Below are 56905 nucleotides of genomic sequence, written 5' to 3'. Positions count from 1 at the left end.
GCTGGCTGCTGGGGGTGCCGGCCGTGCTGGTGCAGTTCGCGCTGTGCGTGGTGACGTCCCGGCTGATCACCACGGCGCTGTCGAGCGCGTTGCGCAGCCGGCGCGGGCGCGACGCGCTGGCCCTGGCCGCGCTGTTCGTCGTGCTGCTCGCGCAACTGCCCAACCTGCTGATGAACGGCGGGAGCGGCGACCCGGCCGCCATGCTGCACCGGATGGCGGCCGTGCTGCGCTGGACCCCGCCCGGCATGCTGGCCCACGCCATCGCCGACGGCGGCGCGCTCGCGCTGGCCGAGGTGGTGTCCGGCGCGCTGCTCGTCGTGCTGCTGGCCTGGTTGTGGATCAAGGTGCTCGGCCGCGCCCTGGTCACGTCCGACGCCTCCACCCAGGCCGCGGCCGTACGCGGGGAGAGCGGCCTGGCCGACCGGTTCCTGCCCGACGGTCCGCTGGCGGCGGTGGTGACCAAGGAGCTGAAGTACATCAGGCGCGAGCCCCGCTACCGCATGGGCTGGTTCAGCGCGCTCCTGGTCACGGTTGTGCTGTCGTTCTCGCTGACCCGCACGGGCGGGGGCGTGGCCGGGCTGCCCATCCTGCTGACCTCCCTGGCCGCGCTGCTGATCGCGATGCAGTCGGCCAACGCGTTCGGCGTCGACGGCCGCTCGTTGTGGATGAACGCCGTCGCCTTCGGCTCCGAGCGCGGCCTGGCCACCGACCTGGCCGGGCGGCACCTGGCCGGCGCGCTGATCGCGGTGCCGCTGCTGGGCGTGGTCGCGGTCGCCACCGGCCTGCTCACCGGCCATCCGGCCGCGATCCTGCCCGCGATGCTGGCGGGGTGGGGAGCGCTGGGGATCGGGTTCGGCGTGGGGTCCGTGGTCAGCGTGGTGCTGCCGTACACGATGCCCGAGCGGATGAACGCCTTCAGCGGCGCCGCGCCCGGCCAGGGCGGGGTGGCCTTCGCCTCCTCCATGGGCTCCATGATGGGGATCGCGCTGCTGACGCTGCCGTTCGTGGTGCCGCTGCTGCTCGGGTTCACCTGGGTGTGCGTGCTCGCGCCGTGCTACGGGCTGCTGATGGAGACGCTCGGCCGGCGGCTGGCCGCGCGGATCGGCTTCGCGCGGACGCCGGAACTGCTCGCGGCGGTGTCGAAACCCACCGGACCAGTGGTCTAGTCCAATACCCGAGACCGGTCTGCGGCGGCCGGAATCGACTCGGTACCCTTCGAAACATGATTGACCAGGGGCTCGAGCGTCGCAGTGCCGCCGTAACCGAGATGCCGGACGAGCTACGTCACGATGTGCGTCTGCTGGGCAAACTGCTCGGCCAGGTCCTCGCCGAACAGGGCGGCGAAGACCTGCTGGCCGATGTCGAACGTCTGCGCAAGGCGGTCATCGCCGCGCGCAGGGGTGAGATCTCGGCCGACGTGATCACCGAGATGGTCGCCGGATGGGAGATCGAGCGGGCCGTGGCCGTGGCCCGTGCGTTCACCTGCTATTTCCACCTGGCCAACCTGGCCGAGGAACACTACCGAATCCGTACGCTCCGGGAGCGCGACGCCGAGGGCAGGGTGCAGCGCGAGTCGCTGGCGCAGGCCGTGCACGAGCTGGGGCACGAGCGCGTCACCGAACTGCTGGCCGGTCTGGAGCTGCACCCGGTGCTCACCGCGCACCCGACGGAGGCGCGCAGGCGCGCCGTCGTCACCGCCATCCAGCGCGTCAGCGGCCAGCTCACCGAGTACAACGCGCCGGGCCGCGGGGCCTCCGAGCGCGCCGAGAGCAAGCGGCGCATGCTGGAGGAGATCGACCTCCTGTGGCGCACCGCCCAGCTCCGCGCGTCCAAGCTGGACCCGCTCGACGAGGTGCGCACCGCCATGGCCGCCTTCGACGAGACGCTGTTCCGCATGGTCCCGCAGGTCTACCGCTCGCTCGACGCCGCGCTCGACGAGCGCACCGGCACCCGGCCGCCGCTGGCCAGGCCGTTCATCCGGTACGGAAGCTGGATCGGCGGCGACCGCGACGGCAACCCCAACGTCACCTCCAAGGTCACCCGCGAGACCATCCAGATCCAGTCCGAGCACGTGCTGACGGCACTCGAGACCGCCTGCACCCGCATCGCCCGCACGCTCACCGCCTCCGCCCAGTTCGCGCCGTGCTCGGCGGAGCTGCGGACGTCGCTGGCGGCGGCCGTGGACGCCCACCCCGACGTGGTCTCCGAGCTGGCCACCCGCTCGCCGCGGGAGCCGCACCGGCAGTGGCTGCTGTTCGTGGCCGCGCGCATCGCCGCCACGCACCGGCGCGACCTCGACCTCGCCTACCGCTCGCCCGCCGAGCTGCTGGCCGATCTCAGGCTGGCCCAGGAGTCGCTGGCCGCCTCGGCGCCGCGGCAGGCGTACGGGGAGTTGCAGCACCTCATCTGGCAGGTGGAGACGTTCGGCTTCCACCTGGCGGAGCTGGAGGTGCGCCAGCACTCCCAGGTGCACGCGGCGGCCCTGGAGGAGCTGCGGGCCGGCGGCGAGCTGTCGGAGCGCACCGAGGAGGTCCTGGCCACGATCAGGGTGATCGGCTGGATCCAGGAACGCTTCGGCGTCACCGCCTGCTCCCGCTACGTGGTCTCCTTCACCCGCTCCGCCGACGACATCGCGGCCGTGTACGAGCTGGCCAGGCACGCGCTCGGCGAGCGCGCTCCGGTGCTCGACGTGGTGCCGCTGTTCGAGTCCGGCCAGGACCTCGCCAACTCGCCCGGCGTGCTGACCGGCATGCTCGACATCCCGGAGGTGGGGCGGCGGCTGGCCGCCACCGGGCGGCGCATGGAGATCATGCTCGGTTACTCCGACTCGGCCAAGGAACTCGGCCCCGCCGCCGCCACGCTGCGGCTGTACGAGGCGCAGGAGGCGCTGACCGCCTGGGCCGCCGAGCACGACGTACGGCTGCGCATGTTCCACGGACGGGGCGGCGCGCTGGGCCGCGGCGGCGGCCCGGCCAACCGCGCGGTGCTGGCCCAGGCCCCCGGCTCGGTCGCGGGCCGGTTCAAGGTCACCGAGCAGGGCGAGGTCATCTTCGCCCGGTACGGCCACATCGCCATCGCCCGCCGTCACCTGGAGCAGGTGGCCAACGCCGTCCTGCTGGCCTCCTCGCCCACGGTCGGCACACGCACCGCGACCGCCGCCGAACGCTTCCGCGGCCTGGCCGAGCAGGTGGCCACGGCCTCGGAGCGGGCCTATCGCGCGCTCACGGAGGCGCCGGGCTTCCCCGAGTGGTTCGGCCTGGTCAGCCCGCTGGAGGAGATCGGCGCGCTGCGGCTCGGTTCCCGCCCGGCCCGTCGCGGCCTGGGCGCGCCGCGCTCGCTGGACGACCTGCGGGCCATCCCCTGGGTCTTCGCCTGGGCCCAGACCCGCGTCAACCTGCCCGGCTGGTACGGCCTCGGCGCCGGCCTGGCCTCGGTGGACTCGCTGGACGAGCTGCGGGCGGCGTACGCGGAGTGGCCGCTGTTCAACGTGATGCTGGACAACGCGGAAATGTCGCTGGCCAAGACCGACCGCTCCATCGCCGAGCGCTATTTGGCGCTGGGCGGCAGGGAGGACTTCAGCCGGCAGGTGCTGGAGGAGTACGACCGCACCCGTGAGCTGGTGCTGCAGGTCACGGGGCATAAGCGGCTGCTGGAGAACCGCAAGGTGCTCTCGCGGGCCGTCCAGCTCCGCGACCCGTACGTGGACGCGCTGTCGCATCTCCAGCTCAGGGCCCTGCGCGCGCTGCGCACGGGCAACCCGTCGGACCAGGAGCGCGACCGGCTCTCCACGCTGCTGCTGCTGTCGGTGAACGGGGTGGCGGCCGGTCTGCAGAACACCGGCTGAGCCCGCCGGGAGCGGGGGCCGCCGGGCCGCTCCCGCTCCCGGTCAGTCGCGGTCGCGGAAGAATTCGATGATGTCCGAGGTGAGCGCCTCCGTGGCGGTATGCGCCGTGTAGTGGCCGTGGGCCGGGGCCGGCAGCGTCTTCCATGAGGTGATGCCGGTGTGGTCGCGCTCGGCGAAGCGGCGCATCGAGGTGAAGTCGCCCTCGCCCATGGCCAGCGCCGTCGGCACGGTCGTCGGCTCCTTGGGCTGCTCGGCACGCGCGTTCTCCCAGTAGAGCCGGAGCGCCGAGGCAGCCGTGCCGGTGAACCAGTGCACGGCCGCGTTCGCCACCACGAACTCGTCGTCGAGGTCCTCGTCGAAGAGCTGGGCCAGCCAGCCGACGAGGCCGGCGGGGGAGTCGGTGACGGCGTGCGCGAGCGTCTGCGGCTGCTGCGAGTGCAGCACGTTGAACGCGCCCATCTCGTTCCAGAAGCGCTCGAGGACCGCCAGCCCGGCCTGGTCCTCCTCGCTCAGGTCCGCGAACTCGGCCGGGTCGCCCGAGGGGAACGAGAAGAGCTGGGTGACGTGCACGCCCACCACGTGCTCCGGGGCGACCCTGCCGACTTCGGGGGAGATCATCGAGCCGGCGTCGTTGCCGACCGCGCCGTAGCGCTCGTAGCCGAGGCGGATCATCAGCTCGGCCCAGGCCCTGGCGATGCGCTGGTTGTTCCAGCCCAGCTCGCGGGTGGGGCCGGAGAAGCCGTAGCCGGGCAGCGACGGGATGACCAGGTGGAAGTGGCGTGACAGCGGCTCGACGGCCCTGAGGTACTCGACGATCGAGCCGGGCCAGCCGTGGGTGAGGATGAGCGCGAGCGCGTCGGGGTCGTCGTTGCGGACGTGCAGGAAGTGGATGTTCTGCCCGTCGATCTCGGTGGTGAACTGCGGATACGCGTTGAGGCCGGCCTCCAGCGCCCGCCAGTCGAACCCGTCGCGCCAGTGGCCGACCAGGCGCTTGACCCGCTCGACGCCGACGCCCTGGCCGGCGCCGGGGATCTCGTCGGCGAAGCGGGTCAGGGCGAGCCGGGCCTGGAGGTCGTCGAGGTCGCTCTGCGGGATCTCGACGCGGAAGGGGGCGATGGCGCTCATGCCGGAACTCCTTGAATGGATCGGAACGCTTTGTTCTGTTCCAGAATAGCAGAACGGAACGATTCATTCCACACTTGGTCTCAGACCGCGATCCGCTCCGCGCCCGCGTACACGTTGCAACGCTCCTCGCGCAGGAAACCCACCAGCGTCAGGCCGAACTCCCTGGCCAGCTCCACCGCCAGCGACGACGGCGCCGACACCGCGCACACCACCGGGACGCCCGCGGCCAGCGCCTTCTGCATGATCTCGTAGCTGGCCCGCCCGCTCACCACGAGCACGTGCTCGGCCAGCGGCAGCCGCCCGCCCAGCGAGGCCCAGCCGACCAGCTTGTCCACCGCGTTGTGGCGGCCCACGTCCTCGCGCGCCGCCGTGAGGGTGCCGGCGGCCGTGAACAGCCCGGCGGCGTGCAGCCCGCCCGTCTTGCCGAACACGCCCTGGGCCGCGCGCAACGCGCCGGGCAGCCCGTAGAGCTGCGACGGGGTCAGCCTGAGCCGCCCGGCCGGGACGGCCGCGCACCGGTCGCGCAGCGCGTCGAGGCTGGCCGAGCCGCAGACGCCGCACGCGCTGGAGGTGAGGAAATGGCGGTCGAGCGCGGGCAGGTCGGGCAAAGGGCCGCGCAGGCGCACCGTGACCGTGTTGTAGCGGGCCTCCGGCGGGAGGTCCTCGTCGGTGCAGTACGCGATCGAGGCGATGTCACCCGGCCCCGCCAGGCCCTCGCCGTTCAGGAACCCGGCGGCCAGCTCGAAGTCGTGCCCCGGCGTGCGCATGGTGATCGCCACCGTCTTGCGCGCGCCGTCGGGCGCGGTGAGGCGGATCTCCAGCGGCTCCTCGGTGGCGAGGTCGTCGCGTCGCTGCCTGACGGCCGAGCCGGACAACTCGGTGATCCTGGTGCGGGTGCTCGGGCCGGGACGCGTCTTCACCCCTTCATCTTGCCTCTTCCGCGCACCGGCCATCAGCGAAGATAGGGGGATGGCCGACTCACGCTACTCCGACCTCGACCGTCCGCCGCTGTCCGAGGCGGCACTCAACCGGGCGCTGGTCCGTCCGGGCTCGCTGTGGACCGGTGTCACCGTCGTCGACGCCACCGGCTCCACGAACGCCGACCTGGCCGGAACCGCCAAGGAGGGCGCTCCCGAGGGAACGGTGCTGGTCGCGGAGGCGCAGCGGGCCGGTCGCGGGCGGCTGGGCCGCGCCTGGTCGGCGCCGCCGCGCTCCGGGCTGACGTTCTCGATCCTGCTGCGGCCGGACGTGCCGGCGGTCCGGCAGGGCTGGCTGACCCTGCTGTACGGCGTGGCCGCCGCCTCGGCCGTGCGCCGCCTGGCGGAGGTCGACGTGCGCCTCAAATGGCCCAACGACCTGCTGATCGGCGAGCGCAAGCTGGCCGGGGTGCTGGCCGAGCGGGCCGACGACGCCATCGTCATCGGCATGGGCATGAACGTCACGCTCCGGCCCGACGAGCTCCCCGTCGAGACGGCCACCTCACTGGCCATCGAGGAGGCGGCCTGCCTCGACCGAGACCCGCTGCTGCGTGCCGTGCTCAGGGAGGTCGAGAGCCACTACCGCGACTGGACGCGGGCCGGGGGCGACGCGGAGGCGTCGGGGCTGCGCTCGGCCTACCTCGCCGCCAGTGCCACGGTCGGCCGCCAGGTCAGGGTCGAGCTGCCCGGCGACCAGACGCTGATCGGGCAGGCGATCGGCGTGGACGGCTTCGGGCACCTCCAGGTGGAGTCTGGCGGCCGGCGGCACACGCTGAGCGCGGGCGACGTCGTGCACGTGCGGGCCGTCGGCTGAACACCGCGACACGGAACGCCGCGATACGGGAACGTCGCAGTACGGGCACGGGAATGGCCCTCGCCGGGTGGATGGTGGCACGATTGCTGCCCATGACCCTTCCCGATCATCATCTGACGCAGGGTGAGCGTCGCGTGCGATCCTTCCATCCCCACTGGAAGCGGCTCATCGTCCCCTTCGTCGCGCTGATCCTCTTCGCCGCCGCCTCGGGCGCGGGCCTGTACTTCATCCCGGGCGACTTCGAGTACGCGAACTACGCCAGGATCGCGGTGGTCGTCGTCGGGCTCATCCTGCTCACGATCTGGTCGTTCGTGCCGTACCTGCAGTGGAAGAACACCGGCTACGTGCTCACCACCCACCGCTTCACGATCAGCACGGGCGTGCTCAACAAGTCGACCGACGAGATCCCGATCGCCAAGGTCAACACGGTGAGCTCCGACCAGACCCTCGCCGAGCGGCTGCTCGGCTGCGGCACGCTGACGGTCGAGTCGGCCGGTGACCGGGGCGAGATCGTGCTGAAGGACATCCCGAGGATCCAGGACGTGCGCACCGACCTGTTCCGGCTCGTCGAGGACGCCTCCGACGGCGAGATCGACGGGCGCTGAAGTAGCCTCCTCGGGTGAGCCAAGCCCGTCCCGGACGCCCGAGCGCCGAGGAGATCGAGCGACTGCTGATCGGCCTGCCGCCCCGGTACACGCGGGCGGAGGTCGCCGCCGAGAGCGGCGTGCCGCGCGAACTCGCCGAGCGCATCTGGCGCGCGCTCGGCTTCGCGCAGCGCGCCGACGACGCCGTCGCCTTCACCGAGGCCGACGTCAACGCGCTGCGCCGGGTCCGCCGCATGCTCGACGGCGGCCTGCTCGACGAGCAGACGGTCATCCGGATGGCCCGCGCGCTCGGCCAGACCACCGCCAGGCTGGCGCAGTGGCAGGCCGAGATCATGATCGGCACGATGTTGCCGCCCGAGCCGTCCGGGCGCGATCTCGCCTCGGTGCTCGACACCGCCCAGGGGCTGCTGCCCGACTTCGAGCACGTGCTCATCCACGTCTGGCGGGCCCAGCTCGCCGCCGCCGGCACCCGCCTGCTGGCCATCGCCGACGTCAACGACGAGCTGGTGCCGACCAGGGTGCCGATGGCGGTGGGGTTCGCGGACCTGGTGTCGTTCACCCGGCGCAGCCGCGAGCTCGCCGAGAAGGAGCTGGCCGGGCTGGTGGAGGGGTTCGAGTCGCGGGCCTCCGACGTGGTCGCCACCCACGGGGCCCGGCTGGTCAAGACGCTGGGCGACGAGGTGCTGTTCACCGCCCGGAGCCCGGAGCAGGCCGCGGCCATCGCCCTCGACCTGGTCGAGACCGAGGAACTGCGGATCGGGATGGCTTACGGCCCGGTGGTGCCGATGATGGGCGACGTCTTCGGCACGACTGTCAACCTGGCCGCCCGGCTCACGGCCATCGCCCGTCCCGGCACGATCCTGGTGGACGGCGAGCTGGCCGGCGGGATCTCCCGGGGGCCGTACGCGTTGCACAAGCTCAGACGCCGTCCGGCGAGGGGCCTCGGCGTGGTGCAGCCGTATGTCTTGCGGAGATCATCCTCCTGACACAAGATGACTGGCATGCCGTACGAAGTGCAGGGCGTCGTCGCCCGGGGCAAGGGTCAGGAAGTCTCTCTCGAAACGGTGCTCGTGCCGGACCCAGGTCCGGGTGAGGCCGTGGTGAACGTGCAGGCGTGCGGCGTGTGCCACACCGACCTGCACTATCGGGAGGGCGGGATCAGCGATGACTACCCGTTCCTGCTGGGGCACGAGGCGGCGGGCGTCGTCGAGGCGGTCGGCGCGGGCGTCACCGGCCTGGCGCCCGGCGACTACGTCATCCTCAACTGGCGCGCGGTGTGCGGTCAGTGCCGGGCCTGCCTGCGTGGCCGCCCGTGGTACTGCTTCGCCACCCACAACGCCAAGCAGAAGATGACGCTCAAGGACGGCACCGAGCTGTCGCCCGCGCTCGGCATCGGCGCGTTCCTGGAGAAGACGCTGGTCGCGGCCGGCCAGTGCACCAAGGTCTCGGCCGAGGCTCCGGCGCAGGTCGCGGGCCTGCTGGGGTGCGGCGTGATGGCCGGCATCGGCGCGGCGGTCAACACCGGCGGCGTGACCCGCGGCGACAGCGTGGCGGTCATCGGCTGCGGCGGCGTCGGCGACGCGGCCATCCTGGGCGCCTCGCTGGCCGGCGCCTCCAAGATCATCGCGGTGGACGTGGACGACCGCAAGCTGGAGTGGGCCCGCGACTTCGGCGCCACGCACACGGTCAACTCCCGCGCGAACGACCCGGTCGAGGCGATCCGCGACCTGACCGGCGGCAACGGCGCCGACGTGGTGATCGAGGCGGTCGGCCGCCCGGAGACGTACGAGCAGGCGTTCTACGCCCGCGACCTGGCCGGCACGGTCGTCCTGGTCGGCGTGCCGACCCCCGAGATGCGCATCGACCTGCCGCTGCTCGACGTGTTCGGCCGCGGCGGCGCGCTCAAGTCGTCCTGGTACGGCGACTGCCTGCCGAGCCGCGACTTCCCGATGCTGATCGACCTGTTCCTGCAGAACCGGCTGCCGCTGGACAAGTTCGTGTCCGAGACGATCGCGCTCGACCAGGTCGAGGAGGCGTTCGGCAAGATGCACCGCGGAGAGGTGCTGCGCTCGGTGGTGGTGCTGTGACGGCTCCGCGGCACGGCGAGGACATCCATCACGGCGTTCACCGGGCCCGGCCCGGTCAGGAGGCAGGGCAATGATCGACCGGGTCATCACCTCGGGCACGTTCTCGCTGGACGGCGGCACCTGGGACGTCGACAACAACGTCTGGCTGGTCGGCGACGCCCGTGAGGTCGTGGTGATCGACGCCGCTCACGACGCCGCGCCGATCGCCGAGCGGGTGGGCGGGCGCGCGGTGCGGGCCATCGTCTGCACGCACGCGCACAACGACCACATCAACGCCGCCCGCGACCTGGCCGCCCGTACCGGGGCGCCGATCCGGCTGCACCCGGCCGACCAGGTGTTGTGGGAGCAGGTGTACGGGCCTGAGGTGACGTACGAGCCGCTGGCCGACGGCGAGAAGCTGACCGTCGGCGGCGCCGCCCTGGAGATCCTGCACACGCCCGGCCACTCGCCCGGCGCGGTCTGCGTGTACGGCGCCGAGCTGGGGGCCGTGTTCAGCGGCGACACGCTGTTCAAGGGTGGCCCGGGGGCGACGGGCCGTTCTTTCAGCTCGTTCGGGACGATCATCGAGTCGATCAGGGACCGGCTCCTGACGCTGCCGGCGGAGACGGTCGTGCACACCGGGCACGGCGATTCGACCCTGATCGGCGCGGAGGCCCCGCACCTGGAGGAGTGGATCGCCAGAGGCCACTGACGGCGGGGGACAGCCGAATGTGACCCACCCAACGTAGGCAAGCCTTACCAAAGTGGGTTACCTTAGGTGTGCCTAACCTAAAGGCATCGTCCCCTTCGTGAGAGGCCAGTCCCCGGATGTACGTGTGCGTTTGTCGTGCTGTGACCGAGAATGAGGTGCACGACTGCATCGCCTCCGGGGCGAAGAGCGCGAAGCAGATCCGCGACACCACTGGTGCCGGTGGTGACTGTGCCCGTTGTGTACGGAAGATCTGTGCGATCCTGAAGCGGTCTGAAGAACTGACGACCGCATAGCCGGATAGCGATGGGGAGCCCGTTATGCAGGGCGACAAGCAGATCATCGAATTGCTCAACGAACAACTGACCGCGGAGCTCACCGCGATCAACCAGTACTTCCTGCACTCCAAGATGCAGGAGAACTGGGGTTACACGAAGCTCGCCGAGCACACGCGTTACGAGTCGATCGACGAGATGCGCCACGCCGAGCGCCTCACCGATCGCATCCTCTTCCTGGAGGGCCTGCCCAACTACCAGCGGCTGGGCACGCTGCACATCGGCCAGACCGTCGAGGAGCAGCTCAAGGCCGACCTCGAGGTGGAGATGTCGGTGGTGCAGCGGTTGCGTCCCGGGATCCAGCTCATGCGTGAGAAGGGCGACATCACCTCGGCCAACATCTTCGAGGACATCCTCAAGGACGAGGAAGAGCACATCGACTACCTGGAGACGGAGCTCGGGCTGATCCGCAGCCTGGGCGAGCAGCTCTACCTGGCCCGCTACGCCGAGCCGCCGTCGAACGACGACTGACCCCGCGAGGGGCGGAGGCGGCCGGGCCTGCCTCCGTCTCCTTCGCCGGGCGATCGCCTGAACGAGGCCCGTGCCCCCCATCGCAGCGCCGAAGCTTCCTGCGCGACCCGCCCGCGGAACACGCCGGCCGGTTCGACGCCCCCCATCCATGATCGAGGCCGCCGCCCGTCAGGCATGATCATCCGATGTATTCCGGCCCCGAAACCGCGGTGCTTTAATCGCGACCTACGGTATTTTAGCTGTGTTTGCCCAGGTCAATGGATAGGTCAACGACGAGTCAAACCGCGCGCTGCGCCCGGGAAACGATCGCCTAAGGTCCTACGATCGGTTCATGACCTGCGTACTTCTCGCCGAGGATGACACCTCGATCTCAGAGCCACTCGCGCGTGCGCTGCGCCGTGAGGGCTATCAGGTCGAGGTGAGCCCCGACGGCCCCCAGGCCCTGGAGAGGGCTCTGTCGGGCGGCATCGACCTGATCGTTCTTGACCTTGGCCTGCCAGAAATGGACGGCCTGGAGGTGGCCCGCCGGATCCGTGCCGAGGGGCACGGCACCCCGGTTCTGATACTCACCGCCCGCGTCGACGAGGTCGACACCGTCGTCGGCCTCGACGCCGGCGCCGACGACTACGTCACCAAGCCGTTCCGGCTGGCCGAACTGCTGGCCAGGGTCCGGGCACTGCTGCGCCGCGGCACCTCCGAGACGCCGGTCGTCCAGGGTGTGCGCATCGACGCCGACTCCAGGCGCGCCTGGATGGGGGAGAAGGAGCTGCACCTGACCACCAAGGAGTTCGACCTGCTCCGCGTCCTGGTCCGCGACGCCGGCAAGGTCGTCACCCGCGAGCAGATCATGCGCGAGGTGTGGGACACCAACTGGTGGGGTTCCACCAAGACGCTCGACATGCACATCTCGTGGCTGCGCCGCAAGCTCGGTGACGACGCGGCCAAGCCGCGCTACATCACGACCGTCCGGGGGGTCGGCTTCCGGTTCGAGCGCGAGTAGGGGATGCGCCGCCGACTGCTCTCCTCCACCCTGGTCGTCGCGGTAATCGCGGTCCTGCTGCTGGGGGTCCCCCTGGGCGTCGTCGTCAGCCGTCTGATCGTCGATGAGGCGGCTCAGGAGCTCGGGGCGGAAGCCAAGCGTCTCGTGGGAGAGGTGGAGTATGCCCGCGTCCAGGAGACGCCGCTCGACCCCCAGCAACTGGAACAAAAGTACCCAGGCAGGTTCATCCAGATCTGGGAGCGCGGAACCCCCCTGCGGGTGACCGTCGTCGGCAGCCCCCCGCCGTCGGGTCACCTCATGACGGAGGACGCCCAGACCAACACGGGTGTCTACGTGCGGATCAGCCGCGACCGCGATCAGGTCGAGCAGGACGTACGGGCTCGCCTGCTGCTCATCGTGGCCCTGGCCGGAGCCGCCCTCGCGGTGGCCGTGAGTCTGGCCGTCGTGCAGTCACGCCGCCTGACACTGCCCCTGCAGGACCTGGCCAAGATCGCCGAACGGCTGGGCTCGGGAGACGCGCGCCCGAGCAAACACCGCTACGGCATCCCCGAACTCGACCGTGTGGCGCAGGTGCTCGACCGCAGCGCCACCCGTATCTCCGACCTGCTCACCCGCGAACGCGAGTTCGCCACCGACGCCTCCCACCAGCTCCGCACCCCGCTGACCGGGCTCACCATGCGCCTGGAGGAGATCGTCGCCTCCTCCAACGAGCCCGACGTGGTCCGGGAGGAGGGCGAGGCGGCGATCGTCCAGGCCGAGCGGCTCACCGCCGTGATCGACGAGCTGCTGGCCGCGGCCCGCCGCCAGCGGCACGCCCAGGCCGAGCCGGTCTCGATCGACGAGGTGCTCGTCCAGCAGATCACCGAGTGGGAGCCGGTGTTCCGCGACGCGGGCCGCACGCTGCAGCTCGACGGCTCCCGCGGACTGAAGGCGCTGGCCACCACCGGCGGCTTCGGCCAGGTCATCGCCTCCCTGCTGGAGAACTCCCTGCGGCACGGCGGCGGGGCCGTGACCGTCAGCACCTCCTGCGGCGACAACTACATCGTCATCGAGGTGGCCGACGAGGGCCCCGGCATCGCCGACGAGATCGCCCCCAAGATCTTCGACCGGAACGTCAGCGGAGGGGGTGGCACCGGGCTCGGGCTGACGCTGGCCCGCGCGCTGGCCGCCGCCGACGGCGGGCGGCTGGAACTGGTGCGGCGCCGCCCCGCGACCTTCGCCATCTTCCTGCGGCCGGCCGAGGACGACGGCAGGACCCGCGTGGTCAGCGGTCCCGCGTGACGCCGCCCTGACCGACGCTCGGCACCGGCCGCCGTCGGCTGGATGAATCGGACGAGTCTCACTTTTGGAGTTCACTCTTGCCGGTAATGCCGCGTCAAGGTGCTTGTGTGCCGCGTTCGGCGGTGGTCGAATACCGCATATCGAACGGGGAGCGGGGAGCAGCGCATGAAGCCCGAGGACTTACGCCTTGCCGGAAATCTCGCGGCCGCCTACCACGCCTCGGCGCGGGCCGTGGAGAGCGATCCGTCCGCGGAGAACCTCGCCGTTCGCGCGAAGGTGCTGCTCGATCACGGGCACGTCCCCGCCGCGCACGACGTCGCGCTGCGGGCGGTCCACCGCGACCCGGCGTCGATCAGCGCGATCACGGCCTTGGGGCTGGCCAACATCGACATGGGCCGCCCCCATGAGGCGTGGGACGCCCTCGACACCCTGACCGGGCACGCCCCCGACAGCCCCGACGCGGCGCTGATGTTCGCCCGGCTGCACCACGAGTGCGGCATGCCCGGCGAGGCGCTCGACGTGCTGGACCGGGCCATCGCCCGCCACCCCGTGCACCCCGACCTCCGCCTCACCAGAGCCGGCTGCAGAGAGGCGGAGGAGCAGCCGGACGCGGTCATGGGGGATCTCAACGCCATCCTCGCCCGCTTCCCCCAGCACGTGAACGCGCTCGCCTTCCGTGGCCTGCTGCACGGCGACGACAGCAGGTACGCGCTCGCCCTCGCCGACGCCGACGCGGCCTACCGGCTCTGCCCGGGATCCGTGCTCGCCTGTTGCGCGCTCACGCTGGCCCGCGCCTACGCCGGTGACCTGGACGCCGCGGAGGTGGCCGCGAGGAGGGCGATGGAGTTCAGCGGGGGCGGCCACCTGGCGTACGCGGTCATGGCGGTCGTCCACTACGCCAGGGGCGACAAGGAGAACGCCCTGCGCCGGCTGCTGGCCGGCGGGCGCTACGGCTCGTCGAGCGACGCGATCAGCCTGGCCGACATCAAGCTGACCGCGTGCTTCGACATGGAGGAGTACGACCACGCGCTGGCGGCGGCCGACCAGATCCTCGCCCTGCGGCCGGGCAACGTCGCCGCCCGGAGCATGCGGTCGATGCTGCTGCTCTTCTTCGACCGGGACGACGACGCCCTGGAGGAGGCGGAGAAGGTGCTGGAGAGGAGGCCCCACGACTTCCGCGCGCTGTCCGTGCGCGCGCTGCTCCACCTCCGGGCCGGCCGGTGGAGCAACGCCGAGCACGACGCCCTCCAGGCGATGAACGGCCGGGACCGCAGGGCCGCGCTGTTCGTCCACGGGGTCGCCTGCGTCCAGCTCGGCAGGCTCATCGAGGCGGACGCGGCGCTGCGCGGGCTGCAGCAGACCTCGGCGGGCGAGCAGTACGCCCAGAGCCTCGCGCAGAGCATCGACGCCGCGCTCGGCGTCGCCGCGCGGCCTCAGGCGGCGCTGCCGGCCGGGCACCTGTCGCAGAACAGGGAGAACCTCAACACCGGGCTGCAGATCGTCGGCACCGCGGCCACCGTGATCGGCCTGTTCGTGGGCGCCTGAAGCGCGTACGGGCCGGTCAGCGCTCCCGCGTGACGCCGCCGCCCTGGGGCAGTTCGACCGGGACGGGGTCGGTGGCCTCCAGGAACACCCACTTCTTGTAGGACCAGAAGCGGAACAGCGTGCCGAGCCCGATGCCGACGAAGTTGGCGATGTTGAGGCTGAGGCCGTCGTTCAGGTGGAGGGTGTACTTGGTGAAGCCGATCACCAGCAGCCCGAACAGCAGTGCGATGCCGTTGAGCAGGAAGAACAGGAAATATTCCCGGCCCAGCCCGCTCTGCTCGCGGTGCCGGAACGTCCAGAACCGGTTGCCGAGGTAGGCGAACGTCGCCGAGATCGTGGTCGCCACGACCTTGGACGTCAGCGGCCCCCACTCGAAGCCCAGGAGGAGCACGTTGTAGATGGTCGTGTCGAGCACGAAGGCGATGGCCCCGATGCTGCCGAACTTCGCCAGCTCGTGCACAAGGGTGGAAAACCGCTGGTAGAGGCGTTGTGCGAGCTCCACGTCGCTGCTCGGTCCCTTCCCTTGTCGCGCATGGACGCACCCAGCGTACCGGCCGGGGTGTCGCGCGGGCGTCAGACGGATGAACAAACGTCAGAAAGGACGTCTTGCGAAAAAGCGCCCTATGCCCGGCATATCCATTACAGAAGTTTTAAGCTGCGAACAGTTCGAGGGCGCGGCGAACGCTGGGCGGTCGTGCCCGCCGGATCGCGCCTTGATCGTGCCGCCGTCGTGCGGCTCGCGTCCGTCGGGCAACCCGGAACGGCCGTCCAGCCCTCGTCCCGCGCCGGCCAGGGGCGGGGGCGGGGAAAGTCGTAGCGTCCGGGTAAGCTCACCTGCCGTGAGTTCCTACAGCCCCATCGGACCGGTCGTCGGCATCGTCGGCGCGGGTCAGCTGGCCAGGATGTCGCAGCCGCCCGCCATCGCGCTCGGCATCGAGCTGCGGGTGCTGGCCAACAACCCCGAGGAGAGCGCCGCCCGGGTCATCGTCGACACGCGCGTCGGAGACTACCGCGATCTTGGTGACCTCCGCGAGTTCGCCAAGGGCTGCGACGCCATCACGTTCGACCACGAGCACGTGCCCACCGAGCACATCAGGGCGCTGACCGCCAACGGCTACGTCGTGCACCCGGGCGCCGACGCCCTCGTGCACGCCCAGGACAAGGCCGTCATGCGCGAGCGCCTGACCGCGATCGGCGCGCCGTGCCCCGCCTGGGCGCGGGTGGCGTCCATCGACGACGTCATCCGCTTCGGCGGCGAGCACGGCTGGCCGGTGGTGCTGAAGGCGGTGCGCGGCGGCTACGACGGGCGCGGCGTGTGGGTGTGCCGCTCGCCCGACGAGGCGGCCGAGGCGTTCGCGACCGGGGTCGAGCTCATGGCCGAGGCGTTCGTGCCGTTCGAGCGGGAGCTGGCCGTGCTGGTCGCCCGCTCGCCGCACGGGCAGGGCGTGAGCTACCCGGTCGTCGAGACCGTGCAGCAGGACGGCATCTGCGTCGAGGTCATCGCGCCGGCCCCCGGGCTCGACCAGGAGCAGTCCGCGCAGGCCCAGCGCATCGGCCTGAAGATCGCCAACGAGCTCGGGGTGACCGGGCTGCTGGCGGTGGAGCTGTTCCAGACCGAGACCGGGATGGTGGTCAACGAGCTGGCCATGCGCCCGCACAACAGCGGCCACTGGACGATCGAGGGCGCCACGACCTCCCAGTTCGAGCAGCACCTGCGGGCCGTGCTCGACCTGCCGCTCGGCTCGCCCAGGATGAACGCCCAGCACGTCGTCATGGCCAACCTGCTCGGTGGCGACGAGCCCGACCTGTTCAAGCGCTACGAGCACGTGCTCGCCCACGACCCCGGCATCAAGCTGCACTTCTACGGCAAGGAAGTGCGTCCCGGCCGCAAGATCGGCCACGTGACCGCGCTCGGCTCCAACCTCGACGAGGTCCGCGCCCGCGCCCGCCACGCCGCCGTCTACCTCATGACCGGGGAGTACACATGATCGGGATCGTCATGGGCAGCGACTCCGACTGGCCGGTCATGAAGGCCGCCGCGCAGGCCGTCGCCGAGTTCGGGGTGCCGTTCGAGGCCGACGTGGTCTCGGCGCACCGCATGCCGACCGAGATGATCGACTACGGCCGTCAGGCGGCCGGCCGCGGCGTCCAGGTGATCATCGCCGGCGCGGGCGGGGCCGCCCACCTGCCCGGGATGCTGGCCTCGGTGACGCCGCTGCCGGTGATCGGGGTGCCGGTGCCGCTGAAGTACCTCGACGGGATGGACTCCCTGCTGTCGATCGTGCAGATGCCGGCCGGCGTGCCGGTGGCCACGGTGGCCGTCGGCGGGGCACGCAACGCGGGGCTGCTGGCCGTGCGGATCCTCGCGGCCTCCGACGCCGGGCTGCGCGAGAAGATGGCGAAGTTCCAGGAGCGGTTGACGGAGCAGGCGTACGCCAAGGGCGAGAAACTGCGCGCCGAGGCCGCCGGGTTGTGAGAGACGGCCGGTTCGCGGCCGGTCGTCAAGTGCTTTTTCCTGGGGTTGACGGCGGCTAGGGTGCGGCCATGGACGACCCGATCAAAGAGCACGCGGCCCGCGTGTACGCCGCCGACCCGCTCCTCGCCGGCCAGGACGAGCTGACCGCCAAACGCGGCGAGGAACTGCTCGAAGTGGCCGACGGCATCGGACTCGCCGCCTCCGACCGGCTGCACCCCGACACCCTGCCGGCCTGCTGGTCCCCGCTCGTCGTCCACCGCCTCAGGGCCCGCGTGGCCGGCGCCGACCCGGAGGCCGCGCTCGGCGAACTCGTCGACCGGTGGCTGGCCCTGCCCCGCCGCGACGAGCCCGGCCAGGCCCTGAGCGTGCTCTGGCCCAGCCGGGACACCGCACCCGTCCGCGCCCTCGCGCTACGCGGCTTCGCCCCCATGACCGCGCTGGCCGTGCGCCGCGTCCGCCCGGTCACCGAGCCGCCGGCCGGCCTCGTCGTCCGCCGGGCCGGGGCCGGCGACCTGGAGGTGGTGACGCGGATGTACGAGCGGCTGGTGGCCTACGACGCGCAGTTCGGCTGGGTGACGGTACGCGCGTCCACGAGGGAGCGGCTCAGGGAGTCGGTGTGGGGCGAGGTGCTGCCGCTGAACTGGTGCTGGCTGGCCGAGTCGGACGGCAACCCCGTCGGGTGCGTCATCGTGGAGCCCCCGGAGCGGTCCGGCTGGATCGCGCACGCCGTGAACGACACGCCGACGGCGTACCTGGGCGTCATGTACGTCGAGCCGTCGGCACGCGGCCGGGGCGTGGGCGCGGCGCTCACCGAGGTGGCGCACGACGCGGCGGCGGCGCACGGCGTGTCGATCATGGCGCTGCACCACGCGCTGCCGAACCCGCTCTCGACACCGTTCTGGGCACGTCGCGGCTACCGCCCGCTCGTCACCCAGTGGGTCCGCCACCTGCCGTGAGGTCCTTCAGGGGTTGGGACGGCCCAGCGCGCGGTACTGCCAGCCGGCCGAGCGCCACAGGTCGGCGTTGAGCGCGTTGCGCCCGTCCACGATGCGGCGGGTCGCCACCACGGCGCCCAGCTCCACCGGGTCGAGCTGGACGAACTCCTGCCACTCCGTGAGCAGCAGCACCACGTGTGCCCCGCGTACCGCCTCGATGGCCGACACGCCGTAGTTCAGCTCGGGATGCGCCTTCCGGGCGTTGTCGAGCGCGATCGGGTCGTACACGCTGACCTGCCCGCCCTGGTGCCCGATCGTGACGGCGACGTCGAGCGCGGGGGAGTCGCGGATGTCGTCGGAGTTCGGCTTGAACGCCGCGCCCAGCACGCCCACCGTGCACCCGTGGAAGGAGCCGCCGGCCAGCTCCCTGGCCAGGTCCACCATGCGGGCGCGGCGGCGCATGTTGATCGCGTCCACCTCGCGCAGGAACGTCAGTGCCTGGTCGGCGCCCAGTTCGCCGGCCCGCGCCATGAACGCCCGAATGTCCTTGGGCAGGCAGCCGCCGCCGAAGCCGAGCCCGGCGTTGAGGTAGCGGCCGCCGATGCGGTCGTCGTACGACAGAGCCTCGGACAGCAGCTCGACATCGGCGTGCGCGGCCTCGCAGACCTCGGCCATGGCGTTGATGAAGGAGATCTTGGTGGCCAGGAACGCGTTGGCGGCCGTCTTGACCAGCTCCGCCGTGGCGAAGTCGGTCACCACGACCGGCACCTCGCCCAGCGGCTCGTACACCTCGCGCAGCATCTTCTCCGCCCGCTCGCTGCGCACGCCGAACACGATGCGGTCGGGGTGCAGGGTGTCGTGGACGGCGAAGCCCTCGCGCAGAAACTCGGGGTTCCAGGCCAGCTCGGCCTCACCGCCGGCCGGAGCGAGCCGGGCCAGCTTCTCGGCGAGGCGCTCGGCCGTGCCGACGGGCACCGTGGACTTGCCCACCACCAGGCACTCGCTCTCGAGGAGGGGGGCGAGGGTTTCGACGGCCGTGTCCATGTAGGTGACGTCCGCGGCGTACTCGCCGCGTTTCTGCGGGGTGCCGACGCAGATGAAGTGCACGTCGCCGAAGGCGGCGACCTCCTCGTAGGAGGTGGTGAAGCGCAGCCGGCCGGAGTCGAGGCCGCGGCGGAGGACCTGTTCGAGGCCGGGTTCGTGGATGGGGAGCTCGCCCGCGTTGAGCCGGTTGATCTTGTCGGCGTCAACATCCAGGCCCAGGACGTCGAACCCGAGATCAGCCATGCAGGCCGCATGGGTGATCCCCAGATATCCGGTCCCGATCACCGTGAGGCGATATGGCACGAGGAGGCTCCTTTCGATCGCGCAGGCATGCTACCGGCCCCCGCTATCTCCTACGTGCCACCTGCACATCGTCGCAAACCGTACCGGCTGGTAACAAGATGGTCGGACGTCCTAGTATTTGACCCATGAGCTTCCCTCTTTACGCGCCCGCCGAAGAGCACGACATGCTCAGGGAGACGGTCCGCGCCCTGGCCGACGAGAAGATCGCGCCGCACGCCGCCGAGATCGACGAGACCGAGGAGTTCTCCTGGGACGTCTACAAGGCGCTCGTGGCGGCCGACCTGCATGCCGTACACGTGCCCGAGCAGTACGGCGGGGCCGGGGCCGACGCGCTGGCCACGGTCATCGTCATCGAGGAGGTGGCCCGCGCCTGCGCGTCCTCCTCCCTCATCCCGGCCGTCAACAAGCTCGGCACGGTCCCGCTCCTGCTCTCGGCCTCGGAGGAGCTCAAGGCCCGCTACCTGGCGCCGGTGGCGCGGGGGGAGGCGATGTTCTCGTACGCGCTGTCGGAGCCGGAGGCCGGCTCGGACGCCGCGGCCATGAAGACGCGCGCGGTGGCCGACGGGGACTCGTACGTGCTCAACGGCGTCAAGATGTGGATCACCAACGCCGGCGTCTCGGAGTACTACACGCTGATGGCGGTCACCGACCCCGCGGCCGGCGCGCGCGGGATCTCGGCGTTCGTCGTGGAGAAGTCCGACGAGGGTGTCTCTTTCGGGCCGAAGGAGAAGAAGCTCGGCATCAAGGGCTCGCCCACCCGGCAGGTCATCCTGGACGACGTCCGCATCCCGGCGAACCGCATGATCGGCGCACCCGGGACCGGCTTCAAGACGGCCCTGGCCACCCTCGACCACACCCGCGTCACCATCGCCGCCCAGGCGCTCGGCATCGCCCAGGGGGCCCTGGACTTCGCGATCGGCTACGTCAAGGAGCGCAAGCAGTTCGGCCGCCCGGTGGCCGACTTCCAGGGCCTGCAGTTCATGATCGCCGACATGTCGATGAAGCTCGAGGCGGCGCGGCAGCTCACGTACCACGCGGCGGCGAAGTCGGACCGGGCGATGCACGGCGAGCCGCAGAAGAACCTGACGTACCTGTCGAGCGCGGCCAAGTGCGCGGCCTCCGACGCGGCCATGGAGATCACGACGGACGCGGTGCAGTTGCTGGGCGGGTACGGGTACACGAAGGACTTCCCGGTGGAGCGCATGATGCGCGACGCCAAGATCACCCAAATCTACGAGGGCACCAACCAGATCCAGCGCATGGTGATGGCCCGGCAGCTCCTCAAGTAGCTCCAGAAACCCGGGGTCATCGGGTGGGGCCCCGGGTTATCGCGTACCGGTCAAGCGGGACGGAAGAGCGGTGTTCCGTGATCACTGGGCGGGAGGCTCGTGAGGTGCCAGGATCTCAGCTCGTGGACATCGACGGCTTCTGGGAACTGGTGGAACGCTCGGCCCGCGAAACCGGCACCCGGCAAGCACGGGTGGCCTGGCTGAAGAACCAGCTCTCCGGCCGGTCCGCCGAGGAGATCGTGGACTTCGAGGTCTGCTTCACGCTGTGTGCCAACCGGGCCTGCTCCTGGGACATGTACGCGGTGTTCTGGACCATCACCGGATTCGGGTCGTCCGATGGCTTCGAATACTTCGTGAACTGGCTGATCAGCCGCGGCCGTGACGCCTTCGAGAAGGTCGCCGACTGTCCTGATCGGATCCTTGAGCTGCCGGAGGTTCAGCGCCTCTTCGAGTTGTCGAAGACCTTCTCGCACGAGAGGACGACCTGGGGCCGAAATGGCGAGTTCCGGCTGAAGCGGGTCACTGAAATCCGGCGGGAGGTGTGGCCGAGTGAGGACGACCCCGAGTTCGAGTCCTTTGCCTATGTCGTCTTCGAGCCCTACAAGCGGGTGACCGGCCTCGAAACGGACAGCTTGTGGGAGGCCGTTCGCGCGAGAGGCGTTCGCAGCAAGTTTCCCTTTCTGACCTACCACGCGGAGCACGACGGCGAGGAATGGGATTTCGGCGACGAGGCAGAGTTCGTTCGCCGTCTGCCACGGCTTGCCCGACACCACGGCCTCACCACGTGACGGGCCGCATCTGCCGGAACAGTCTGTGATCTCCGGCGTCGGCCGGATCGATAAGCGCATGGGCCCGGTCCACCGGGTGTGGCTGCTTAATGGTTCGATCGTGAGGGTGGGTGGTGGTTACGCTCGTGGGCGTCTCGGGTCGCTGCGTGCCGATTCGGGGGCTTCCATGAAGGCTGCACCTTGGAGGAGTTCGTGGCGATGCCGAAGAAGGGCTCGCGGCTCATCACCGTAGATGGCGTCGCCTTCCGCTGGCGGGTCCGTCACAAGCCGGCCTACTGCCAGGGGAGCGGCTGGAGTCCGCTCAGCTTCTCCGCCGAGCGGGCCGGCGAGGAGCCGGGAAGCGTACTGGTGGTGTCACTTCCCTGTGCCCGTCCGGACAACTGGGCAGGAGCGCGGACGATCACGATCCGCCCCAGGCTCGTCGCCGGATGTATCCGGCGCGCTCTCGAACAGGGGTGGAGTCCGGGCTCGGCGTTCACCCTGACCGTCGATGAGGACGACCTGACCACGCTTCTGGGCGAACCGCCTCAGTACCTGGTCCCCTTCCTCTGGGGCATGATCCCGGAAGGCGGCGGCGTCGAGGACCTCCCTCGATGCGTTCAGATTCGAAGCGGAGAAGACTGAACACCGGCCGGGTGCCTGTCAGCGCCGCGGTCACCAGCCGTTCGGGCGCTCCGAAAGCGTGCGAGAGGTTTCCTTCCCGTGCCAGTGACCGAGTTCGTCGGCGTGACCAAGGACAAGGAACGCGGCGTCACCTCCGACGGAGGGCTGTATGAGTTCTGGACCGAGGATCTCGCCCACATCTACCTGCACGACACCGACTTCAAAGGCTTGACGTACCAGCCCGGCAGGCCGCCGGTGCTGGAGTTGGTGTTCGACCACGGCACTGAGTGGGCTCCGCCCGAGTTGTCGAAGACGCCTGTCGTGGTTTTCCGGTTCGAGGACGTCCGGCTCATCGAGTGGCACGAGGACCAGGAAGGCCACGACTGCGTGGCCGCGGCCCCCGAGGCTCCGCCTGGACAGGTCGACCTGTTCGACTGGGACGGCGGCGACTCGTTCTCCTTGCACACCTTCACCTTGCGCCTGGACTTCCGGGCCTCGCGCGCGGAGGTGACCGTACGCGCGGAGTAGAGCGCATCGCCGGGTGGCGGGAGCCGTAGGGTTTTCGCATGAGTGATGCGCCCGGTGCCGGGTTGTTGCACCATGTCGAGATCTGGGTTCCTGACCTGCGGCGGGCCACGACGAGCTGGGGATGGTTGCTGGGGGAACTGGGTTGCTCCGGCTACCAGGACTGGGAGCGGGGGCGGAGTTGGCGGCTCGGGGGGACGTACATCGTGGTCGAGCAGTCGCCCGCCCTCACCGCCGATCGCCACGAGCGTTGCCGCCCGGGGCTGAACCACCTGGCCTTTCACGCGGGGAGCCGGGCACGCGTGGACGCGCTGGCCGGGCAGGCGCCCGAGTACGGCTGGACGTTGATGTTCCCCGAGCGGCATCCGTTCGCCGGCGGGGAGCGGCACTATGCCGCCTACCTGGAGGATGAGGATGGGTTCGAGGTGGAACTCGTGGCCTCGTGAAACGCCTCCGAAGCCCCGCGCGGACCGGAATTACGGTGGACAGGGAAACGCGGGCGCGGGCATCATGGCGTCCATGATCTACGGGAAGGGCGGCCACCGCCCCAGCCGGTGACCCCCGGCACGAGGAAGCCGAGCGCCGGCGAACGGGCTCGCCTTCCCGGCACGTCCGATCTCCAGGTCCACCGGTCCTGGCCGCCGCGTGCCCGGAATCTCCCCGGGCGTCGGACGGCATCCCGTCGCGGCGAACCTGTCCCGCGAACACGGCGATCGGTCTGCACGCTTTTCGATGGATGTCACACGGGGTGAGCTGATGCGAGTTCAGGAACTGCTCGACGAGATGGAGCCGCTGTCCCACGCGCAGCGCTGCCGGCGCCTGGCCGGACACGCCACGGAACTGCGGGGCCGTCCCGAACTGGCGGTGTTGCTGGCGGGGCTGGCCGAGGGCGGGCAGTACGAGCGCGCGCTCGCCGTCCGGCTGGCGGCGACGGCCGGGGACGTCACCCATCTCACCCGCGCGATGACCGACCCGGATCCCGACGTCTCCGGGCTCGCGATCGTCCAGGCCGTGAGACTCGGCGTCTCCGACGACGCCGTCCTGCGGATCGCCCTCGCCGCCCCCGCGCACCACCGCCGGACGATCACCCGCGCCGTCAGCCGGCATGGCCGCGGTGAGCTGGCCGAGCGCCTGATCGACGAGGTGCGGCAGCGCTGGGGCGACCGGGAGGCGGCGGCCCTGCTGGGGGCGTGCCCGTCCGGCGCGGTCGCCGCCAGGCTGGACGGCCTCGCGTACGCGGTCCCGAACTGGGCGGCGCTGGCCCGGCGGCACCCGCACATCGTGTTGGACCACGCCGAGCGGACGCTGGCCGCCCTGCCGCACCACCAGCTCCAGCCGTGGTGGGGGTCGGTGGCCCCCGGCATCGAGGTCGCCGCCCGGCACGCCCCCGAACGGGTGATCACGCTCCTGGAACGCCACTGGACGCCCAGGCACTGGCGGTGCGCGGCACTGCTCCTGGACGCCGACCCCGACCGTACGCTGGCCGTCTACCTGGCCCACGGCCGGCAGCCGCAGCTCGCGGCGCTGCTCGCGCGCAGGGCCGTCCGGCGGCGGCTGGCGGTGCTCTCCGCCGAGCGGCTGGGCGAGATCGGCCGAGCCGTGCGCGACCTCGACGACCCGGTGATCGACCTGCTGCGCTCGGTGCCGCCCAGCCGCCGGGACGCGGTGTTCACCGCGACGATGAAGGGCGTCGACCTCTCCCAGTGGGTGCACTCCGGGCGCCTGCTGGCCGTCCTGCCCTTCCGCCGCCGCGTCGCGGAGGCTCGCCGCATGCTCGGGCTGCGGTACGTCGCCGAGGTCCCGGCGCGGGTGCTGGAGGTCACGGCCTTCTTTCCGTACGACGAGGCCGAGTCGGTGCTGCGGGCCGCCACCCGCCGTCCTGACCCCGGCGACCGCGCCAACGGATACGTCAACCTGATCGCCTGCGCCGGCCGCGCCCGCGACCCCGAGATCCTCACCCGGCTGATCGACGCCCTCGGACGCCTGCGCAACGAGCAGGACCCGGTGCGGCACGCGGCCCTCACAGCCCTGGCCGAGATTCCCGTCGAACTGTTCCAGGCCGCCCACGTGCCCTTCCTCGACGGGCTCGCGGAGGCCGCGCTGGCCGCCCGCGACTGCTCGTACGGCACCCGGTCGGCCCTGGCCCGCCTGGCCGCCCGCGTGTTCGAGCAGGGCGCGCGGCAGGACGAGCCCGCCCTGCTGGACTGTGCCGTGCGCGGCTTCGAGCGGCTGGCCGGCCAGGTCGGGGTGGCCTCGTTCCACCGGCTCACGCCCGTGCTGCGGCGCGGCCAGGAGGCCGTGCTGGTGCGCAGGCTGGCCCCGTACCTGGAGGCGGAGGCCGAGCACGACCGGCACCATCTCGCCTTCCTGCTCGCCGCCACGCTCGGCCGGCGCGGGTGGGACCTGCCCGAACTGCGGCGGGCGCTGGAGCAGGCGCTGAGCGCGGTCTCGGACTCGGACGCGGTCCAGGCGGTCGCGTACTGGCTGGCGCCGCCGCGCGAGCGGGCCGAGCGGGTGGCAGGGCTGCTGGAGTTGGATCCGTCCGTGGTGGCGCTCGACAGGGTGTTCGACGTGCTGGCGTGGCAGCGTACCGATCTGCTCGGGGCGGCGCTGGGCACGCGGGATCCCGTGGGACGGTTCGCGCGCAAGGGCGTGCGCAGAGTGCGGTACGCGGCGCGCCCGGCCGTGCGGCGGTGGACGGCCCGGCAGCGAGCGTCCTACCTGCGGTTGCTGGAACGGGTCGCCTCGAACGGCAAGCTGCCCGTGCACGAGCGGGCCGGTGCCGTCCGGGCGATGGCCGACGTGCCCGCGGCCGAGCCTGAGCTGCTGCGGCCGTACCTGGAGGAGGGCTCCCCGTTGCGGCGGGCGGCGCTGACCGCGCTGCCGTGGACGGCACGCCCGCAGGACGTGCTGGCCGCCCTGCTCGCGCACGCGGGCGGGGACGACGCCCACGTGGCGGTGTACGCGGCGGCGCGGGCGGCCCGGTTCGTGCGTCCGGAGGAATTGGCCGGGGCACTGGCGCCGGTGCTGGCGGACGGCAAGGTCACCGCGCGCAAGGAGGCGGTACGCCTGCTCGCCCGGCACCGCGCGTCCGGCGCGATGGAGGTGCTGCGGCGCCTGTGGGCGGGGGAGGAGCGGCACAAGGACGTACGGGTGGCCGTCGTGTCGGCGTCCCTGGAACTGCTCGCCGAGCCCGCGGCCTGGGAGGTGCTGCGCGCGGCGGTGGCCTCGGCGGGCGACCTGGCCGCCCCGGTGCTGCGGACGCGCCCGCTGAGCCTGCCGGAGCAGTGGCGGACGGCGTACGGCGAACTGATCGTCACCGCCACACGCCCGGAACCCGCCACACGCCCGGAACCCGCCACGCGCGCGGAACCCGCCACGCGCGCGGAACCCGCCACGCGCCCGGAACCCGCCACGGATGGCGAGCGGGAGCAGGTCCGGTTGCTCGCCATCCACGCGCTGTCCCACTGGAGCGCCTACGCGCCGGGCGGGCCGGAGCGGCTGGCCGAGATCCTCTGCGACCTCCGCCGGACCGAGGGATGGCGCGTCGCCGTCTCCGGCCTGGTGACGGCGGCGGCTTCCGAGGCGGGGCTGGAGGCGCTGCGGCGGGCGGTGCGCACGCTCGCCGCCGCACCCCCCGAGCCGGACGCCGGAGCCGACCGCGACCGCCCGGCCGCCCGGCGGCTCGCGACGCTCGCGTACGGGCTGAGCCTCGCGCACGGCGAAGACCGGGAGGCGATGCGGGACGTCGTGCCGCGGGTGGCCGGCGAGCTCCCGCCGGACCTGGCGGCCGAGTTGCTGGCCGGCACCGTGGACTGGGACGAGGTCCCGCGTGACGTCCTGGCCCGGGTGCTCGGGCTCGTCACCGGAGTGCTGGCCGCCGTGGACGTGGGCCTGCTGCTGGCGAGGTCGGCCGAGGAGGTGCCCGCGGAGCGGGTGCTGCCGCACGCGGAGTGGCTGGCGGAGCAGGGGCAGGTGGGCGCGCTGCTGGCCACGGCGCTGGCCGAGGAGTTCGGCCTCAGGTCGGGGTGGGACGAGCGGTGGCGCGCCCTGCTGCGCCGGGTGCGGGCGAGCGGCTTCCCTGAGGCCGCGCACCGGGCCCGTCGCATTACGACCGTTATGGAGTGAAGAGGGAGGTTTGTAGTCACTTAACCGACAGTTCAGGGATTTGTTAGGTATGCGCATAAGGCCGGTATAGCGTCGGATTTTGATCATCGAACGTCGAAGACGGGTACTTCAGCATGCGCAAGGTCCTGACACTCACCCTCGCCGCCACCGCCGCGCTCTCCCTCCTCACCGCCACCCCGGCCACCGCCGCCGACCGTCCCCGCGACCTGCCGCCGGAGATCTACGGCGGCGCCTGGACGGCCGGCCACGTCCAGGGCATGGCCATCGACCAGCGCAAGGGGTTCATGTACTTCTCCTTCACCAACCTCCTGGTCAAGACCGACCTCCAGGGCAAGCTGGTCGGCTCCGTGGCGGGCTTCACCGGCCACCTGGGCGACCTCGACTTCAACGCCCAGGACGGCCGCGTCTACGGCTCGCTCGAGTACAAGGAGCAGGAGTCGTTCTACATCGCGATCTTCGATGTGGACCGCATCACCAGCCCCGACATGGACGCGCAGACCACCGACGTGGTCAAGACCGTGTACCTGAAGGAGGTCGTGGCCGACTACACCGCCGACATGAACGGGGACGGCACGTTCGACGGCAACGTCGGCGACACCCCCGACCACCGCTACGGCTGCAGCGGCATCGACGGCGTCTCCTTCGGCCCCGAGTTCGGCAAGAAGCACGGCAAGAAGAAGCTCACCGTCGCCTACGGCGTCTACGCCAACACCGGCCGCCAGGACAACGACTACCAGGTCCTGCTCCAGTACGACATCCAGCAGTGGAAGAAGTACGAGAAGCCGCTCACGGAGAGCGCCCCGCACAAGAGCGGCCCCGAGCGGGTGGACGGCAAGTACTTCGCCCGCACCGGCAACACCACCTACGGCGTGCAGAACCTCCAGTACGACGAGCACACCGGCAACTGGATGCTGGCCGTCTACAAGGGCACGAAGCCGCAGTTCCCCAACTACCCCTTCTTCATGGTGGACGGCGGCGCGCGCCCCACGACGGGCGAGATCGCCGGCCAGCCGCAGGCCGAGCGCGGCAAGCTGCTCGCGCTGGCCCCGGGCGGCCTCCAGGACGACGCGACGGGGGTCCGGGGCTGGCAATTCACCGGCGAGTACGGCCTGGTCTCGCTCGGCGGCGGACGCTACTACGTGGCCAAGGCCGGCAAGGTCACCGAGGACGGCGTCTCCAAGCACACCGGCCACGCCCAGCTCTACCGCTGGACCGGCCAGTCCCCGACGCCGTTCGAGCGGCTCGGCTGACCCTTTCGTAGCGGGTCGCACGGAAACGCGCTCTCCCGGCAGGGTGCCTGCGGACGGTCGGTAAGGGCTGTTAAGGTCGTGCCTTATCCCTTGTCCAAGTAAAGAATTCTGCATGGGAGAGTCATGCGACCCGCAGGGAAAATCGCGATCATCACCTCCGTGCTGGCCGGAGCCGCCGTGCCGATGGCGGCGGCGGCACCGGCCGCCGGAGCGCAGGCGTCCGCCTGGGTGGCCTACCACAACCTGAGCGCCACCCAGAGCGTCGCCCGGGTGAAGCAGCTCAAGGCGCAGGGCTACCGGCCGATCACGGTGAACGTCTCGGACGGCGAGCGGTACGCGGCCGTCTGGGTCAAGGACGGCGCCGCCACCGAGTGGAGCACCTGGCAGGGCATGTCGGCCGCCGAGTTCCAGGAGCAGTTCGACAAGGAGATGGGGCGGGGCCTTCAGCCGGTCTCCGTCTCCGCCACCGGCCCGGCCGACTCGCCGGTGTTCACCGCCGTCTTCGAGAAGAAGCGCAGCGCGTTCCTCAGCAGGTCGAACCTCACGCCCGACGGCTTCGCCGCCGCCAACAAGCAGGCCCTCGGCAAGGGCCTGGCACTGACCTCGGTGGACGCGTACGGCACCCCGGGCGACATCCGGTACGCCGCCGTGTGGAGCGCCAACACCGGCGGCGCCTGGTACTACACCTACGGCAAGAGCTTCAAGCAGCACGAGGCCGAGTTCTACGCCAAGAAGGAGAAGGGCTTCCGGCCCATCAAGATCTCCGTGGCGCCCGACGGCACGTACGCGGCCGTGTGGCGCAAGGACGGCGTCCGGTCCTGGGCCCACTACGTGGACATGAGCGCCTCCGGCTACCAGAAGCGCTTCAACGACCTCAAGGGCAAGGGTCTCGCGCCCGTGCAGGTCAACGCGGAGAACGGCAAGTACGCCGCCATCTGGCAGTAGGTGACGCCGGCCTGAGGTGGCCCCGCCCGGCACGTACGGGCGAGGACGCGCACCGACAGGCACGGGCACCGCGGGTGCGGTGGACGGCCGCCGCCCGGCCGCCGTGTAGCGGCATCGCACCCCGCCCCCCCACTTTCACCGCACGCGGTGCGGCCGACCCGCCTCCGCGGAGGGCCGCGCCCTCAGTCCGCCACGATGCGGACGTTGCCCGTCGTGCTGTGGGCCGTGATCTTCCGGCTGCTCTTCCGGTCGTGCTCGACCTCGGAACGCGAGCTGCCGTCCTGACTCGCGGCCGTCACCGCGTACCGGCCCGAGGGCACCCGCGCCGTCACCCCGCCGTCATGTGAGCGCAGGTCGAGCGTGCCGGGCGGGACGCTGAACGCCACGTCGATCGCCCCGTCGGTGGTGCGGCAGCGCACGTACCCGGACTTCAGCCCCGTGCCCGTGATCGGGCCGTCGCCGCGCAGCCGCAGCCGGCCCGAGGCCCCGGTCACCTGGATGCGGTCCCGGCTGACGGCGTCCACGTCCTGGGTGAGGCCGGTCAGGATCAGGCCGTCGGCCGTGTCGATCAACAGCCGCACGCCGGGCGGGACCTTGACGTGGTAGCGCGCGCCGCAGTCGCCGAAGACCATGGTGCAGTCGGCGCTCAGCCGCAGGACGCCGTCGCGCAACGACCACGCGGGGGCGTCGGCCGCCTTGCCGCGCACCCACCGTTCCACGCCCACGGCCCCGGAGCCGCCCTGGACGACACGGACGCCGCCCAGGGAGGCGTCGATCTTCAGCTCGGCCCCCGCGAACGGGAAGGACCGGGCCTCGTGCACCTCGTCGGCTTTCAGATCGACGCCGCACCCGCCGGTCGCGACGAGCACCACACATGCCGCCAATGCCGCAATCTGCCTCATGACTCATGATCGTGGCCGAGTCGCTCGCCCGGGTCATCGACCGTCCGGCCGAATCGGCCCGCGTCCGCATCGGCCGTTCGGCCGGTCCGCCCGGCTGCCGGAGCGCGTGCTAGAGCGCCGCGAGCAGCGCGTGCACCTGGTCGAGCGGGTCGTCGCCGATCGGCCGCACCGCCACCGAGCCGGCCCCGGCCGCCCACAGGCTCCTGAGCTGCGCCGCCGCCTCCTCGGGGGTGCCGGACACGAGCGCCACGTCCTCCGGCGCCACCTCCAGGAACCCGGCCTGCCCCGAGAGCGCCGCCCGCGTCTCCTCGGCGTCGCCGGCCCCGATCCGCAGGTACGTGAACACGACCAGCTCGTGGTCCGGGCCCGCGCCGATCGTCTCGATGATCCCGGGCAACTGGTCGGGGCCGATGCCCTCGGGCACGATCGTGCCCTGCGCCACGCGGCCCGACAGCGCCAGCGAGCGCGGGCCCTTCACCCCGGCCAGCACGGGCGGCGGCTCGGCCGGCGGGTGCACCAGCGACACGCCGTCCAGGTGGACGGAGCCGCCGTGCAGGGTGACGCTCTCGCCGCGCAGCAACGCGGTCACGGAGGTGATCGTCTCCTCCAGGAGGGTGAGCGGCGACGGCACGGCGGCGCCGACCTGGCGCATCCAGCCCTGCACGCCGTGCCCGATCCCGGCGGCCAGCCGGCCGGGATGCAGCCGGGCGAGGTTGCCCAGCTCCATCGCCAGGAGCATCGGGTTGCGCAGCGGCGCGGGCGCGATGCCGAGGCCGACGCGCAGCCGCGAGGTGACGGCGAGCGCCGTGGCGGCCGAGGTGAGGCCGCCCGTCCAGCCCAGGTCCTCCACCACCCACAGGTCGTCCACGGACGTCTCGTCGAGCGCCTTCGCGAACGGGACGAGCCGTTCGGGCGGCAGGCCCCGGTCGAACATGACCCCAAGTCTCACGATGCCCTCCAGTAATAACGGAACAGCCGGCCGATCTCCGAGTATCCGGCACGCGTGAAGGCGTTCGCGGTGGGGACGTTGGCGACGTCCGTGGCGGCCACCACCCGCTCCAGGCCCGCCTCGGCGAGCGTGCGGGTGCCCCGGGCCAGCAGGTCGTCGACGTAGCCGTGCCCGCGCCGCTCGGGCACCACACCGATGTAGGCGATCGAGTGGTCGTCGGGGGCGACCAGCCCGACGGGGGAGTCGCCGAGGTGCGCGACGACGAACCAGTCCGGCTTGGCCCGGCGGTTCATCAGGTCGTCGTACATCCAGCGGGCCTCGATCTCCGCGCCCGACGTGGCCACCTCCACCCGCGTGTCGTGGTCGAGGGAGCCCTCGGAGATGCGTACGAGCAGGTCGATCACCTCGGCGGGAGCCATGCCGCGCGCGGGACGGTAGCTCAGCCGGCCCGGCTCCTCGGGGACGTCGCTCCCGGCCACCCACTCCAGCAGCAGCCGCTCCACCTCCATGGCGAACCCGGCCTCGACGAGCGCCTCGTGCTCGACCGCCCGATCGACGGCGGGATCGAGCCCGCGCTGGAGCGCGATGTCGTGGATCACCTTGGTCAGGCCCATCACGCCGAGGCTGCGGCGCAGCAGGCCGCCGGCGGCCACGGGGTCGGGGCCGGGCTCGAACTGCCAGACGATCGCCGGCTCCGAGCCGGGGAAGGGCGCCCAGTAGGCCAGGCGGGCCGGCCCCTCCGAGAAGCACCACTCAGGCCGCGTCCTGCCCTCGTCGAAGGCGGCGCGGAGCTGGGAGCGGGCCGGCTCGGGGAACTGGTCGAACAACGTGAAAGCCTCCGCGCGTGAGGGGGCTCTCCCGCGACGTCGTACGGGTCGTGGGGAGGTGTGCCCAAGCTGCCTCGACCATGTTCTCGCACACCTCTTACCGATTTGACCCGTCATCACTCGAACGGCGCTCGAGGACGACGCCGCTCCCCGAGGCTCCTCAGGCGGCGCCGGCGAACGCCTGGCGCGCCTCGTTGAGCGAGTCGCTCGTCTCGAAATGCCGATCGAGATGGGTGATCGTCAGCAGCCGCCGGATCATTCCGGGCGCGACCACCAGAATCATGCGCCCGTTCATCCGCCGGACGTGGTTGAACGCGGCCACCAGCACGCCGAGCCCGACGGAGTCGCAGAACGGCACCTCCGTGAGGTCGACGACCAGGTTGAGCGGATCGGCGGCGGCCAGCGCCTGTTCCAGTTCGGCCCGCAGCCTGGGGGCTCCGGCCACGTCGAGGTCGCCTACGACGTGCAGAACCGTACAGGGCTCCTCACGCCAATACCTGACCACCATGGGTCTCACCTGCCCGACACGCAGAAAATTATGCTCATTTCTTACATATGTTCTGCATTGCCGTTTTAGTGGTTGGTGTAACGCTCGGCTTCGCACTTGGCGTGCCCGTGGACTTCGGTTGCCGGACTTTCGGCTGGTCACTGCCCAGGATCAGCTCGATCCCGTCGAGCTCCACCTTGCGCAGTTCCGCCCCCGGGACGGCGGCGGCCACGGCCTTCGCCTGCGCCTCGAACCCCTCGCCGTAACGGACGAAGGTCTGCTCGTAGTCCTGCTTGGAGGTGTTGCCCGCCTCACCGGGCACCTTGAAGCCGTACGCGACCAGCGCCTCCTTCGTCCGCGCCCCCAGGCCCGAGATGAGCGTGCCGTTCTTGACCTTCAGCGTGACCTCGCCGGGCGGGACCGTGGACGGCTTGACGGACGGCTTGGCCGAAGCCGACGACGAAACGGACGGCATCGGCGCGGACGGATCGCGGTCGGCGTCGATGCCGGCGAACAGGTCGCGGGCCGCCGGCTTGTCCCACAACACGGCGGACTCGCCCGTGGGCGCCTTGAAGTCCACGTTGGCCAGCGGCACCTCGGCGAACTTCACGTCCTCCAGCGAGACGTCCCGCATCTGCGTGGCCAGCCCCAGCAGCCCGTCGTCGGGATCGACCTTCACCGTGCTCAGCGTCGAGTTGACGAAGGCGGCCAGCTTGGCCGGGTTCGCCAGCGTGTCGGCGCTCAGCGCCCGGTTGAGCAGGGCCGAGATGACCTGCTGCTGCCGGTCGATGCGGTCGAGGTCGGAGCGGGCGGTGGCGCGGGTGCGGGCGTAGCCGAGCGCCTGCACGCCGTCGAGCTGGTGGGTGCCGGCCGCGAGGTTGAGCGCGATCTTGGTGTCGTCGATCGGCACGGGCGTGCAGACGGTGACCCCGCCGAGGGAGTCGACCACGTCGATGAAGCCCAGGATGTTGACCTCGATGTAACGGGTGATCTCCAGCCCGGTGACCGCCTCCACGGTCTGCCTGGCCAGCTTGGGCCCGCCGAACTGGTACGCCGCGTTGATCTTGTGCTCGCCCTTGCCCGGGATCGTCGTCCAGGTGTCGCGCGGCAGGCTGACCACCGTGACCTTCTTGTGGTCCTCCGACAGATGGATGACCATCATCGTGTCGGTACGCTGGCCGGACTCGCGCCCCAGCTTGAGGCGGTTCTGCTGCTGACGGCTGAGGTCGTCGCGCTTGTCCACACCGACCATGAGGATGTTCTCGGCGCCCCGGGACGACGTCGCGGTCACCCCCGCGTCCACGGTGCCGATCTGGCGCGGCGTCGCCCACACCACGCCCGTGGTCACCAGGACGCCGGTGGACAGGAACCCGGCGACCAGCACGTTGCGGCGGCGGGCTCGGGCGCTTCTGCGCGGCGGCCTGCGGGTGCGGACGGGCGTCGCCAGTTTGACGTCGCCGTAGGCGTCCCCGCCCACGAGCACGCCGCCGTCCTCCTCGCCCGGGTCGCGCATGCCGTCCCCCTTTGTCACCCCGGAGGATCGGCTTTGGATTGCTCTCCTCCCACGGTCGTACAGTAGCGTGAGCCCCGCCATGAAGCAGTTCCCCGACTCGCCGCACGCGCCCGCGGACACGCGCGCCTGGCCTCCCATCTCCGTCGTCATGCCGGTCCTCAACGAGGAGCGGCACCTTCGCGAGGCCGTCGAGATGATCCTCGCCCAGAGCTACCCCGGTGAGATCGAGGTCGTCCTCGCCGTGGGTCCGTCCCAGGACCGCACCCAGGAGGTCGCCGACGCCATCGCGGCGGCCGACCGGCGGGTGACGGTGGTGCCCAACCCGACGGGCCGCACCCCCAACGCGCTCAACGCCGCCATCGCCGCCTCCCGCAACGACATCGTCGCCAGGGTCGACGGGCACGCCATGCTGCCCGCCGACTACCTGCGCGTCGCCGTCGAGACGCTGGCCGAGACCGGGGCCGACAACGTGGGCGGCATCATGGCCGCCGAAGGGATCACCCCCTTCGAGCAGGCCGTCGCCTGCGCCATGACGTCCAAGATCGGCGTGGGCGCCGCCGCGTTCCACGTCGGGGGCACCGCCGGGCCGGCCGACACCGTCTACCTCGGCGTCTTCCGCCGCTCCGCCCTCGACCGGGTGGGCGGCTACGACGAGCACTTCCAGCGCGCCCAGGACTGGGAGATGAACCACCGCATCCGCCGTACGGGCGGGCTGGTGTGGTTCCAGCCGCGCATGCGGGTCTCCTACCGGCCACGACCCAACGTCAAGGCGCTGGCCAAGCAGTACTTCCACTACGGCCGGTGGCGGCGGGTCGTCTCGCGCACCCACGAGGGCACGATCAACCTGCGCTACCTCGCGCCGCCCGCCGCGGTGCTGGCCATGCTGCTCGGGCTGGTCGTGTCGCCGTTCTTCCCGCCGGCGCTGGTCGTGCCCGGCGGTTACGCCCTGGCCATCGTGGCGGGCTCGGTGCTGACCGGCGGCGGGCTGTCGGCCGGCGCCCTGCTGCGCCTGCCCGTCGTGTACGCCACCATGCACTGCTCGTGGGGCTGGGGCTTCCTGACCAGCCCCAGGAAACTGGCCCGGGCACCCCGCTGACGTCCACCGTGCACCCCGCCGCGCCCCGGCGGGGTGCCGCACACCCGGCCGCTCGTCACCGACCGGCGAGGACGCGCTCGACGGCGGCGTCGAAACGGGCCATGGCGTCCGGGTACTCCGGCCCCAGCAGGTAGGCCCGCAGCTTCACCCGGGCCCGCCCCATCGTGTCCTCCCCGTCCAGGAACCCGGCGAGCCCCGCCAGGTCCTCGCCCAGCAGCACGCCCGCCTCCGTGCTCGGGTACCGCTCGTGGAAGGCCCCCTCGGGCAGCCCGGCCACGTTCGTCACGGCGTACGGCTTCTCGCTGGCCAGGAAGTCGGCCACCACGCTGGAGATGTCGCTGATCAGCAGGTCGCACTGGTTGAAGCAGTCGTACAGGTGCGGTGTGGGCCCCGCGACGACCAGGTGCCGGATGTGGGGCGCCGAGTCGCCGGCGCGGGAGGGGTGGCGGGCCTTCGACCTGGCCAGTTCCGCCGCCTCGATCATGGCGACGATCCTCCGGTGCGCCCGGACGGCGCTCTTGTCGCGGTGCCCGGTGAGCGGGTGCGGCTTGTAGACGACGCGCAGCGGGGGGCGGTGGTCCAGGAGGGCGCGCACGATACGCGGGCCCATGGTGATCAGCGAGGTGTGGAACAGGTCGTCGTTCCAGCCCTCCCAGGTGGGCGCGTACAGGACGGTCCGGTACGGCAGCCCCGGCCCCTCCGTCGAGATGCCCTGGAGCTGGGGCCGCCCGACCTCGTGGATGGACTCGTCCCGGACGCCCACCTTGGCCCGGCGGTAGCGGTCGCGACCGGCCGGACCGGCCACCCACACCTCGTCGTACACGCGGGAGAACGGGTTGAACGACGCCTCCTTGTCGCTGTCGCCGTGGTTGAGGAACGCGCTGCGCAGGGTCGGGATGCGCAGCATGTGCACGTTCCTGCCGACGTTGGCCACGTACAGGCACAGTTTGGCCCCGGTCAGGGCGCGGAAGCTCATCAGGTCGGCCGACGACGGGATGCACACCATCGGCAGCGTCGTGGACTCCAGGTGCCTGGCCATGCCGCGCTCGCGCAGCACGACGATGGCCCGCCTGGGGCTGCGTTCGAGGACGGGCAGCCACATCCTGGCCTGGTAGGCGGCGGCGGTCGCGCCGGAGAAGTACAGGATGACCTCGGGGGCGTACGCGTCCACCTGCTCGCCCACGATCTCCAGCACCCGCGCCCGGTCGGTGAGCGGCCTGGCGCGACGAACGTACGGGATGAGCGAGAGCGCCCCCGCCAGGCCCGCGACCAGCGCCAGCGCCGCTCCCGCGGTGGCGGCGACGACGCCGAGGACGGCCCCGAGCACCGGTAGCGCGTCCAGGTAGAGGAAGGGCACGCTGCGCGAGTCACGCAGCGCGGGCGGCGGCAGCTTCGGGACGCGCAGCGCGGAGACGTCGAGGTTGCGGGTGGTCACCGGCATCCTGGCGAGCATCTGACGCAACCGCAGCGCCAGCCCCGCGTGCAGGGCCCGGACCACGTGGATCGCCAGGATCCCGGCCGCCGCCGCCGCGAACCACGGCGAGTCGGCCCCCGCCGTGCGCGCGACCAGCAGCAGCGCCATGGTCTCGCGGGCGGCGAAGCGCAGCGTGATCCCGAGGTGCACCTTGCCGAGCGCCTCGGGCAGCGGCCGGCCGACGCGCGGGGCGGCGTACTCGGCGAGGTACGAGGCCACCGCGACCAGCCCGAACAGCACCGGCGCCGGCCAGAGCGCCGTCACCAGCAGCAGGGGGTAGCAGCCGAGCAGCGCCGCGATCACGATGAGTCTCCTCATGTGACCGCACGGTAACAACCTCCAGGTCAAGTGCCGTCAACGCGAACGTCTACGACGTGCCCGGTTAGGCCGGAGATGAGGATGTCCAGCGAGGTCTGCGCGACCACGGCCGGAGAGGCGCCGGTATTGACGCAGTTGACCCGGACGCCGTCGGCGGCCCACTCGCGGGCCAGCGCGCGGGCCAGTGCGGTCACGGCGGCGACGCCGGACTCGTGCAGCGCGCCGGAGCCCGGCGGCAGCTCCAGCAGCAGGCTGCCGCGCAGGTGCGGACGGGCGGCGCGGGCCACGTTGAGCGCGGCCAGGTGCCCGGCGGCGACCGCGTCGGCGACGGTCTCGCCGCCCGTCCGCGCCAGGTCGCCGTGGTGGCCAGGACTCGCCGCGAGCACCACGTGGTCGGCCCCGCCCACGTCGTCCAGCGCCTTGGCCACGGAGTCGAAGTCCTCCACCCGCACGCCGCCGGCCCGCGTCAGGACGTGCACCGTCGCGCCGTGGCGGGCGGCCTCCCGCGCCAGCTCGGACCCTCCCGGGGCCATACCGGCGGGCCGCCGCGCCTCCTCGCCGCCCAGGACGACGATCACCTGCCCGGCCAGCGCCCCCCTGTCGCCCTCCGGCACGGACACGGGCAGCCGCAGGAGCAGGTCGGCGATGTGCAGGTCGCCGGGATGGGTCACCTTGATGTTGCGCTCGCTGCCCGGGACCAGGTGGATCGGCACCTCGGGCAGGTAGCGCAGCACCACCCCGCAGTCGTCGGTGGCGGGCAGCCCGGCGAAGCCCGGATCGGCCATCGCCCGCCGGTACGCCTCCCGGATCACCGAGAGCCGGAAGCACTGCGGCGTCTGGCTGCGCCGCAGCCGCGCCCGGTCGAGCACCTCGCCGATCACCTCGCCGCCGGCTCCGGGGACCGCCACCAGGACCGTGTCGGAGCTCGGGATCGCCACGTTGACGGCCTCGTGGTCCTCCAGCGCCCTGACACACTCCGTGATGATCCGGGGCTCCAGGAGGGGGCGTACAGCGTCGTGCAGCAGCACATTGCACTCGTGCGCGCCGAGCGCCCCGAGCGCCCGCCACGTGCTCTCCGTACGGCTGGCGCCGCCGTCCACGACCTGGCTGACCTTGCGGTATTCGCCCCTGGCGACGATCTCGCGCACCCGGTCGGCGTATCCGGGCGTCATCAGCACCACGATCTCGTCGATCTCGGGCGCGGCCTCGAACACGGCGAGCGAATGCTCGATGATCGTCCGGCCCGCGACCTCGATGAGCTGCTTGGGGACGCCGAGCCCGACCCGCTGCCCCACGCCGCCCGCGAGGAGCACTCCGACCGACCGCAGCCGTGAATCCATAGGGGCAGCGTAACGGTGCTGTTCCGTGATATCGCGTTGACCTGTCGCTACGCTGTGTCTACGCACCCCCCAGTCCATGTGCTCCACCCCGACCGGGAGGAGACCGGAGCTTTGCCCGACTCTTTGACCCGCGACAGCGCGACCACGTCGGTCGTGCTGCTCGCCACGACACCCGCGTGCAGGCTGGCCAGCGGCGACGGCACGCTGCTCGACCGCCTCGGCGAACAACTCGCCGCGCTGCCCGTACGCGGGGTGCAGGTCGTGACGGCCGACGGCGGCCTCGCGACCGACCTGCGCGGCGTGGCCAAGATCGCCCGCGCCGCCACGAGCGCCGTGGCCGTGCTGCCCGCCGACCTGGTGATCCACACCGAGGCCCTCGCGGCGCTGCTGGAGCATCCCTCCCACGGCAGCGCCGCGCTGATCTCGCACGACGCGACCCCCGGGCCGCTGCGCCCGCCCGCCCGCGTCGAGGGCGGCCGGGTCGTCGCGGCCGGCAGCTCGTTCCACCTCGTCCCCGAGGCGAACGCCACCTTCAGGGGCGTGCTGCAGACGGGCGAGGCCGACCTGGCCACGCTGGCCGACATCGCCGACGAGCTGGCCGAGCTGGCCGAGGCGGGCAAGCTCGGCCCCGTCACGCCGGTCGAGGCGGTCGATCTGCTGCTGGTCGGGCTGGTCAGGTCCGGGGTGGCCGTGCGCGCGGCCGGCATCGGGCCGCTGCACGCCGACCGGGTGGCGGGCCAGCACTCCGCCGACGCCGCCCTGACCAGGCTGGCGGAGGTGGACGAGGCCAAGGTCCGGCTCGACACCTCCGTCAAGGAGGACGACGGCTTCTTCGCCACGTTCTTCGTCTCCTCCTGGACCCGCCACCTGATCAAGCCCGCCGTACGCCTCAAGCTCGTCCCCAACACGGTCACCGCGATCTCGGCCGGGCTGGCGCTGCTGGCGGCCCTGTGGTTCTCGGCGGGCACCGAGGGCGGGCGGCTGGCCGGGGCGGTGCTGCTGATCCTGTCGTTCGCGCTCGACTGCCTCGACGGGCAGCTCGCCCGCTACACGCGCACGTTCTCGCCGCTGGGCGCGTGGGCCGACGGCATGTCCGACCGGTTCAAGGAGTACGCCGTCTACGTCGGCCTGGCCTTCGGCTCCGCCGCCGCCGACATCTGGTACCTGGCGGTGGCCGCGATGGTGCTGCAGGTCGTCAGGCACGCCGTCGACTACACGTACGTGGGCGCCGTGACCGACGCGGCCCGCGTCGGCGCGACGTGGGGCCGACCGGCCCGCTCGCTGCTGGAGTCGCAGGACGTGCGCCGCGCCCCCGGAGGCGTGCTCAAGCTCTCCCAGCGGCTCGAACGCGACACGATCGCCCGATGGCTGAAGAAGATCGTGGTGCTGCCGATAGGGGAGCGCATGGCCCTGATCGCGGTCACCGCCGTGATCTGGGGCTCCAGGGCCACGTTCCTGGCGCTGCTCGGCTGGGGCGGCGTGGCGGCCCTCTACCAGCTCGCCGGGCGGATCGCGAGGTCGGCACGATGATTTCGGTCCACATGACCCCCGTTCCCAGCAGCACCGTCGTGGCCTACCGCGACGACGGGCCGCTCTCGCGTGCCATGGGCCTGCTCGTGGCCGGGCAGCTCCCGCCGTTGCCGCCGGTGATCGCCGGCGCGTTCGTCACCGGCGTGCTGCTGCTGCTCGGCGTGGCCGGGAGCGACGGCCTGGCCGTGTTCGCGCCCGCCGTGACCCTGCTGCTGGCCGGCCCCGGCAGCACCCATCCGCACGACGGCCGCCTCGACTGGCTCGTGCCGCCGATCCTGCGGCTCATCGAGTACACCTTCATCGCGGCCTGCGGCTTCGCCCACGGCGTGCACCCCGTGGTGATCTTCGTCTTGCTCGGGGCACTGGCCTTCCACCACTACGATCTTGTCTACCGGTTGCGGCAGCACGTCTACCCGCCGCCGTGGCTGGCCACGGCCGGCCTCGGCTGGGACGGGCGGATGATGCTGGTCTCGCTGGTCGCGCTGTCGGGCTGGCTGACCGGCGGCTACGTGTTGCTCGCGCTCTACCTGTGGGGGCTGTTCGGCTGGGAGAGCCTGACGTGCTGGCTCGTCGCACCCCGTACAGGGGTCGAAGCGGCCGATATGGGAACGCAAGACTAACGCCGGATTACCCGCACGGGGTCCAAAGACGAATACTCTTTGGCCATCGGAGTCATGCTCGACTGAGGAGTGCACGTTGCTGGGAATGGTTCTGGCCGCTGGGGCCGGACGACGCCTGCGGCCGTACACCGACACGCTGCCCAAGGCGCTCGTGCCGGTCGACGGCGAAACCACGATCATGGACATCTCGCTGCGCAATTTCGCCGAGGTGGGCCTGCGGGAGGTCGTGGTCGTCGTCGGTTACGCGGCGCAGGCCGTACACGAGCGCAAGGACGCCCTGGAGGAGCGGCACGGCGTCAAGCTCACCCTCGTGCACAACGACAAGGCGGAGGAGTGGAACAACGCCTACTCCCTGTGGTGCGCGCGCGACTACTTCTCCCAGGGCGCGCTGCTGGTCAACGGTGACACCGTGCACCCGGTCTCGGTCGAGAAGACGCTGCTGTCCGCCCCCGAGACCAGCGACATCCTGCTGGCCGTCGACGACGTCAAGCAGCTCGCCGACGAGGAGATGAAGGTCATCCTCTCGCCCGAGGGCTCGCTGCGCCGCATCACCAAGCTCATGGACCCGGCCACGGCCTACGGCGAGTACATCGGCGCCACCCTCATCAGGCCGGGCGCGGGCGAGCGGCTGGCCGACGCGCTCAAGACCACGTTCGAGCGTGACCCGCAGCTCTACTACGAGGACGGTTACCAGGAGATGGTCGAGCGCGGCGAGCTCATCCACGCCGCGCCCATCGGAGCGGTCGACTGGGTCGAGGTGGACAACCACGACGACCTGGCCAAGGCCCGTGCCATAGCCGTTCACTACTGAGGGGGCGCGGATGCCGCTTCTAGCGAGGATGCTGCCGGCGCCGCTGACCATGGACGTCAGGCGCGGCGCGGTGGCACAGCTCGGCGCCCTGCTGGCCGACAGCCGGGTGGCGACCTCCGGCAGGGTCGCGGTCGCCGTCGGTCTCGGCCAGGGCGACCACATCGAGAGCCTCATCGCGCCCACGCTGGGCGAGGCAGAGGTGTTCAGGGTGGCCGACGGGACGGTCGACGCGGCCGTCTCGCTCGGCGCCGACCTGCGCAAGGCGGCCTATGAGGTGGTCGTGGGCGTCGGCGGCGGCAAGACGATCGACGTGACCAAGTACGCCGCTTCGCTGGCGGGCATCCCCATGGTCGCGGTGGCCACCAACCTCTCCCACGACGGCATCTGCTCGCCCACCGCCTCACTGATCTACGAGGGCGGCAAGGGCTCGTTCGGCGTGCCGATGCCGCTGGCCATCCTGGTCGACCTCGACTTCGTGCACAACGCGCCCGAGTCGCTGGTCAGGGCCGGTGTGGGCGACGTCGTCAGCAACCTGTCGGCGATCGAGGACTGGCAGCTCGGCAACGTCGAGCGTGGCGAGCCCATCGACGGGCTGGCCTGCTCGATGTCGCGCACGGCCGCCGAGGCGCTCGTCGGGCGCTCCGACTCCATCGAGTCCGACGCGTTCCTGACCGTGCTGGCCGAATCGCTGATCCTGTCCGGCATGTCGATGGTGGTCGCCGGGTCGTCCCGGCCCGCGAGCGGTGGCGATCATGAGATCCTTCATGCCGTGGACCAGCTCTTCCCCGGCACCTCCAACCACGGCGAGCTCGCCGGCATCGGCGCCGCCTTCTGCTTCTTCCTGCGCGACGACACGGCCCGCGTCAAGCAGGTCGTCGACTGCCTGCGCAGGCACCAGCTCCCGGTCGTGCCCGGCGACATCGGGCTGACCAGCGAGCAGTTCGCCGAGGTCGTGGCGCTGGCCCCGGCCACCCGTCCCGGCCGTTACACGATCCTGGAGCACCTGCGCATGCAGGACTCGGAGATCCGCGATCGGGTGGGGGACTATGTCCGGGCCTTCGGTAGCTGAGCTGCGGCAGGTGGCCCAGCCCCCGGGCCATCTGGAGCGCAGGAACGGCGAGCACTGGGCGGGCGTGCTCTACATGCGCCGCCTGTCGATCTACGTCACCTGGCTGTTCACCAAGACCTCGGTCACGCCCAACCAGCTCACCTGGGTCATGACCGTGGCGGGGGTCGCGGCCGGCTTCGCGCTGGCGCTGCCGGGGCTGTGGGCGGCCGTGCTGGCCGCCCTGCTGATCCAGGTCTACCTGTTGCTCGACTGCTCCGACGGCGAGCTGGCCCGCTGGACGGGCAAGACGTCCCTGGCCGGCGTCTACCTCGACCGGGTGGGCGCGTACTTCGCCGAGGCCGCGGTGCTGGCCGGGCTGGGCTGGCGGGCCTCGGCCGTGCTGCCCGACTGGTACACCGTGTTCGGCTTCGCCGCCGCGCTCGGCGCCATCCTCATCAAGGCGGAGAGCGACCTGGTGGAGGTGGCCAGGGCCAAGGGCGGGCTGGCGGCCTCGAGCGAGGCGTCGGCCGTGCAGTTCCGCTCCGGGCTGCTTGGGCTGGGGCGGCGGGTGCTGGCGGCGACGCGGTTCCACCGGATCGTGCAGCCGATCGAACTGTCGCTGCTCGCCGTGGTGGCCGCGGTGATCGACCTGATCGTCGGCGACCTCACGGCCACGCGGGTGCTCGTGGTGGCCTGTCTGGCCGCCGCCGCGCTGCAGACCGTGCTGCATCTGATCAGCATCATGGCGTCGAGGCGGCTCGCGTGAACTCGGGCCTGGAACCGAGCGGGCCTCCCGTCCGTCGTATTGATCGGACGTCCGCCGTTCGGTGGGGGTTCACTGCGGGTTCCGATACGCTTAGCTTCACCATTCCAGACCATGCAGACCAGCAGACTCGGTGATCATGAAAGAATGCTCCGCTCGTGTTCTCGACGCGTCAGGACAGTGATGCGTTGAAGATCTCGTGCGTCATCCTCACCATGGGCAACCGGGTCGCGGAGCTGAACCGGGCGGTCGAGTCCGCGCTGAACCAGGTCGACGGCGACGTCGAGGTGGTGATCGTAGGCAACGGTGCCGACGTGCCCCAGGTGTCGGCGACGCCACCCGAGGGGTCGGCCGCGGTCGTGAAAGCGATCCGGCTCGACCAGAACACGGGCATCCCCGCCGGCCGTAACCGGGGCGTGGAGGAGTGCTCGGGCGATGTCGTGCTGTTCCTCGACGACGACGGCTGGTACGCCAGCCCGAAGGTCGTGGCGCACGTACGCGACCGGTTCGCCACCGAGCCCGACCTGGCCGTGATCTCCTTCCGCATCATGGACCCCGAGGGGAGCGGCAGCCAGCGCCGCCACGTGCCGCGCCTGCGCGCCGGCGACCCGCAGCGCTCCTCGCCGGTCACCACGTTCCTCGGCGGCGCGTCGGCGATCAGGCGTTCGGCCTTCCTCCAGGTGGGCGGTCTTCCCGAGCGGTTCTTCTACGCGCACGAGGAGACCGACCTCGCCTGGCGGCTGCTCGGCGAGGGCTACCGGATCGAGTACGACGCCGAGACGGTGATGTACCACCCGCAGGTGCCGCCGACCAGGCACACCGAGTTCCACCGGCTCAACGCGCGCAACCGGGTCTGGCTGGCCCGGCGCAACCTGCCGTGGCCGCTGGCGGTGCTCTACCTGACCAACTGGGTCGTGCTCACCGTGATCCGCGAGCGCGGGGCGATGGGCGCGCTGAAGGCGTGGTTCTCCGGTTTCTTCGAGGGCCTGCGCACCTCGGCCGGCGAGCGCCGCCCGATGGCCTGGCGCACGGCCTGGCGGATGGTCAAGCTGGGCCGCCCGCCCATCGTCTGAGCCGCGCCGGACGTCCGGCCCGCGGTCATGTCTCGCGGGCCTCGCCGAAGATCATCTCGGCGTGCGAGATCGTCGTGCTGAACAGCGCCCGCTTGGGCAGGCCCAGCTCGCTCAGCTCCTTGGCGATGGGATGGTTGCCCAGGCGGATCAGCGCGCCGCCGGGCCGGACCCGGGCTCCCCTGGCGCGTACGGACCAGGGGACACGCCGCGTGACCCCGTCGCGATGCGTGTAGGCGTCGAGCGGCGCCATCGCCGCGCCGCCCGGCACCGGCACACCCGGCTTGATCAGCAGGTCGAGCACGAGCCGCCCGTCCTTGCGCAGGATGCACCTCTTGTACGGCGACGACAGCCGCAACTCGATGTCGGCCAGCTCCTTCGGGAACCCCCACAACGTGCGCCCGGCCTCCAGCGTGAACTGCTGGTCGACCGGCAGCCAGTGCACGAACACCCCGGCCCGGCGCAGCTCGGCCGGCCCCATGGAGCCCGACGAGCCCGGCGGGCGCACGAGGAAGGCCATGCCGAACTCGTGGTAGGTGTCGAGGTCGCCGTCGCGGTAGTCGACGAACAGCAGCACGCAGACGGCCTTGCCGGGCAGCACCTCGGCCACGTCGAGCCCCGAGTACGCGATCACCGCCCTGGCGGCGTCGGCGCGCACCGGGTAGAGGACGCTGCACACCTCGGCGTCCCTCACCCGTACGGGCATGCCCACAGTCCGGCCCTGGATCAGATGCGATGCCATGAGCCAAGTACATCAACCCGCGAGCCGCGTGGCCATTCCCGCCCGGGTGCCGTCTTCGGTCCGTACCGTCCTCAGACGGCCAGCGCGTGCGTGCGCACGCCGGCCCACGACTCGGCCCGGCGCACGAACTCCGCGGCGTGATCCGGCCAGTGGTGGCGCAGTCGCGCCTGCGCGTGCCCCAGCTCGCCGAGCCGCGCCCGCCGCGCCGGGTCGTCCTTCAGATCCAGGACGGCGTTCAGCACCGCGTCCACGTCCAGCGGCACCACGAGCCCGCACCCGGCGCTCTCGACCAGCGAGGCGCCCTGCGGGGTGGTGATCACCGGCAGCCCCCTGCCCATGTAGTCCATGATCTTCGTGGGTGCGGTCCGCACCGTGTCGCCCGCCAGGGACAGCCCGGCCAGCGCGCCCTCGGCCATCCGCAGGGCGTGTCGGTTCGGCACGTACCCGAACCAGTCGAGCAGGCCCACCCGCTGGGCGTCGCGCAGCAGCGGCCGCACGTCGCGGGCCGCGGCGCCGATCAGGTCGAGCCGGACGCCGTGCGGCACCAGCCGCTCGGCCAGCCCGATCAGCTCGGTCACGCCGCGATTGGCCGACAGGCGGCCGATGTGCACGACCCTGGTGTCCCCGGGAGGCGGAGGACCGGGCGACACCAGGGTCGCCTCCGGGACCACGGCCGGCGTGATCACCTGGTGACGCCGTTCGGCGCGGGCGAGCCGCCGGGCGGTGACCTGCTCGCGGACGTCCCAGACGACCCGGGGGCGCCGGTGGGGCAGGGCGCTCAGCAGCCGTTGCTCGTGCACGATCAGCAGGTCCGCGCCCCGCACGCCACGCCTGAGCGCGCTGCGCGCCCGGCCGGACGTGGCCAGATGCCCGACGTCGATCGCGGTCAGGCCCATGGCGGGGGTCACGTTGAAATAGGTGAAGGGCGCGACGTAGGTCACCTCGTGGCCCGCGTCGAGCAGCGCCCGGATCTGCCGGTGCATGATCCGGGCGTCCTCGGGATGGTGGACGGTCGTGGCGACACATGCGCGCATGTGTCGATGCTGAGCGCTCACCAGGTCAAAGGCGTTAATGCGGGTGGAACGGCTGCTTAACTTCGGGAGGGGCGACGATAGAGCCAGATGAGGCGGGGCTCCAGCACCCACTTGAAGACGGTGCGGGTCTCCGGCAGGCACAGGATGATCGCCAGCGCGAAGCAGCTCGCGCTGATCGCCAGCACGCCCAGCGGCCCGTACAGCCACGGGAACGACAGCCAGCCCATCTCCTTGGCGATCAGCACCGGGACGCCGTGCAGCAGGTAGCAGTACAGCGTGCGGGTGCCGAGGTCGGTGTACCACGTCTCGCGCCTGGGCACCAGCGCCAGCACGGCGACGCACATGGCCAGCGCGCACACCAGCAGCCCGACGCGCAGGCCGAGGCCCATGTACCAGGACAGGCCGAGGTCCTGGTAGCTGTTCTTGTAGTAGAACGGGCCCAGCTTGGCCCAGGGCGCGATGAGGATCGCCACGGCCGCCGCGCAGAGCACGACGACCCCCGACACGATCTTGATCCACCGCCGGTTGAGCAGCTCGAAGTGCTCGGGCTGCAGCACCAGGCCGATCACGAAGAAGGGCAGCAGGCCGAAGAAGCGGTCCATGCTGAAGTCGCCCGAGATCTGGGAGAACCCGGCGAACAGGTAGATGGCGATCGCCACCGGGACGGGATACTTCATCCGCTTCCACACCGGCGTGGACAACCGCCAGAACAGCAGCGCCAGCAGGTACCAGTTGAGCCAGGCCGGGTCGATGATCGTCAGGCTCCACTTCTGCCCGAGGGCGGTGCGGAGCGCGGCGTAACCGACCTCGACGATCACGTACGGCACGAGGAACGTGTCGACCAGCTTGTTGGTCTTCGCGTTGGAGTTCCAGAAATTCCTGGACAGGTAGCCGCTGACCACCACGAACAGCGGCATGTGGAAGACGTAGATGAAGATGTAGGCCGCCCGCGCCGAGTCGGCGGCCAGGGTCGGCACCAGCGAGTGCCCGACCGGCACCAGCGCGATCAGGATGAACTTGACGTTGTCGAGGAACGGATCGCGCTTGCGCTGCTTGGCCGGCTCCGGCTGCGGCTCCTGCCGTTCCTGGGCGCGCTCACCGGACTTCGGCGCCTCGGTCACCGCCGCCTGCGGCGCCGTGCGGTCGCCGGGGGCGGCGCCGTGCGGGTCGGTGGACTCGCTCCAGAACGCCTCTTCCGGCAGCGGCCAGCGAGCTCCTGTGTTGGCGGGCCCTTGCTCCTCGGGGCTCCGCTGGGGCGTGGCCGATGGGGAGGATCTGGTGTCAGACACAGGGAGAGTCGCTCAGCTTCACTCGGGGCCGGGGAACCGCGACGACAACGGGATCAGGAACACCCTTTCGGCTCCGTGTCGCGCTGCGCCGCCAACCCACGACACACTATCCCGCTTCGCGGGCGCTGTCTCTTGCAGTGACGCAGAACGCCCGGTTACACAGGGAATTCGGAGCCTCAGGTGCACACGTTCCGCTGCTCGGACGCGGTGAGCGAGTTCTGCTGGACGCTGTCGGGCAGCTTGGTGACCTTGACCGAGTCGAAGTCCTCGCCGACTACGAGCTGGATGATCGGAGTGCCCTTCGGGGCGGCTCCGGCCGCGGCCGTGGTGGTCGAGGAGTACGTCTGCGGGTTGGTCGCGGCCACCTTGCCCGAGGCCGCCTGCGGCTTGGGCAGCACCGAGGCGCCCAGCACGACGGCGTGGTCGGCGGCGGCCTCGACCGTCTTGGCGTAGTGGATCTCGCTCTTGGGCAGGCTCACCCCGCCCGGCGCCTCGAAGTTGCCCAGCCCGACGACGTTGAAGCCCTGCTTGGCCAGCTCGTCGGCGACCTCGCGGGCCTTGCCCACGGTCTTGGTGCCGTTGAGCACCTGGACCCGGACCTGCTCCGGCTTGACCTTGGCCTTCGGCTTGGCGCTCGTGCCGGTGCCCGCGCTGGCGCTCGGCGTCGCGGCCGTGACCTCGGTGTCGGTCCTGATCGCGGTGAACAGCTCGGTGGCGTCCGGCTCCTTCCAGACCACCCTGTTGGGGTCTTCGGGGGCGGGGCCCCAGGGCACCGTGATGAACTTCACGCCGTTGGCCGTCATCTCCTTGGCGCTCATCGCGATCCGGATGAGCTGCTCGGTGTCGTTGGCCAGCTCGGGGTCCATCGTGACCGACTGGCCCGCCGCCGCCACGAAGTCGCGCAGTCGGCCCACGTCGGTGAGCAGCTCGCTGCTGGTGGCCTTGGCGACGACCTTGCTCAGGAAGATCTGCTGGCGCTTGATGCGCTGGATGTCGCTGCCGTCGCCGTACTTGCGCAGGCGCACGTAGCCGAGCGCCTTCTCGCCGTCCAGCAGGCTCTTGCCGGCCGGCAGCACCAGCTTGGACGCCTTGTCGTTGACGCCCGTCTTCAGGCAGATCTCGATGCCGTCGAGCGCGTCCACGATGTTCTTGAAGCCGCTGAAGTCCACCTCGACGAAGTGGTTGACGCGGATGCCGGTGAGGGTCTCGATGGTGGACATCGTGCAGGCGATGCCGCCGGAGCTGTACGCCGAGTTGATCATGTCCCGGCGCGGGGCCATCTCCTGCTTGGTGGCCTCGTTCTTGCACTTCGGGATCTGCACCAGCGAGTCGCGGGGGAAGCTGATGAGCTGGGCCTTGTCCCGGTCGGGGGAGATGTGCATGAGGATGATCGTGTCGGTGCGCTTGCCGCCCGCGTCGGCCTGCCGCGCGAGTTGCTGCCCGTACTTCGCGTTGCCCTCGCCCGCCCGCGTGTCGGAGCCGACGAGCAGCACGTTGAGCGCGCCCGTCTCCGGGGGCCGCGGGTTGATGATGTCGCCCTTGACGCTCTTCTCGTTGATGTTGCTGAAGGCGTCGCGGTAGACGGTGTACGCGGTCAGCGCGCCCGCGACCATCACCGCGGTGACCCCGATGCTGACGTAGGCCAGCACCCGCATCTTGGCCTGGCCGTTCGGGCCGTCGCCGGAGCGGTGGCCGCGTGGCGGGTGGTCGTCGGGCGGGGGCGGCGTCGCCCCGGTGGCCTGTCTGCGCGCCATCCGGCTGCCCGGCTGCGTGGCGGCGGCACGGTGGTCCTGCGCGGAATCGACTACCGGCCCACTCCTGTAGTCACTCATACGGCCCTTAGCCTCACTCCTTGCGCCGCCGGATTGATCGCTCCGCGCCACGAGACTAGGTCACGTACGGCGTGCTCCGAGCCATGATCACGGGGAATGACCGTGACCCGGGTGTGATGTTTCCGCGGGAAAGCATACTCAGAGCCGGACATTGGGTGGAATATCATTGCCAAACTCTTTCGCCCTCTGATCGCCACCGGTTTGTCGGAGTAGGTCGGGCCTGATGCTCTGGGCCGCCGCCAGACAGGCCAGGGGCACGGCCGGCAACACGTACCGGTAGTCGAACTCCGCGGCCGCGGCCGGTGTGATCAGCAGCACGACGGCCACCGACCAGGGCACCAGCCAGACCGGGCCCGCCGCCAGACGCGCCGCCTCGCGCCTGCGGGCGAACGCCGCCACCGGTGGCACGAGCAAGATCCCCAGGAGCACCGGGCCGGGCAGCCGCACCATGTTCTGGTAGGCCCGCAACCATCCGGCGAAGGGCTCCACGATCTCCGTGCCGATCGCGCCCTGCTCGTAGAGCTTGGCATAGTCGGCACCGACCTGCGCGGGATAGCGGCCAGGTGGTCCGGGCTCGGTGACCGGAAACTGGTAATAGCCGTAGATCTCGGCGTCGGGGTAGACCGGCCGGTCCCAGGTGAACGTGCGGCCCGCCTCGCGCAGCACGGAGGCGGCGTAGTCGAGCGGCTGCGTGGTGATCGCCAGCGTCGCGAACCTGGCCGCCAGGTCGTCGTTCTCCTTCGTGAACGTGATGCCCGGCCGCAGCACCAGCGGGGAGTCCGCGGCCCAGATGTACTCCTGCGACGGCGGGCGCCGCTCAGGCGGGCGCGGGTCGCACAGCACCCGCAGGTCGGCCGGCGGGTTCATCTCGGCGCAGTCGGCGAAGGACATCGTCCGGGCGTACATGAAGACGCCGTTCGCGCCGACCAGGCCGACCCGCTGGTACGTGGCGTAGAACCAGGCCCCGTACGCGAGGACCGGCACCAGGGCGGCGGCCAGCAGCACGCCGGCGGGCCTGAGCCGGCGCGACAGCGAGCCCGACGAGCCGAGCCGGCCGCGCAGCGCGAACCAGGCGGCCAGCACCACGATGAGCGGCTGGCCGACCGTCCTGGTGAGCGTCGCGGCGGCCAGCAGCAGGCCGATGGCGGCGACGGCACCCGTCCGGCGGGTCGTGCACAGCGCCACGGCGGCCACGACCAGGAACGTGAACAGCGTGTCCGAGACGAGCAGGTGCTCCAGCTCGATCTGGTACGCGTCCAGCAGCACCGGAGCCGCCGCCAGCGTCGCCACCCACCTCGGCGCGCGCCTGGCCACCCGGCGGGCGGCCAGGTAGACCAGGACGCCGGTGGCCAGGCCGAGCAGGTGCTGGGCCGCCGCCACCACGCCGAACGAGTGCAGGGGCTCCAGCAGCTTGAGGAACATGGAGTAGCCGGCCGGGCGCACGAGGTCGGGACGGGGCCTGAAGACGGTGACCACGTAGGTGTAGGTGTCGGGGAACCAGAGGGCCGGGCGGTAGCCGAGCATGGCCAGGACCCGCAGGATCGTCCCGACGGCCAGGACGGCCAGGAACCACACATGCCGGCGCGCCCAGCGCCGCGGATCGCGCGGCAGCCGGCGGCGGCCCCGGCCAGTCCTGGCGGGCGTCTCCTCGCGAGCCTCCGAGGCTCGGTCGGTCTTCGCGGGCGTCTCTTCGCGAGCTTCCGAGGCTCGGTCGGTCTTCGCGGGCGTCTCTTCGCGAGCTTCCGAGGCTTGGTCGGTCTTCGCGGGTTCTCCTTCGCGAGCTTTCGAGCCCTGGTCGGTCTTCGCGGGCTCCCCTTCGCGAGCCTCCGACCTCAATGCACGTTCACCCGCTTCTTCCGGCACGTTGCGTACGCTACCGGCCCCGGCGAGCGCGCCGTGCCCGTGCCGCGCTGCCGGTCGGCCGCCTTGCGGGTGGGGCGACCGGCCCTCGTGCGGCCGGGCCGGCGTGCGGGTGGGACTGGTTCTTGCGGGGTTGCCCCCTGTCCTCGTGCGGTGCGGTGCGGCCGGCGTGCGCGTGGGCGGCCGGTTCCTTCGGAGTCACCCCGGCCTTCCCGCGGCCGGTGCGGCGTGCGGGTGGGGCGGCCGGGTCCTGGGGTTGGATACGCTCGCTCTCCGATGGGACTCGATCGACCCGGCCGGATGCTCGCCACGCTGTCCGTGCTGCCGGCGCTGGCCGTGGCGGGCTGGCTGCTGGCGGGGTTGCCGCTGCTGCTGCTCGGCCGGTTCGCGCCGCTGCCCGCCGCGCTGCTCGGGGTGCCGCTGGCCGCGCTGCTGTGCTGGGCGGGCGTCCGGCGGCTCGGCGACGCCGCGGCCGAGGGCGATGCCGAGCGCGGCGAGGCCCGGACGTGGCAGGTCGCCGGTGTCTTGGGGGTGGCCCTCGCGTCGGGCGTGGTCAACGCGATCATGCACAGCGAGCAGATCGCCGTCAGGCGCGATCCCGCCACCTACGCCCAGTACGCCGCCTGGATCGCCGGCCACGGCTCGCTGCCCATCCCCGTCCAGGCCGAGGCGTTCGGCGGGCCGGATCCCGCGCTGGAGTTCGTCAGCGTCGGGTTCTTCGGCGCGGACGGGGCGGTGTCGCCGCAGTTCATGCCGGGCTCGCCGATGTTGTTCGCGATCGGCTACTGGCTGGGCGTGCCCTACCTGGTGCCGGCCGTGCTGGGCGCGCTGGCCGTGCTCACGGTGGCCGGGGTGGTGGCGCGGCTGGCGGGGGCCCGGTGGGCGGTGGTGGCGGCGACGGCCTTCGCCGTGAGCCTGCCGATCATCTACACCTCGCGCACCACGTTCAGCGAGATCCCGTCGCTGATCCTGCTGTTCGGCGGGCTGGCGCTGGCGCACGACGCGCTGGCCCGGCGGGAGCGGGGCCGGGCGCTGCTGGCCGGGCTGGTGCTCGGGCTGGCCGTCCTGGTGCGCGTGGACGGGCTGCGCGACGTGCTGCCGGCACTGGCGTTCGCCGGGTTGCTGCTCGCCATGCGGCGGTTGCGCAGGCCGGAGGGCGTGGTCGGGGCGCCGCTGCTGCTGGGGCTGGTGGCCGGGGCCGGGACCGGGATGGCGGCGGCGTACCTGCTGGCCCGTCCGTACCTGGCGTACCTGTCCGGCTCGGTGCTGCCGCTGCTGGCCATCGGCGGGGTCGTGCTCGCGCTCACCGCGGCCGGTACGGCCGCCGCCCCCGTCCTGGCCCGGGTGCGGCTGCCGCGCTGGGCCCCGAGGACCGGGGCGGTGCTGGTCGTGCTGCTGATGGCGGCCCTGTACGCGCGCCCGTGGGTGCAGACCGTGACCCGCGACCCGCTGAGCGCGGACGACCGCCGCACGTACGAGATGATCGAGCAGATCCAGCGGGCCAACGGCCTGCCCGCCGACGGCACGCGGCTCTACTTCGAGAACTCCCTGCACTGGGTGGCCTGGTACGTCGGCCTCCCCGCCGTCGTGCTGGCCACGATCGCCGCCGCCCTGCTCGTACGCAGGCTGCTGCGCGACGGCTCGTCGTTCGAGTGGCTGCTGCCGCTCGCGATCGTGGGCTGGACCACCGTCACGACGCTGCTGCGGCCCGAGATCACCCCCGACCACCCGTGGGCCGCCCGCCGCCTGGTCCCGGTCGTGATCCCCGGGATGATCCTGCTGGCCGCGTACGGGCTGGCGAGGTTGCGCCGGCTCACCGACCGGCACGGGCCGCTCGTGCTGAAGTGGGGCATGGCGACGGCGGTGCTGCTCGTGCTCGTGCCGCCCGCCGTGACCTCGATCGGGACGGCGTTCACGCCGGTCGAGCGGGGGGAGGCGGCGGCGGTCGCGGCGATGTGCGCGAAGCTCCCGGCCGACGCCTCGGTGCTGGCCGTCGAGCGGGTCACCGGCGACCGGTTCACGCAGGTGGTGCGGGGCATGTGCGGGAAGCCGGCGGCGAAGGTGGCGCGTCAGGGCTCCGACCTGGCCGCCGAGTTCGAGGTGCGCCGGCTGGCGGAGCGGGTGCGGGCGGCGGGCCGGGTGCCCGTCGTGCTGGGGGCCGAGGAGGGGCAGGTCGCACCGTACGGGGCGGCTGCGCAGGTCATCGAGCTGGTCACCCGCCAGGACGAGCGCTCGCTCACCGAGGCTCCGGACGGCACGTGGTCACTGCGGATGAACGTGTGGATGGCGGTCGCGGGCCCGCAGTGAAATGGGCCAGACTGGTATGAGAGATCCGGGAATCGGGGCCCCCGCTGGGCTGATGTGGACTCGGCCTTTGGCTGGGCAGAGTAACCTCGACCCCCGTGAGCACGCTTGAGACCCCCAAGAGTGGAATTGCCGTGGAAGAAGCGCCGTACGTCACGATCGTCCTGCCCTGCTACAACGAGCAGGATCACGTCCTCGACGAGGTGGAGCGCATCACCAGGGCGATGGACTCGAGCGGCTACACCTACGAACTGGTCGCCGTGGACGACTGCTCGACCGACGAGACCCTGTCCAGGCTCAAGCAGGCCGCGCCCGACTACCCCCACCTGCGCATCCGCGCCTTCCACCGCAACGGCGGCGCGGGCACCGTGCGGCGCATCGGCTCGCAGGAGGCCAGGGGCGAGATCGTCGTCTGGACCGACGCCGACATGTCCTACGCCAACGAGCGCATCCCCGAGTTGGTGCAGATCCTGGAGAAGGACGCCACCATCGACATGGTGGTCGGGGCCCGCACCAGCGAGGAGGGCTCGCACAAGCTGCTGCGCGTCCCGGCCAAGTGGGTGATCCGCAAGGTGGCGGAGATGCTCGCCGGGCAGAAGATCCCCGACCTCAACTCCGGCCTGCGCGCCTTCCGCAAGGCGGTGGCCCGGCCCTACCTGCGGCTGCTGCCCCCCGGCTTCTCCTGCGTCACCACGATCACGCTGTCGTTCCTGTCGAACCAGCACGACGTGCACTACCTGCAGACCGAGTACGCCAAGCGGGCGGGCAAGTCGAAGTTCAGCTTCGTCTCCGACGCCTACCGCTACATCCTGCAGGTGCTGCGGATGATCATGTACTTCAACCCGCTCAAGGTGCTCATGCCGCCCGCGTTGTGGCTGGTGGCCATCGGGTTCGTCAAGGGCGTCTGGGACATGATCCAGCACCCGTTCTACTTCCCCGCCAACACCGTCATGATCTTCCTGTCCGGGATGTTGATCGGGTCGGTGGCGCTGCTCGCCGACCTGATCGTGCGCTCGCGGGGAGAGTGACGTTGCGGATCGCGATCGTCGGCCCGACCTATCCGTACAAGGGGGGCGGGGCCCAGCACACCACCGAGCTGGCGCACCGGCTGGCGGCGCTCGGCCACGACGTGGTGATCGAGTCGTGGCGGGCGCAGTATCCGTCCTTCCTCTACCCCGGGCAGCAGACGATCTCCGCGCCCGAGGGCACGCCCTATCCGAAGACCGCGCGGCGGCTCGACTGGCGGCGGCCCGACGGCTGGGTGACGGCCGGACGGCGGTTGCGCTCGGCCGATCTGGTCGTGCTGGCGGTGCTGAGCCCGATCCAGGTGCCCGCCTACCTCGGCATCCTGTACGGAATCGGGCGCAGGACCCCGGTCGTCGCCCTGTGCCACAACGTGCTGCCGCACGAGCGCAAGCCGTACGACGAGCCGCTGATGAAGGCCCTGCTCAAGCGGGTCGACGGCGTGCTGGCACACTCCGAGGAGCAGGCCGGGCTGGCCAGGGGGCTCACGTCCAGCCGGGTCAGCGTGGCGGGGCTGCCGCCGCACCTGCCGTCCGCGGCCGGGGAGAGCGCCGGCCAGGAGGTGCGCCGCAGGCTGCTGTTCTTCGGCATGGTGCGGCCGTACAAGGGACTGGACCTGCTGCTCCGGGCGCTGCCCGAGGGCATCGGGCTGACGGTCGCCGGCGAGTTCTGGGGCGGGCTCGACGAGACCCGGGCGCTGATCGGCGAACTGGGCATCGGCGACCGCGTGGAACTGCGCCCCGGGTACGTCGCCGCCGATGACGTGCCGGCGCTGTTCGCCGCGGCCGACGCGCTCGTGCTGCCCTACCGCAACGCCACCGCCAGCCAGAACGTGTGGCTCGCGCACGAGCACGGCGTGCCCGTGATCGCCACCCGCGTCGGCGCACTGGCCGACCACGTCACCGACGGCGTCGACGGGCTGCTGGTCGAGCCGGGCGACGCCGGGGCGCTGCGCGAGGCGATCGAGCGGTTCTACGCCTCCGGCGAGCCCGAGAGGTTGCGGTCGGGCGTCAAGGCGGTCGATCCCGAGCCGTTCTGGTCGGCGTACGCGGGGGCGCTGCTCGGCGCCGCCTGACGGCCCAGCACGAACGCGATGCCGGCCGCCGCCGCGTCGCCCAGCGTGAACGCCAGCCGCGACACGATCCCCACCGCGAGCGCGGCCGGAGTGCCGATGACCGGCCCGAGCGCGAGCACGAGAGCGCCCTCCCTGACCCCGACCCCGGCCGGCACGACCACGGTCAGGATGCCGATCGCCCAGGCGAAGGCGTAGGCCCCGGTCGAGATCACGTACAGGTCGGCGTGGCTGGCGACGAGCCAGATGTGCAGGCCGTAGATGAGCCAGCCCAGCGCCGTCCAGGCCACCGCGACCAGCACCGTACGGCCCGGCAGCACGCTCTCCAGCGGCTCCCTGCGCGCGACGCGCAGCGCCAGGTTGAGCCCCCAGGTGAGCACCTTCGGATGCAGGCACACGATGATCACCGGCACGAGCAGCACGACGTACCAGATCTGCCGGACCGACTCCAGCGTGCCCAGCGTGGCGGCGGCGATCGAGATCGCCACCCCGAGGTTGATCACCAGCCCCAGGGAGATCGTCGCGAACGTGCGCCGCGGCGGGCTGCCGTGATCGCGCCCGAGCTCCATCATCGCCGCGTACGCCCACACCGCGCCCGGGATGTACTTCCCGAGTTGCCCCACGAACATGATCCGCCCGGCGATCCGCACCGGCACTCGCGTGCCGAGCCCCGCCAGGATCTCCCGCCAGGCCAGCAACATGCAGAACTGCCCGGCCAGCACCGCGACGAACGACCCGAGCACCGCCCACGGTGACATCGCGCCCAGCACGGTCGTGGTCTCGCCCCAGTTGGCGGCCAGCCCGTAGCCCAGGAAACCCAGCGCGACCAGGGCCAGGACGATGCGCAGCAAGCGGCGGAGCATTGGCTCAGGTTACGCGCGGTTCTCCAGGTAAAGCCAGAGCGCGACCCCCGCGAGCACCGCCACCGCGGCCAGCACCGCCAGGGTGATCTTCACCACGCTGTACGGCCGGTCGCCCTGGACCTCGCCGCTCGCCCCGTTGACCAGCACCTGGTACGTCTTCCCGCCCAGCAGGTAGCTGCCCACCCAGACCGGGAGCAGCACCAGCTTGAACGTCTCGTCCGCGTAGGTCGTGCGTACCGAGTGCACCCGTTGTTCGTCGCCGCCGATGTCGCCGCGGCAGTCGACCTGGATGATCTCGGCCATGACGCGTTTGACCTGCTCCATGCCCTCCTGCGGCTCGGTGTCGTACCGCAGGGTGTGGTGCCCGGCCACGTAGGCGGGGTCGAACGGCATCGCGCGCTCCAGCGGCCAGGGCTCCAGCGCGACCAGCCGCTCCCGCGGGAGCTGCCGCGTCGCCGCCGTGAGCAGGTCGTCGAAGTCGCGCGCCACCCTGCCGCTCGCCGGGTACCAGCGAGTACGCCGTTCACGACGGGTCTGCTGCTTGCCGTTGGAGTCGGTGTAGCTCGTGTTCACCCAGTAGTGCTGGCCGCGCTGACCGGTGTAGTCGGAGACGGTGCGGGCGTCGAACGTCCAGTGCGGCAGGTACGTGCTCTTCATCGTCTCCGCCTCGGTGACCTTCTTGAGACGGTTCGGGGCGAACCAGCGGCTCTTCACCCACGCGCGCAGCGCCTGCCTGGCGCCGTCCCGGTCGATCCCGAACGGGAGCACGGCCTCGGGGGCGATCTGGGTGTCGTTCGCCACGTCGGCGACCAGGGGGGTGCCGCAGAACTGGCAGGCCCCGGAGAGCGCGTCGCTCTCGGTGCGGGCGCCGCAGCGGGGGCAGCAGAACTGGTTCGGGGCCAGGGACCGGACGCGGGGCTTGGCGGCGAGGAAGGCGTCGTAGGAGAACTCCCTGATCTGCCGGTCGGGCGCGGCGATCGGCTGCTCCAGGCCGCAGTACGGGCAGCGCAGGACGGTCGTGCCCGGGGCGAACGCCACGCTGGCGCCGCAGCCCTGGCAGGGGTGGGCAGGGGTCTGGGT

51 protein-coding genes (1 of these 51 cut by a window edge) are annotated in these 56905 nt (G+C 71.5%); 33 read left to right on the top strand and 18 right to left on the bottom strand.

Going from position 1 to position 56905, the window contains the following annotated elements:
- Together FAF44_RS06485 and FAF44_RS06480 are read left to right on the top strand one after the other, a co-directional pair.
- Positions 1-1166, top strand: the 3' portion of a protein-coding gene (locus tag FAF44_RS06485) for a hypothetical protein (protein WP_237102109.1). 406 nt of this gene lie to the left of the window's left edge; the window shows 1166 of its 1572 coding nt (coding positions 407-1572); its start codon lies off the left edge, out of view; its stop codon occupies positions 1164-1166.
- A 56-nt stretch (positions 1167-1222) separates the two neighbouring features.
- Positions 1223-3844, top strand: a complete 2622-nt coding sequence (locus FAF44_RS06480; protein WP_237102108.1) for a phosphoenolpyruvate carboxylase — start codon at positions 1223-1225, stop codon at positions 3842-3844.
- Between the two features lie 42 nt (positions 3845-3886).
- Here the strand turns inward: FAF44_RS06480 and FAF44_RS06475 are convergent, their stop codons facing one another.
- Together FAF44_RS06475 and fdhD are read right to left on the bottom strand one after the other, a co-directional pair.
- Complete coding sequence (locus tag FAF44_RS06475) at positions 3887-4969, bottom strand: epoxide hydrolase family protein (protein ID WP_237102107.1); 1083 nt, start codon at positions 4967-4969, stop codon at positions 3887-3889.
- A gap of 80 nt (positions 4970-5049) precedes the next feature.
- Positions 5050-5889: a formate dehydrogenase accessory sulfurtransferase FdhD gene (gene fdhD, locus FAF44_RS06470; protein WP_237102106.1), complete on the bottom strand. Its 840-nt coding sequence runs from the start codon at positions 5887-5889 to the stop codon at positions 5050-5052.
- A 49-nt stretch (positions 5890-5938) separates the two neighbouring features.
- Between fdhD and FAF44_RS06465 the strand changes: the two genes are divergently transcribed.
- From FAF44_RS06465 to FAF44_RS06420, 10 genes are all read left to right on the top strand, one after another.
- Entirely contained in the window at positions 5939-6760 is an 822-nt protein-coding gene (locus FAF44_RS06465; protein ID WP_237102105.1) for a biotin--[acetyl-CoA-carboxylase] ligase, read from the top strand.
- Between the two features lie 134 nt (positions 6761-6894).
- Positions 6895-7365 carry a PH domain-containing protein gene (locus FAF44_RS06460; protein ID WP_237102104.1) on the top strand — a complete coding sequence of 157 codons (471 nt, stop codon included), beginning with the start codon at positions 6895-6897 and terminating at the stop codon, positions 7363-7365.
- Positions 7366-7379: 14 nt separating this feature from the next.
- A complete protein-coding gene (locus FAF44_RS06455; RefSeq protein ID WP_237102103.1) occupies positions 7380-8351 on the top strand; it encodes an adenylate/guanylate cyclase domain-containing protein in 972 nt (323 codons plus the stop codon).
- Positions 8352-8366: 15 nt separating this feature from the next.
- Positions 8367-9452, top strand: coding sequence for an S-(hydroxymethyl)mycothiol dehydrogenase (locus tag FAF44_RS06450; protein WP_237102102.1), 1086 nt, complete (start codon positions 8367-8369; stop codon positions 9450-9452).
- A 70-nt stretch (positions 9453-9522) separates the two neighbouring features.
- A complete protein-coding gene (locus FAF44_RS06445) occupies positions 9523-10143 on the top strand; it encodes an MBL fold metallo-hydrolase (protein ID WP_237102101.1) in 621 nt (206 codons plus the stop codon).
- A 116-nt stretch (positions 10144-10259) separates the two neighbouring features.
- Positions 10260-10436, top strand: coding sequence for a bacterioferritin-associated ferredoxin (locus tag FAF44_RS06440; protein ID WP_237102100.1), 177 nt, complete (start codon positions 10260-10262; stop codon positions 10434-10436).
- 24 nt (positions 10437-10460) lie between these two features.
- Positions 10461-10946: a bacterioferritin gene (gene bfr, locus FAF44_RS06435; RefSeq protein WP_237102099.1), complete on the top strand. Its 486-nt coding sequence runs from the start codon at positions 10461-10463 to the stop codon at positions 10944-10946.
- 331 nt (positions 10947-11277) lie between these two features.
- The gene (locus FAF44_RS06430; RefSeq protein WP_043620820.1) at positions 11278-11946 is read left to right on the top strand and encodes a response regulator transcription factor; all 669 of its coding nucleotides are present in this window, start codon (positions 11278-11280) and stop codon (positions 11944-11946) included.
- A gap of 3 nt (positions 11947-11949) precedes the next feature.
- Positions 11950-13227, top strand: coding sequence for an ATP-binding protein (locus FAF44_RS06425; RefSeq protein ID WP_237102098.1), 1278 nt, complete (start codon positions 11950-11952; stop codon positions 13225-13227).
- A gap of 165 nt (positions 13228-13392) precedes the next feature.
- Positions 13393-14772, top strand: a complete 1380-nt coding sequence (locus tag FAF44_RS06420; protein WP_237102097.1) for a tetratricopeptide repeat protein — start codon at positions 13393-13395, stop codon at positions 14770-14772.
- 16 nt (positions 14773-14788) lie between these two features.
- Here FAF44_RS06420 and FAF44_RS06415 read toward each other — a convergent pair whose 3' ends face one another.
- Positions 14789-15274, bottom strand: coding sequence for a GtrA family protein (locus tag FAF44_RS06415; protein ID WP_237102096.1), 486 nt, complete (start codon positions 15272-15274; stop codon positions 14789-14791).
- A gap of 337 nt (positions 15275-15611) precedes the next feature.
- On the opposite strand from FAF44_RS06415, the gene FAF44_RS06410 reads away from it, so the two are divergent.
- The 3 genes from FAF44_RS06410 to FAF44_RS06400 all read left to right on the top strand — a co-directional run bounded on the left by FAF44_RS06410 (position 15612) and on the right by FAF44_RS06400 (position 18204).
- Entirely contained in the window at positions 15612-16760 is a 1149-nt protein-coding gene (locus FAF44_RS06410) for a 5-(carboxyamino)imidazole ribonucleotide synthase (RefSeq protein ID WP_308193286.1), read from the top strand.
- Positions 16757-17248, top strand: a complete 492-nt coding sequence (gene purE / locus FAF44_RS06405; protein ID WP_237102095.1) for a 5-(carboxyamino)imidazole ribonucleotide mutase — start codon at positions 16757-16759, stop codon at positions 17246-17248. Before FAF44_RS06410 ends, purE begins: the two co-directional genes overlap by 4 nt.
- Positions 17249-17316: 68 nt before the next feature.
- Entirely contained in the window at positions 17317-18204 is an 888-nt protein-coding gene (locus FAF44_RS06400; RefSeq protein ID WP_237102094.1) for a GNAT family N-acetyltransferase, read from the top strand.
- 6 nt (positions 18205-18210) lie between these two features.
- On the opposite strand, the gene FAF44_RS06395 is transcribed toward FAF44_RS06400, so the two are convergent.
- Positions 18211-19530 carry a UDP-glucose/GDP-mannose dehydrogenase family protein gene (locus FAF44_RS06395; protein WP_237102093.1) on the bottom strand — a complete coding sequence of 440 codons (1320 nt, stop codon included), beginning with the start codon at positions 19528-19530 and terminating at the stop codon, positions 18211-18213.
- A gap of 125 nt (positions 19531-19655) precedes the next feature.
- Between FAF44_RS06395 and FAF44_RS06390 the strand changes: the two genes are divergently transcribed.
- The 8 genes from FAF44_RS06390 (at position 19656) to FAF44_RS06355 (ending at position 29058) form a co-directional block, all read left to right on the top strand.
- Positions 19656-20819 (top strand): acyl-CoA dehydrogenase family protein, encoded by a 1164-nt coding sequence (locus tag FAF44_RS06390; RefSeq protein WP_237102092.1) that lies wholly within the window; start codon positions 19656-19658, stop codon positions 20817-20819.
- Positions 20820-20941: 122 nt separating this feature from the next.
- Complete coding sequence (locus FAF44_RS06385) at positions 20942-21607, top strand: DUF4240 domain-containing protein (RefSeq protein ID WP_237102091.1); 666 nt, start codon at positions 20942-20944, stop codon at positions 21605-21607.
- Between the two features lie 192 nt (positions 21608-21799).
- The gene (locus tag FAF44_RS06380) at positions 21800-22231 is read left to right on the top strand and encodes a hypothetical protein (RefSeq protein WP_237102090.1); all 432 of its coding nucleotides are present in this window, start codon (positions 21800-21802) and stop codon (positions 22229-22231) included.
- Positions 22232-22309: 78 nt separating this feature from the next.
- Positions 22310-22738 carry a hypothetical protein gene (locus FAF44_RS06375; RefSeq protein ID WP_237102089.1) on the top strand — a complete coding sequence of 143 codons (429 nt, stop codon included), beginning with the start codon at positions 22310-22312 and terminating at the stop codon, positions 22736-22738.
- A gap of 38 nt (positions 22739-22776) precedes the next feature.
- Positions 22777-23181, top strand: coding sequence for a VOC family protein (locus FAF44_RS06370; RefSeq protein ID WP_237102088.1), 405 nt, complete (start codon positions 22777-22779; stop codon positions 23179-23181).
- A 310-nt stretch (positions 23182-23491) separates the two neighbouring features.
- Complete coding sequence (locus FAF44_RS06365) at positions 23492-26863, top strand: hypothetical protein (protein WP_237102087.1); 3372 nt, start codon at positions 23492-23494, stop codon at positions 26861-26863.
- Between the two features lie 113 nt (positions 26864-26976).
- Positions 26977-28113, top strand: a complete 1137-nt coding sequence (locus FAF44_RS06360) for a hypothetical protein (protein WP_237102086.1) — start codon at positions 26977-26979, stop codon at positions 28111-28113.
- A gap of 123 nt (positions 28114-28236) precedes the next feature.
- Positions 28237-29058, top strand: coding sequence for a hypothetical protein (locus FAF44_RS06355; protein WP_237102085.1), 822 nt, complete (start codon positions 28237-28239; stop codon positions 29056-29058).
- 182 nt (positions 29059-29240) lie between these two features.
- Here the strand turns inward: FAF44_RS06355 and FAF44_RS06350 are convergent, their stop codons facing one another.
- The 5 genes from FAF44_RS06350 to FAF44_RS06330 form a co-directional block, all read right to left on the bottom strand.
- Complete coding sequence (locus tag FAF44_RS06350) at positions 29241-29960, bottom strand: DUF4097 family beta strand repeat-containing protein (protein ID WP_237102084.1); 720 nt, start codon at positions 29958-29960, stop codon at positions 29241-29243.
- Positions 29961-30069: 109 nt separating this feature from the next.
- A complete protein-coding gene (locus FAF44_RS06345) occupies positions 30070-30909 on the bottom strand; it encodes an LLM class flavin-dependent oxidoreductase (RefSeq protein ID WP_237102083.1) in 840 nt (279 codons plus the stop codon).
- Positions 30906-31736 (bottom strand): N-acetyltransferase, encoded by an 831-nt coding sequence (locus FAF44_RS06340; RefSeq protein WP_237102082.1) that lies wholly within the window; start codon positions 31734-31736, stop codon positions 30906-30908. The genes FAF44_RS06345 and FAF44_RS06340 overlap by 4 nt, the downstream gene beginning before the upstream one ends.
- Positions 31737-31896: 160 nt before the next feature.
- A complete protein-coding gene (locus FAF44_RS06335) occupies positions 31897-32244 on the bottom strand; it encodes an STAS domain-containing protein (RefSeq protein WP_237102081.1) in 348 nt (115 codons plus the stop codon).
- A gap of 34 nt (positions 32245-32278) precedes the next feature.
- The gene (locus FAF44_RS06330; protein ID WP_237102080.1) at positions 32279-33736 is read right to left on the bottom strand and encodes an LCP family protein; all 1458 of its coding nucleotides are present in this window, start codon (positions 33734-33736) and stop codon (positions 32279-32281) included.
- Between the two features lie 79 nt (positions 33737-33815).
- Here FAF44_RS06330 and FAF44_RS06325 point away from each other — a divergent pair, with 79 nt between their 5' ends.
- Positions 33816-34832: a glycosyltransferase family 2 protein gene (locus FAF44_RS06325; protein ID WP_237102079.1), complete on the top strand. Its 1017-nt coding sequence runs from the start codon at positions 33816-33818 to the stop codon at positions 34830-34832.
- Between the two features lie 55 nt (positions 34833-34887).
- On the opposite strand, the gene FAF44_RS06320 is transcribed toward FAF44_RS06325, so the two are convergent.
- Entirely contained in the window at positions 34888-36624 is a 1737-nt protein-coding gene (locus tag FAF44_RS06320; RefSeq protein ID WP_237102078.1) for a CDP-glycerol glycerophosphotransferase family protein, read from the bottom strand.
- A 26-nt stretch (positions 36625-36650) separates the two neighbouring features.
- Complete coding sequence (locus tag FAF44_RS06315) at positions 36651-37964, bottom strand: bifunctional cytidylyltransferase/SDR family oxidoreductase (RefSeq protein ID WP_237102077.1); 1314 nt, start codon at positions 37962-37964, stop codon at positions 36651-36653.
- A 111-nt stretch (positions 37965-38075) separates the two neighbouring features.
- Here FAF44_RS06315 and FAF44_RS54460 point away from each other — a divergent pair, with 111 nt between their 5' ends.
- The 6 genes from FAF44_RS54460 to FAF44_RS06290 all read left to right on the top strand — a co-directional run bounded on the left by FAF44_RS54460 (position 38076) and on the right by FAF44_RS06290 (position 43809).
- Positions 38076-39494 carry a CDP-alcohol phosphatidyltransferase family protein gene (locus tag FAF44_RS54460; protein ID WP_272894135.1) on the top strand — a complete coding sequence of 473 codons (1419 nt, stop codon included), beginning with the start codon at positions 38076-38078 and terminating at the stop codon, positions 39492-39494.
- 11 nt (positions 39495-39505) lie between these two features.
- Positions 39506-40114, top strand: coding sequence for a DUF5941 domain-containing protein (locus FAF44_RS54455; RefSeq protein WP_272894134.1), 609 nt, complete (start codon positions 39506-39508; stop codon positions 40112-40114).
- A 76-nt stretch (positions 40115-40190) separates the two neighbouring features.
- A complete protein-coding gene (locus FAF44_RS06305; protein ID WP_237102076.1) occupies positions 40191-40925 on the top strand; it encodes a sugar phosphate nucleotidyltransferase in 735 nt (244 codons plus the stop codon).
- A gap of 28 nt (positions 40926-40953) precedes the next feature.
- Entirely contained in the window at positions 40954-41994 is a 1041-nt protein-coding gene (locus FAF44_RS06300) for an iron-containing alcohol dehydrogenase family protein (RefSeq protein WP_237102136.1), read from the top strand.
- Positions 41972-42739, top strand: coding sequence for a CDP-alcohol phosphatidyltransferase family protein (locus FAF44_RS06295; RefSeq protein ID WP_237102075.1), 768 nt, complete (start codon positions 41972-41974; stop codon positions 42737-42739). Before FAF44_RS06300 ends, FAF44_RS06295 begins: the two co-directional genes overlap by 23 nt.
- A 185-nt stretch (positions 42740-42924) precedes the next feature.
- Entirely contained in the window at positions 42925-43809 is an 885-nt protein-coding gene (locus tag FAF44_RS06290; protein ID WP_237102074.1) for a glycosyltransferase family 2 protein, read from the top strand.
- A gap of 25 nt (positions 43810-43834) precedes the next feature.
- On the opposite strand, the gene FAF44_RS06285 is transcribed toward FAF44_RS06290, so the two are convergent.
- From FAF44_RS06285 to FAF44_RS06265, 5 genes are all read right to left on the bottom strand, one after another.
- Positions 43835-44548 carry an acetoacetate decarboxylase family protein gene (locus FAF44_RS06285; RefSeq protein ID WP_237102073.1) on the bottom strand — a complete coding sequence of 238 codons (714 nt, stop codon included), beginning with the start codon at positions 44546-44548 and terminating at the stop codon, positions 43835-43837.
- A 71-nt stretch (positions 44549-44619) separates the two neighbouring features.
- Positions 44620-45582, bottom strand: a complete 963-nt coding sequence (locus FAF44_RS06280) for a glycosyltransferase (protein WP_237102072.1) — start codon at positions 45580-45582, stop codon at positions 44620-44622.
- Between the two features lie 56 nt (positions 45583-45638).
- Positions 45639-46871, bottom strand: a complete 1233-nt coding sequence (locus FAF44_RS06275) for an acyltransferase family protein (protein WP_237102071.1) — start codon at positions 46869-46871, stop codon at positions 45639-45641.
- 176 nt (positions 46872-47047) lie between these two features.
- Positions 47048-48625 (bottom strand): LCP family protein, encoded by a 1578-nt coding sequence (locus FAF44_RS06270; RefSeq protein ID WP_237102070.1) that lies wholly within the window; start codon positions 48623-48625, stop codon positions 47048-47050.
- A gap of 216 nt (positions 48626-48841) precedes the next feature.
- The gene (locus FAF44_RS06265) at positions 48842-50278 is read right to left on the bottom strand and encodes a hypothetical protein (protein ID WP_237102069.1); all 1437 of its coding nucleotides are present in this window, start codon (positions 50276-50278) and stop codon (positions 48842-48844) included.
- 561 nt (positions 50279-50839) lie between these two features.
- On the opposite strand from FAF44_RS06265, the gene FAF44_RS06260 reads away from it, so the two are divergent.
- The 3 genes from FAF44_RS06260 to FAF44_RS06250 all read left to right on the top strand — a co-directional run bounded on the left by FAF44_RS06260 (position 50840) and on the right by FAF44_RS06250 (position 54965).
- Positions 50840-52870 (top strand): glycosyltransferase family 39 protein, encoded by a 2031-nt coding sequence (locus FAF44_RS06260; protein ID WP_237102068.1) that lies wholly within the window; start codon positions 50840-50842, stop codon positions 52868-52870.
- Between the two features lie 95 nt (positions 52871-52965).
- Positions 52966-53895, top strand: coding sequence for a glycosyltransferase family 2 protein (locus FAF44_RS06255; protein WP_237102067.1), 930 nt, complete (start codon positions 52966-52968; stop codon positions 53893-53895).
- 2 nt (positions 53896-53897) lie between these two features.
- On the top strand, positions 53898-54965 hold the full coding sequence (locus FAF44_RS06250; RefSeq protein ID WP_237102066.1) for a glycosyltransferase family 4 protein: 1068 nt from the start codon (positions 53898-53900) through the stop codon (positions 54963-54965).
- Here FAF44_RS06250 and FAF44_RS06245 read toward each other — a convergent pair.
- Positions 54863-55825, bottom strand: coding sequence for a lysylphosphatidylglycerol synthase transmembrane domain-containing protein (locus tag FAF44_RS06245; RefSeq protein WP_237102065.1), 963 nt, complete (start codon positions 55823-55825; stop codon positions 54863-54865). The two genes, FAF44_RS06250 and FAF44_RS06245, sit on opposite strands and share 103 nt — an antisense overlap.
- 9 nt (positions 55826-55834) lie before the next feature.
- The coding region (locus tag FAF44_RS06240; protein ID WP_237102064.1) for a hypothetical protein at positions 55835-56905 on the bottom strand (1071 nt) is incomplete at its 5' end.

This window comes from Nonomuraea sp. MG754425, assembly GCF_021699195.1.
Classification (GTDB): domain Bacteria; phylum Actinomycetota; class Actinomycetes; order Streptosporangiales; family Streptosporangiaceae; genus Nonomuraea.
The sequence above is the reverse complement of the archived record's forward strand: the minus strand, read 5'-3'. Positions and strand labels throughout refer to the sequence as shown.

Bases quoted from the DNA above. Each gene is read 5' to 3' on its own strand.
- FAF44_RS06320 (WP_237102078.1), bottom strand. From the start codon at position 36,624: ATGAGGAGACTCATCGTGATCGCGGCGCTGCTCGGCTGCTACCCCCTG.
- FAF44_RS06300 (WP_237102136.1), top strand. From the start codon at position 40,954: ATGCTGCCGGCGCCGCTGACCATGGACGTCAGGCGCGGCGCGGTGGCA.
- FAF44_RS06315 (WP_237102077.1), bottom strand. From the start codon at position 37,964: ATGGATTCACGGCTGCGGTCGGTCGGAGTGCTCCTCGCGGGCGGCGTG.
- FAF44_RS06355 (WP_237102085.1), top strand. From the start codon at position 28,237: ATGCGACCCGCAGGGAAAATCGCGATCATCACCTCCGTGCTGGCCGGA.
- FAF44_RS06360 (WP_237102086.1), top strand. From the start codon at position 26,977: ATGCGCAAGGTCCTGACACTCACCCTCGCCGCCACCGCCGCGCTCTCC.
- FAF44_RS06425 (WP_237102098.1), top strand. From the start codon at position 11,950: ATGCGCCGCCGACTGCTCTCCTCCACCCTGGTCGTCGCGGTAATCGCG.
- FAF44_RS06400 (WP_237102094.1), top strand. From the start codon at position 17,317: ATGGACGACCCGATCAAAGAGCACGCGGCCCGCGTGTACGCCGCCGAC.
- purE (WP_237102095.1), top strand. From the start codon at position 16,757: ATGATCGGGATCGTCATGGGCAGCGACTCCGACTGGCCGGTCATGAAG.
- FAF44_RS06445 (WP_237102101.1), top strand. From the start codon at position 9,523: ATGATCGACCGGGTCATCACCTCGGGCACGTTCTCGCTGGACGGCGGC.
- FAF44_RS06475 (WP_237102107.1), bottom strand. From the start codon at position 4,969: ATGAGCGCCATCGCCCCCTTCCGCGTCGAGATCCCGCAGAGCGACCTC.
- FAF44_RS06325 (WP_237102079.1), top strand. From the start codon at position 33,816: ATGAAGCAGTTCCCCGACTCGCCGCACGCGCCCGCGGACACGCGCGCC.
- FAF44_RS06465 (WP_237102105.1), top strand. From the start codon at position 5,939: ATGGCCGACTCACGCTACTCCGACCTCGACCGTCCGCCGCTGTCCGAG.
- FAF44_RS06335 (WP_237102081.1), bottom strand. From the start codon at position 32,244: ATGGTGGTCAGGTATTGGCGTGAGGAGCCCTGTACGGTTCTGCACGTC.
- FAF44_RS54455 (WP_272894134.1), top strand. From the start codon at position 39,506: ATGACCCCCGTTCCCAGCAGCACCGTCGTGGCCTACCGCGACGACGGG.
- FAF44_RS06285 (WP_237102073.1), bottom strand. From the start codon at position 44,548: ATGGCATCGCATCTGATCCAGGGCCGGACTGTGGGCATGCCCGTACGG.
- FAF44_RS06330 (WP_237102080.1), bottom strand. From the start codon at position 33,736: ATGCGCGACCCGGGCGAGGAGGACGGCGGCGTGCTCGTGGGCGGGGAC.
- FAF44_RS06365 (WP_237102087.1), top strand. From the start codon at position 23,492: ATGCGAGTTCAGGAACTGCTCGACGAGATGGAGCCGCTGTCCCACGCG.
- FAF44_RS06450 (WP_237102102.1), top strand. From the start codon at position 8,367: ATGCCGTACGAAGTGCAGGGCGTCGTCGCCCGGGGCAAGGGTCAGGAA.
- FAF44_RS06270 (WP_237102070.1), bottom strand. From the start codon at position 48,625: ATGGCGCGCAGACAGGCCACCGGGGCGACGCCGCCCCCGCCCGACGAC.
- bfr (WP_237102099.1), top strand. From the start codon at position 10,461: ATGCAGGGCGACAAGCAGATCATCGAATTGCTCAACGAACAACTGACC.
- FAF44_RS06420 (WP_237102097.1), top strand. From the start codon at position 13,393: ATGAAGCCCGAGGACTTACGCCTTGCCGGAAATCTCGCGGCCGCCTAC.
- FAF44_RS06440 (WP_237102100.1), top strand. From the start codon at position 10,260: ATGTACGTGTGCGTTTGTCGTGCTGTGACCGAGAATGAGGTGCACGAC.
- FAF44_RS06430 (WP_043620820.1), top strand. From the start codon at position 11,278: ATGACCTGCGTACTTCTCGCCGAGGATGACACCTCGATCTCAGAGCCA.
- FAF44_RS06280 (WP_237102072.1), bottom strand. From the start codon at position 45,582: ATGCGCGCATGTGTCGCCACGACCGTCCACCATCCCGAGGACGCCCGG.
- FAF44_RS06245 (WP_237102065.1), bottom strand. From the start codon at position 55,825: ATGCTCCGCCGCTTGCTGCGCATCGTCCTGGCCCTGGTCGCGCTGGGT.
- FAF44_RS06350 (WP_237102084.1), bottom strand. From the start codon at position 29,960: ATGAGGCAGATTGCGGCATTGGCGGCATGTGTGGTGCTCGTCGCGACC.
- FAF44_RS06260 (WP_237102068.1), top strand. From the start codon at position 50,840: ATGGGACTCGATCGACCCGGCCGGATGCTCGCCACGCTGTCCGTGCTG.
- FAF44_RS06390 (WP_237102092.1), top strand. From the start codon at position 19,656: ATGAGCTTCCCTCTTTACGCGCCCGCCGAAGAGCACGACATGCTCAGG.
- FAF44_RS06295 (WP_237102075.1), top strand. From the start codon at position 41,972: ATGTCCGGGCCTTCGGTAGCTGAGCTGCGGCAGGTGGCCCAGCCCCCG.
- FAF44_RS06370 (WP_237102088.1), top strand. From the start codon at position 22,777: ATGAGTGATGCGCCCGGTGCCGGGTTGTTGCACCATGTCGAGATCTGG.
- FAF44_RS06480 (WP_237102108.1), top strand. From the start codon at position 1,223: ATGATTGACCAGGGGCTCGAGCGTCGCAGTGCCGCCGTAACCGAGATG.